Origin of the sequence: Lachnoclostridium sp. An14 (genome assembly GCF_002160755.1) — a bacterium.
In the GTDB taxonomy this organism is placed as follows: domain Bacteria; phylum Bacillota; class Clostridia; order Lachnospirales; family Lachnospiraceae; genus Lachnoclostridium_A.
In genome coordinates this window covers 1-52,523 of the sequence record NZ_NFLE01000029.1, presented here as the reverse complement: position 1 = coordinate 52,523, position 52,523 = coordinate 1, and the positions used below count along the sequence as shown (strand labels likewise).

At 53.5% G+C, this 52,523-nt stretch carries 46 protein-coding genes, 3 tRNA genes and 1 pseudogene; 31 read left to right on the top strand and 19 right to left on the bottom strand.

Annotation, left to right across the window (positions count from 1 at the left end; all coding sequences use genetic code 11):
- The 8 genes from glmM to B5E84_RS14860 all read left to right on the top strand — a co-directional run.
- A partial coding sequence (gene glmM, locus B5E84_RS14890; protein WP_087224138.1) for a phosphoglucosamine mutase occupies positions 1 to 1,101 on the top strand: 1,101 nt, incomplete at its 5' end.
- A gap of 108 nt (positions 1,102 to 1,209) precedes the next feature.
- Positions 1,210 to 2,280 carry a mannose-1-phosphate guanylyltransferase gene (locus B5E84_RS14885; RefSeq protein WP_087224136.1) on the top strand — a complete coding sequence of 357 codons (1,071 nt, stop codon included), beginning with the start codon at positions 1,210 to 1,212 and terminating at the stop codon, positions 2,278 to 2,280.
- A 132-nt stretch (positions 2,281 to 2,412) separates the two neighbouring features.
- Positions 2,413 to 4,149 (top strand): phospho-sugar mutase, encoded by a 1,737-nt coding sequence (locus B5E84_RS14880; protein ID WP_087224134.1) that lies wholly within the window; start codon positions 2,413 to 2,415, stop codon positions 4,147 to 4,149.
- A gap of 57 nt (positions 4,150 to 4,206) precedes the next feature.
- The gene (locus B5E84_RS20435) at positions 4,207 to 4,512 is read left to right on the top strand and encodes a hypothetical protein (protein ID WP_143469250.1); all 306 of its coding nucleotides are present in this window, start codon (positions 4,207 to 4,209) and stop codon (positions 4,510 to 4,512) included.
- Positions 4,497 to 6,314, top strand: coding sequence for a glutamine--fructose-6-phosphate transaminase (isomerizing) (gene glmS / locus B5E84_RS14875; RefSeq protein ID WP_087224131.1), 1,818 nt, complete (start codon positions 4,497 to 4,499; stop codon positions 6,312 to 6,314). Before B5E84_RS20435 ends, glmS begins: the two co-directional genes overlap by 16 nt.
- Positions 6,315 to 6,413: 99 nt before the next feature.
- Positions 6,414 to 7,562, top strand: a complete 1,149-nt coding sequence (locus B5E84_RS14870; protein ID WP_162612871.1) for a DUF262 domain-containing protein — start codon at positions 6,414 to 6,416, stop codon at positions 7,560 to 7,562.
- A complete protein-coding gene (locus B5E84_RS14865; protein ID WP_087224127.1) occupies positions 7,513 to 8,463 on the top strand; it encodes a hypothetical protein in 951 nt (316 codons plus the stop codon). Before B5E84_RS14870 ends, B5E84_RS14865 begins: the two co-directional genes overlap by 50 nt.
- A gap of 9 nt (positions 8,464 to 8,472) precedes the next feature.
- A complete protein-coding gene (locus B5E84_RS14860; RefSeq protein WP_087224125.1) occupies positions 8,473 to 9,261 on the top strand; it encodes a hypothetical protein in 789 nt (262 codons plus the stop codon).
- Positions 9,262 to 9,400: 139 nt separating this feature from the next.
- On the opposite strand, the gene B5E84_RS20430 is transcribed toward B5E84_RS14860, so the two are convergent.
- Positions 9,401 to 9,595: a hypothetical protein gene (locus B5E84_RS20430; RefSeq protein ID WP_143469248.1), complete on the bottom strand. Its 195-nt coding sequence runs from the start codon at positions 9,593 to 9,595 to the stop codon at positions 9,401 to 9,403.
- 165 nt (positions 9,596 to 9,760) lie between these two features.
- Here B5E84_RS20430 and B5E84_RS14855 point away from each other — a divergent pair, with 165 nt between their 5' ends.
- Complete coding sequence (locus B5E84_RS14855; RefSeq protein ID WP_143469246.1) at positions 9,761 to 11,029, top strand: hypothetical protein; 1,269 nt, start codon at positions 9,761 to 9,763, stop codon at positions 11,027 to 11,029.
- A 353-nt stretch (positions 11,030 to 11,382) separates the two neighbouring features.
- Positions 11,383 to 11,454 (top strand) — tRNA-Gly (locus tag B5E84_RS14850).
- A gap of 339 nt (positions 11,455 to 11,793) precedes the next feature.
- On the opposite strand, the gene B5E84_RS14845 is transcribed toward B5E84_RS14850, so the two are convergent.
- From B5E84_RS14845 to B5E84_RS14835, 3 genes are all read right to left on the bottom strand, one after another.
- Entirely contained in the window at positions 11,794 to 12,792 is a 999-nt protein-coding gene (locus B5E84_RS14845; protein ID WP_087224121.1) for an isocitrate/isopropylmalate dehydrogenase family protein, read from the bottom strand.
- 304 nt (positions 12,793 to 13,096) lie between these two features.
- Positions 13,097 to 13,167, bottom strand: a tRNA-Gly gene (locus tag B5E84_RS14840).
- 36 nt (positions 13,168 to 13,203) lie between these two features.
- Positions 13,204 to 13,276: transfer RNA gene (locus tag B5E84_RS14835), tRNA-Phe, on the bottom strand.
- 163 nt (positions 13,277 to 13,439) lie between these two features.
- Here B5E84_RS14835 and B5E84_RS14830 point away from each other — a divergent pair.
- The gene (locus tag B5E84_RS14830) at positions 13,440 to 14,762 is read left to right on the top strand and encodes a replication-associated recombination protein A (RefSeq protein ID WP_087224144.1); all 1,323 of its coding nucleotides are present in this window, start codon (positions 13,440 to 13,442) and stop codon (positions 14,760 to 14,762) included.
- Here the strand turns inward: B5E84_RS14830 and B5E84_RS14825 are convergent.
- Positions 14,749 to 15,906, bottom strand: coding sequence for an SAM-dependent methyltransferase (locus tag B5E84_RS14825; protein WP_204248597.1), 1,158 nt, complete (start codon positions 15,904 to 15,906; stop codon positions 14,749 to 14,751). The genes B5E84_RS14830 and B5E84_RS14825 overlap by 14 nt on opposite strands.
- Before the next feature lie 213 nt (positions 15,907 to 16,119).
- Here B5E84_RS14825 and B5E84_RS14820 point away from each other — a divergent pair, with 213 nt between their 5' ends.
- The 3 genes from B5E84_RS14820 to B5E84_RS14810 are packed head-to-tail and all read left to right on the top strand — an operon-like array spanning position 16,120 to position 19,033.
- Positions 16,120 to 17,550 carry an amidohydrolase gene (locus tag B5E84_RS14820; RefSeq protein WP_087224119.1) on the top strand — a complete coding sequence of 477 codons (1,431 nt, stop codon included), beginning with the start codon at positions 16,120 to 16,122 and terminating at the stop codon, positions 17,548 to 17,550.
- Positions 17,551 to 17,575: 25 nt separating this feature from the next.
- Entirely contained in the window at positions 17,576 to 18,298 is a 723-nt protein-coding gene (locus B5E84_RS14815; protein WP_087224117.1) for a DUF5058 family protein, read from the top strand.
- Between the two features lie 21 nt (positions 18,299 to 18,319).
- Positions 18,320 to 19,033, top strand: a complete 714-nt coding sequence (locus tag B5E84_RS14810; RefSeq protein WP_087224115.1) for a hypothetical protein — start codon at positions 18,320 to 18,322, stop codon at positions 19,031 to 19,033.
- A gap of 176 nt (positions 19,034 to 19,209) precedes the next feature.
- Here B5E84_RS14810 and B5E84_RS14805 read toward each other — a convergent pair whose 3' ends face one another.
- Positions 19,210 to 20,199 carry a poly(ethylene terephthalate) hydrolase family protein gene (locus tag B5E84_RS14805; protein WP_087224113.1) on the bottom strand — a complete coding sequence of 330 codons (990 nt, stop codon included), beginning with the start codon at positions 20,197 to 20,199 and terminating at the stop codon, positions 19,210 to 19,212.
- Positions 20,200 to 20,331: 132 nt separating this feature from the next.
- Between B5E84_RS14805 and B5E84_RS14800 the strand changes: the two genes are divergently transcribed.
- On the top strand, positions 20,332 to 20,850 hold the full coding sequence (locus tag B5E84_RS14800) for a TetR/AcrR family transcriptional regulator (RefSeq protein WP_087224111.1): 519 nt from the start codon (positions 20,332 to 20,334) through the stop codon (positions 20,848 to 20,850).
- A 115-nt stretch (positions 20,851 to 20,965) separates the two neighbouring features.
- Here the strand turns inward: B5E84_RS14800 and B5E84_RS14795 are convergent, their stop codons facing one another.
- Together B5E84_RS14795 and B5E84_RS14790 are read right to left on the bottom strand one after the other, a co-directional pair.
- Positions 20,966 to 22,360, bottom strand: a complete 1,395-nt coding sequence (locus tag B5E84_RS14795) for a DUF2812 domain-containing protein (RefSeq protein WP_087224109.1) — start codon at positions 22,358 to 22,360, stop codon at positions 20,966 to 20,968.
- Positions 22,357 to 22,680 carry a PadR family transcriptional regulator gene (locus B5E84_RS14790; RefSeq protein WP_087224107.1) on the bottom strand — a complete coding sequence of 108 codons (324 nt, stop codon included), beginning with the start codon at positions 22,678 to 22,680 and terminating at the stop codon, positions 22,357 to 22,359. The genes B5E84_RS14795 and B5E84_RS14790 overlap by 4 nt, the downstream gene beginning before the upstream one ends.
- Before the next feature lie 218 nt (positions 22,681 to 22,898).
- On the opposite strand from B5E84_RS14790, the gene B5E84_RS14785 reads away from it, so the two are divergent.
- From B5E84_RS14785 to B5E84_RS14735, 11 genes are all read left to right on the top strand, one after another.
- On the top strand, positions 22,899 to 23,333 hold the full coding sequence (locus tag B5E84_RS14785) for a putative ABC transporter permease (protein ID WP_242963398.1): 435 nt from the start codon (positions 22,899 to 22,901) through the stop codon (positions 23,331 to 23,333).
- 287 nt (positions 23,334 to 23,620) lie between these two features.
- Positions 23,621 to 24,373, top strand: coding sequence for a lysophospholipid acyltransferase family protein (locus tag B5E84_RS14780; RefSeq protein WP_087224103.1), 753 nt, complete (start codon positions 23,621 to 23,623; stop codon positions 24,371 to 24,373).
- On the top strand, positions 24,364 to 25,503 hold the full coding sequence (gene pheA, locus B5E84_RS14775) for a prephenate dehydratase (protein ID WP_330374270.1): 1,140 nt from the start codon (positions 24,364 to 24,366) through the stop codon (positions 25,501 to 25,503). Before B5E84_RS14780 ends, pheA begins: the two co-directional genes overlap by 10 nt.
- 149 nt (positions 25,504 to 25,652) lie before the next feature.
- Positions 25,653 to 27,176 carry a Ppx/GppA phosphatase family protein gene (locus tag B5E84_RS14770; protein WP_087224101.1) on the top strand — a complete coding sequence of 508 codons (1,524 nt, stop codon included), beginning with the start codon at positions 25,653 to 25,655 and terminating at the stop codon, positions 27,174 to 27,176.
- A complete protein-coding gene (locus tag B5E84_RS14765) occupies positions 27,176 to 29,329 on the top strand; it encodes an RNA degradosome polyphosphate kinase (RefSeq protein WP_087224099.1) in 2,154 nt (717 codons plus the stop codon). The genes B5E84_RS14770 and B5E84_RS14765 overlap by 1 nt, the downstream gene beginning before the upstream one ends.
- A 129-nt stretch (positions 29,330 to 29,458) precedes the next feature.
- Positions 29,459 to 30,160 carry a response regulator transcription factor gene (locus tag B5E84_RS14760; RefSeq protein WP_087224097.1) on the top strand — a complete coding sequence of 234 codons (702 nt, stop codon included), beginning with the start codon at positions 29,459 to 29,461 and terminating at the stop codon, positions 30,158 to 30,160.
- Positions 30,150 to 31,295 (top strand): sensor histidine kinase, encoded by a 1,146-nt coding sequence (locus B5E84_RS14755; RefSeq protein WP_087224095.1) that lies wholly within the window; start codon positions 30,150 to 30,152, stop codon positions 31,293 to 31,295. The genes B5E84_RS14760 and B5E84_RS14755 overlap by 11 nt, the downstream gene beginning before the upstream one ends.
- Complete coding sequence (locus tag B5E84_RS14750; protein ID WP_087224093.1) at positions 31,292 to 33,742, top strand: type 1 glutamine amidotransferase family protein; 2,451 nt, start codon at positions 31,292 to 31,294, stop codon at positions 33,740 to 33,742. Before B5E84_RS14755 ends, B5E84_RS14750 begins: the two co-directional genes overlap by 4 nt.
- On the top strand, positions 33,742 to 34,701 hold the full coding sequence (locus B5E84_RS14745) for an ABC transporter ATP-binding protein (protein ID WP_087224091.1): 960 nt from the start codon (positions 33,742 to 33,744) through the stop codon (positions 34,699 to 34,701). Before B5E84_RS14750 ends, B5E84_RS14745 begins: the two co-directional genes overlap by 1 nt.
- Positions 34,679 to 35,575: an ABC transporter permease gene (locus B5E84_RS14740; protein ID WP_087224089.1), complete on the top strand. Its 897-nt coding sequence runs from the start codon at positions 34,679 to 34,681 to the stop codon at positions 35,573 to 35,575. The genes B5E84_RS14745 and B5E84_RS14740 overlap by 23 nt, the downstream gene beginning before the upstream one ends.
- A complete protein-coding gene (locus tag B5E84_RS14735) occupies positions 35,568 to 36,404 on the top strand; it encodes a deoxyribonuclease IV (RefSeq protein WP_087224087.1) in 837 nt (278 codons plus the stop codon). Before B5E84_RS14740 ends, B5E84_RS14735 begins: the two co-directional genes overlap by 8 nt.
- Positions 36,405 to 36,549: 145 nt before the next feature.
- Here the strand turns inward: B5E84_RS14735 and B5E84_RS14730 are convergent, their stop codons facing one another.
- Positions 36,550 to 37,962, bottom strand: a complete 1,413-nt coding sequence (locus tag B5E84_RS14730; protein ID WP_087224085.1) for a 6-phospho-beta-glucosidase — start codon at positions 37,960 to 37,962, stop codon at positions 36,550 to 36,552.
- 575 nt (positions 37,963 to 38,537) lie between these two features.
- Between B5E84_RS14730 and B5E84_RS14720 the strand changes: the two genes are divergently transcribed.
- From B5E84_RS14720 to licT, 3 genes are all read left to right on the top strand, one after another.
- The gene (locus B5E84_RS14720) at positions 38,538 to 40,511 is read left to right on the top strand and encodes a beta-glucoside-specific PTS transporter subunit IIABC (RefSeq protein ID WP_087224081.1); all 1,974 of its coding nucleotides are present in this window, start codon (positions 38,538 to 38,540) and stop codon (positions 40,509 to 40,511) included.
- Positions 40,512 to 40,598: 87 nt separating this feature from the next.
- On the top strand, positions 40,599 to 42,026 hold the full coding sequence (locus B5E84_RS14715) for a 6-phospho-beta-glucosidase (protein WP_087224079.1): 1,428 nt from the start codon (positions 40,599 to 40,601) through the stop codon (positions 42,024 to 42,026).
- 37 nt (positions 42,027 to 42,063) lie between these two features.
- On the top strand, positions 42,064 to 42,909 hold the full coding sequence (licT, locus tag B5E84_RS14710; RefSeq protein ID WP_087224077.1) for a BglG family transcription antiterminator LicT: 846 nt from the start codon (positions 42,064 to 42,066) through the stop codon (positions 42,907 to 42,909).
- Between the two features lie 90 nt (positions 42,910 to 42,999).
- On the opposite strand, the gene B5E84_RS14705 is transcribed toward licT, so the two are convergent.
- The 9 genes and pseudogenes from B5E84_RS14705 to B5E84_RS14670 all read right to left on the bottom strand — a co-directional run bounded on the left by B5E84_RS14705 (position 43,000) and on the right by B5E84_RS14670 (position 50,833).
- Positions 43,000 to 43,401, bottom strand: coding sequence for a type II toxin-antitoxin system HicB family antitoxin (locus tag B5E84_RS14705; protein ID WP_087224075.1), 402 nt, complete (start codon positions 43,399 to 43,401; stop codon positions 43,000 to 43,002).
- Between the two features lie 39 nt (positions 43,402 to 43,440).
- Positions 43,441 to 43,623: a type II toxin-antitoxin system HicA family toxin gene (locus B5E84_RS14700; RefSeq protein ID WP_087224074.1), complete on the bottom strand. Its 183-nt coding sequence runs from the start codon at positions 43,621 to 43,623 to the stop codon at positions 43,441 to 43,443.
- 171 nt (positions 43,624 to 43,794) lie between these two features.
- Entirely contained in the window at positions 43,795 to 45,045 is a 1,251-nt protein-coding gene (locus B5E84_RS14695) for an alkyl/aryl-sulfatase (protein ID WP_087224072.1), read from the bottom strand.
- A 172-nt stretch (positions 45,046 to 45,217) separates the two neighbouring features.
- A complete protein-coding gene (locus tag B5E84_RS21105; protein ID WP_442911400.1) occupies positions 45,218 to 45,967 on the bottom strand; it encodes a nucleoside recognition domain-containing protein in 750 nt (249 codons plus the stop codon).
- A 3-nt stretch (positions 45,968 to 45,970) separates the two neighbouring features.
- Positions 45,971 to 46,990 (bottom strand): annotated as a pseudogene (locus tag B5E84_RS21100) (FeoB small GTPase domain-containing protein); the annotation flags it as partial.
- A gap of 33 nt (positions 46,991 to 47,023) precedes the next feature.
- Positions 47,024 to 48,412, bottom strand: coding sequence for a recombinase family protein (locus B5E84_RS14685; protein WP_087224070.1), 1,389 nt, complete (start codon positions 48,410 to 48,412; stop codon positions 47,024 to 47,026).
- 198 nt (positions 48,413 to 48,610) lie between these two features.
- The gene (locus B5E84_RS14680) at positions 48,611 to 49,804 is read right to left on the bottom strand and encodes a hypothetical protein (protein WP_087224068.1); all 1,194 of its coding nucleotides are present in this window, start codon (positions 49,802 to 49,804) and stop codon (positions 48,611 to 48,613) included.
- A 59-nt stretch (positions 49,805 to 49,863) separates the two neighbouring features.
- Entirely contained in the window at positions 49,864 to 50,181 is a 318-nt protein-coding gene (locus tag B5E84_RS14675; protein ID WP_087224066.1) for a hypothetical protein, read from the bottom strand.
- A 16-nt stretch (positions 50,182 to 50,197) separates the two neighbouring features.
- Entirely contained in the window at positions 50,198 to 50,833 is a 636-nt protein-coding gene (locus tag B5E84_RS14670; protein ID WP_087224064.1) for a LexA family protein, read from the bottom strand.
- Positions 50,834 to 50,970: 137 nt separating this feature from the next.
- Here B5E84_RS14670 and B5E84_RS14665 point away from each other — a divergent pair, with 137 nt between their 5' ends.
- Entirely contained in the window at positions 50,971 to 51,171 is a 201-nt protein-coding gene (locus B5E84_RS14665; RefSeq protein WP_087224062.1) for a helix-turn-helix domain-containing protein, read from the top strand.
- Between the two features lie 416 nt (positions 51,172 to 51,587).
- Here B5E84_RS14665 and B5E84_RS14660 read toward each other — a convergent pair whose 3' ends face one another.
- Positions 51,588 to 52,010, bottom strand: coding sequence for a hypothetical protein (locus tag B5E84_RS14660; protein ID WP_087224060.1), 423 nt, complete (start codon positions 52,008 to 52,010; stop codon positions 51,588 to 51,590).
- Positions 52,011 to 52,186: 176 nt separating this feature from the next.
- Here B5E84_RS14660 and B5E84_RS21235 point away from each other — a divergent pair, with 176 nt between their 5' ends.
- Positions 52,187 to 52,312, top strand: a complete 126-nt coding sequence (locus B5E84_RS21235; RefSeq protein ID WP_275533081.1) for a hypothetical protein — start codon at positions 52,187 to 52,189, stop codon at positions 52,310 to 52,312.
- Positions 52,313 to 52,523 lie beyond the last annotated feature (211 nt).

The following is a 52,523-nucleotide window of genomic DNA, read 5'->3' as shown; positions in this document are numbered from 1 at the left end:
TCCTACGTGGTGCGCACGGAAGGGTTCCACTGCGGCATCATGATTTCCGCCAGCCACAACCCCTACTATGACAACGGCATCAAGGTGATCAACGAGAGGGGAGAAAAGCTGGAGGAAAGTGTGATCGAGGAGATCGAGCGGTATCTGGACGGGGAGACGGAGGAAATCCCCTTCGCCACGAAGGATGCTATCGGAAAGACCGTGGATTTTGCCGCCGGCAGAAACCGCTACATCGGCTATCTGATCTCCATTGCCACCCGCTCCTTTAAAAACCGGAAGGTGGCCTTAGACTGCGCCAACGGCAGCGCCTCGGCCATCGCCAAGAGCGTGTTCGACGCCCTGGGGGCGGAGACCCACGTGATCAACAACGAGCCCAACGGCTTAAATATCAATACGGACTGCGGCTCCACTCACATCGAGGGCTTGCAGAAGTACGTGGTGGAGCAGGGCTGCGACGTGGGCTTTGCCTACGACGGAGATGCGGACCGCTGCCTGGCCGTAGACCGGAACGGAAACCTGGTGGACGGGGACTTAATCATGTACATATGCGGAAAGTACATGAAGGCCCAGGGCGCCCTGGTAGGAAACAAGATCGTGACTACGGTGATGTCCAACTTCGGCCTTTACAAAGCCCTTGATCGGGAAGGCATCGGCTATGAGAAAACGGCGGTGGGAGACAAATACGTCTACGAGAACATGGCCCAGAACGGCTATTGCCTGGGCGGAGAACAGTCCGGCCACATCATTTTCAGCAAGAACGCCACCACAGGAGACGGAATCCTCACCTCCATCAAGGTAATGGAAGTAATGCTGGAGAAGAAACAGCCCTTAGACCAGCTGGCGTCAGAGGTGGAGATCTATCCTCAGGTGCTTAAAAATGTGCAGGTGAAGGATAAGAAGGAGGCCCAGGACGACGCCGGCGTGCAGGCAGAGGTGGCAAAGGTGACGGAGTCCCTGGGGGACAACGGCCGGATTCTTCTGCGCCAGTCCGGAACGGAGCCGGTGGTGCGGGTGATGGTGGAGGCCCCGGATCACGAGACCTGTGAAAAGTACGTGGATCAGGTGATCGAGGTCATGAGGAAAAACGGCCATATTAAGTAGGTAAATACCCGGATGGATAAATGACAGGCAGAAAACGGTCAAACTGAAAAATACAGACTTATATATACTTTACCAGCCGCCTCCCAGCGGCAGAACGGAGCAAAAATCATGAACACAACAGCCCTAATCATGGCCGGCGGCCGCGGCGAGCGTTTTTGGCCCAGGAGCCGCAGGAACCTGCCAAAGCAGTTTCTGTCCCTGACAGATGATGGAAAGACGATGATCCAGCTGACGGTGGAGCGCATCTTACCGCTGGTGCGTATGGAGGACATCTACATTGCTACCAATAAAAATTATCGGGATCTGGTGCGGGCCCAGCTCCCAGAGCTGCCGGAGGAGAACATTCTCTGTGAGCCGGTGGGACGCAACACTGCCCCCTGCATTGGCCTGGGTGCGGTGCATATCGCGAAAAAGTACGAAGACGCCCTGATGCTGGTACTGCCCTCCGACCATCTGATCAAGTTCAATAATATGTTTCTGAACGCCCTGCGGGAGGCGTGCCAAGTGGCGGAACAGGGTGACAACCTGGTGACACTGGGAATCACTCCGGCGTACCCGGAAACGGGATACGGCTATATTAAGTTCAACCCCCATGCCTCTCTCGGCAGCGCCTACGCGGTGGAGCGGTTTGTGGAAAAACCCACGCTGGAAGTGGCGAAGGAATATCTGGAGACGGAGGAGTACCTGTGGAACAGCGGAATGTTTATCTGGAAACTTTCGTCCATCTGGAAAAATATGGAGAAATATATGCCGGAGGCCTGTGACAGACTGCGCGCGATCCAGGCGGCCGTGGGAACGGATGAGGAAGAAACGGTGCTGGAACGGGAGTTTGCCGCCATGCCGTCCATTTCCATCGACTACGGTATTATGGAAAAGGCCGGGCACATTTACACCATTCCCGGAACCTTCGGCTGGGACGATGTAGGCTCCTGGCTTGCGGTGGAGCGGATCAAGAAAACCAATGAAGATGGAAATGTGGTGAGCGGAAATGTGATTACCGTGGACACCCAGAACTGCATTATTCAGGGGAAAAATAAACTGATTGCGTCCGTAGGCCTGCGGGATCTCATCATCGTGGATACGGAGGATGCGATCCTGATTTGCGAGAAACACAAGGCTGGCGAGATCCGCAAGGTGACGGAAAACCTGAAAATCTGCAACAGGGATGAATATTTATAAGAAAAGAGGCGGGATTGTTCCCGCCTTTCTCCATTCTGCCGGATTGACCGCGGCGTCGATTTATACTATAATGGAACCCTGCGGGACAAAATGTGAAAAATCAACAATGTTGGCTGAAATAAAGGACAAAACATGACGAAACAAGAGCTTACGACAATTTATGAGGACTGGATCAGCCGTCCGCTGGAACCGGAGCTGCTGGAGGAACTCCACTCCATCTCCCCCCACCCCGAAGCCATCTCCGACCGTTTCTACAAAGACCTGGAGTTTGGGACTGGCGGGCTGCGGGGGGTGATCGGGGCGGGGACGAACCGGTTGAATATTTACACGGTGGCGAAGGCCACCCAGGGCTATGCCAATTACCTGCTGGGGCAGGCGGCGCAGCCGGGGCGCAGCCGCAGCGTTGTGATCGCCTATGACAGCCGCCACAAATCGGATCTGTTTTGTGAGACGGCCGCAGGGGTGTTCGCGGCCAACGGCATCCAGGTACGCCTGTTTCCGGAGCTGATGCCCACGCCGGTTCTCTCCTACGCCATCCGCTACTACGGCTGCGACGGCGGCGTGGTGATCACCGCCAGCCACAACCCAGCCAAGTACAACGGCTACAAGGTCTACGGCCCGGACGGCTGTCAGATCACCACGGAGGCGGCGAAGGCGATCCAGGCGGAGATCAATGCCCTGGATCTGTTCGACGATGTGAAGTCCATGACCGTAGCGGCAGCCTTGGATCAGGGGCTGGCGGACTACATTCCCGACGGTTTCCTGGACGATTACCTGGACGCGGTCAGCGCCCAGCGCCTCTGCCCCGACAGCGAGCTGGACAAGGATGTGTCCATCACCTACACGCCCTTAAACGGCGCCGGGCGGCTCTGCGTGCTCCGCGTGCTGGAGAAAAACGGGTTTACCAACATTTCCGTGGTAAAAGAGCAGGAAATGCCCGACGGCGATTTCCCCACCTGCCCCTATCCCAATCCGGAGGTGCGGGAGGCGATGGAGCTGGGCATCGCTTGCGCGAGGAAAAACGGCAGCGATCTGCTTTTGGCCACCGACCCGGACTGCGACCGGGTGGGAATCGCGGTGCGGGACGGAGAGGATTACACCCTGCTTTCCGGAAATGAAGTGGGCCTGCTGCTGTTTGAATACGTCTGTGAGCGCCGGCTGGCCCAGGGACGGATGCCGGAGCGGCCGCTCCTTATGAAGACCATCGTGACCATGGACCACGTGAAAAAGATCGCCGACCACTACGGCGTGGAAGTCATCGACGTTCTCACCGGCTTTAAGTTCATCGGCGAGCAGATTGGGCTGCTGGAGCAGAAAAAAGAGTTGGATCGTTTCATTTTCAGCTTTGAGGAAAGCTACGGCTACCTGTCCGGCCCTTACGTGCGGGACAAAGACGGGGTCAACGCGGCCCTGCTGATCTGCGAGATGTTTGCCTTTTATAAGAAACGGGGCAAAGGGCTGAAGGAGGCCCTGGACCAGCTCTACACCCGCTACGGCTACTGCCTGAATACTCTTCACAGTTTCCAGTTTGAAGGGGCGGCCGGGTTTGTGCGGATGCAGGGCATCATGGACGAGTTCCGGAACGATCCGCCCCAGACGGCAGCGGGCATGGCGGTGGAGTCCGTGGAAGATTACCGGGCACAGGAGAAACGGTTTTCTGATGGCCACAGGGAGCCCATCTGCGGCCTGCCAAAATCCAACGTGCTGAAATTCTGGCTGGAAGGCGGCCGGTCCTTCGTGGTAAGACCGTCGGGAACGGAGCCGAAACTGAAAATCTACCTTTCCGTCAGCGGCGAGGACAGAGAACAGGTAAAAGAGCTGGAAGAAAAGCTGCTGGAGTTTTTGCGGCAGCGGATTGAAATGGCATAACACAGCGAAAATATTCCCCCGCCTGGCCGGTGTCAAGCTGCTAAGACAGAGCAGCCGGTGCAGGACAGGAAGAACAAAAGAAAACAAAAAATAGAAAAAGTTCGGGCAAAGACGGCCGATGGTTCCCTTAAGAACGGGAGAACCATCGGTTTTGCTCGTTTTCAGGGCCTTTTACATGGAGCAGGAATACCAGGAGAAATTTTTCACATCAATCCGGAAGATTTGAAATACGGCGGAAAACCATCCCATACAGACGGCCGGACGCCGGGAAACATGAGAAAACGCCTGCATATCATTTTTATAGGAGCCTTTGCAGGCACAGAATTACAGGACAGGAGGACAAAACCATGTGCGGAATCATAGGCTACACCGGCCCGTTATCGGCCAGAAAAATACTGTTGGAGGGACTTTCCCAGCTGGAATACCGGGGTTATGACAGCGCGGGAATCGCCTGCGTGGAAGACGGCGCCGCGGTGCGGGTGACAAAAACCACGGGAAAGGTGGCGGAGCTAAAGAAACTCTGCCAGAATGACAGGGAGGAAACTCACTGCGGCATCGGCCACACCAGATGGGCCACCCACGGCGGGGTGACCAGGGAAAATGCCCATCCCCATCAGGCGGGACGGGTGACGCTGATTCACAACGGAATCATTGAGAATTATCACCAGCTGACGAAGGAATATCATCTGGAAGGGAAACTGGTGTCCCAGACGGACAGCGAGGTGGCGGCCTGGGTGCTGGACAGCCTGTACGACGGAGATCCGAAGGCGGCGATCCGCCGTTTTGTGGAGAAACTGGAAGGATCCTACGGCTTTTGCATCCTGTTTGCGGACCGTCCCGGCGAGATTTATGCCATCCGCAGGGTCAGCCCTCTGGTGGCGGCCTACACCCGCGCCGGTTCCATCATCGCCTCCGATTTGACCGCCCTCATTCCCTACACCAAAAAGTATATGGTGGTGCCGGAAGATCAGATTGTAAAGCTGACGCCCTACCAGGTGCGGGTGTTTGATTTGGACGGCAGGGAAACGCAGCCGGAGATCCTGGAGGTGAACTGGGATACGGATGCCGCCATGAAAAACGGGTTTCCCCATTTCATGTTAAAGGAGATCCACGAACAGCCGGAGGCGTTAAAAAACACCATTCTGCCCAGAATTTCTAAGGGAATGCCGGACTTTTCCGACGACGGCATTCCGGATGAGGTGTTCAAACAGTGCAGCCAGGTGCACATCGTGGCCTGCGGGACGGCCATGCACGCGGGGATGGTGGCCCGCGCCCTGATGGAGCCGCTCCTTCGCGTCCCAGTGTCCGTCTCCATCGCGTCCGAGTTCCGGTATGAGGATCCGCTGATCGACGAGAAGACCCTGACCATCATCATTTCCCAATCCGGGGAGACCATCGACACCCTGGCGGCCATGCGGCTGGCAAAGGAGGCAGGCTCGAAAACCCTGGCGGTGGTCAACGTGAAAGGTTCCACCATCGCGAGGGAGAGTGATTTTGTGCTCTACACCCATGCAGGGCCGGAAATCGCCGTCGCCAGCACCAAGGCTTACTCGGTACAGCTGGCGGCTCTGTACCTGATCATCTGCCGCATGGCTTACGTGCGCGGAAAGATGAGCGGGGAGGAGAGCGCGGCCTTTGTGAAGGATCTTCTGGACGTGATTCCGGCCATGGAGGCTATGATCCGCAGAAAAGAGGAGATCCGGCAGATGGTGCGCCCGCTGGTGGAGAAACCGGACGCGTTTTTCATCGGCCGCAACCTGGATTACGCCTTCTCCCTGGAAGGAGCGCTGAAACTGAAGGAAATTTCCTATATTCACGCGGACGCCTACGCGGCGGGAGAGTTAAAACACGGCACCATAGCCCTCATTTCCGACGAGGTTCCGGTGATCGCCATCGCCACCCAGGAGCGGATTTTCGCGAAGTCCATCTCCAACGTGCGGGAGGTGAAGGCCAGAGGGGCTTACGTGATCCTGATCACGAAGGAGAGCGCTCAGGCAGACGAAAACCTGGCAGATGTGCACATTCACATCCCGGACGTCCACGACCGGTTTACCGTATTTCCCATCGCGGTGGTGCTGCAGCTGATCGCTTATTACGCGTCGCTGCTGAAGGGACTGGATGTGGATCAGCCGAGGAATTTGGCGAAGTCGGTGACGGTGGAATAGGGGGAAACTGCGGTTTCTCTAAATCGGAAGAAATGCTTGCATATCATTTGACGCTTGTAATATAATATGGACATCATGATAGGCGGAGGTGGAAAAATCGTGGAAGAAGATCGGGTAACTAGATATTTAAAAAAACCGGTTATTCAGCAATATAAAACCGATATAGGGTTTCGCACACTTGTGGAGAGTGTGAATGACAATATGTATGTGATTCCCAAATATCAGAGAAAATATAGATGGGGACGTGACAAAGTAGAGAAGTTGGTTGAGTCTTTACTACGCGGTTTTCCCATTCCGCCCATTTATACTTGCAGGAATAAAGATAATCAGCTGGAGATTTTAGACGGACAGCAAAGAGTTATGAGCCTGTTCTTTTATTATATAGGAGCCTTTCTGGAAAGAAGAAAGAACAGCGCTGTAAACTTTTCTCAGTTAGAAATAAAAGAGAACCAAACGTTTGGCCAGGCATTGAAGGAACAATTTGAATTGGAGGATCTTCATATCGAGCTTTTCGGAGAGGATGGAGAAAAAATCAATGTAGACTATGCCGCGCTGCCGGTAGAGATCCGAAGAAAAGTGGATTATACGACGATTACAGTGATTGAAATCAAAATAGACCAGCCAGAGCAGAGAGAAAAAGTATTAAGGACAATTTTTGCTAATTTAAACAGAGGAGGAGAACTGTTATCCGATCAGGAGCAAAGAAATGGAATTTATAACTGCACATTCTATGATATGCTTCGGAAATTTAATAAAGAGAATGAAACATGGAGATCTCTATGGGGACGGGAAGATTCAAAAGAGCAGGATATGGAGATGCTGCTCCGTTTCTGTGCGCTAAAAAAGTATACGAAGTATATCGCGCCTAAAAAAGAGTTTGTAATTGAGGGCTATCAGACTTCCTATACGAAATTATTGGATTATTTTTCAGAGAAGTCTATGAATTTTTCCGAGGAAGAAAACCAGGAATACCAAAAAAGTTTAGAAAACTTTGTGAATTTATTTGATGTGAATATGAAATTTTCAGGAAAAAAAGCATTGATAGAAAGCTTTTTTATTATATATGACAAACGAGGATTCTCATCGAAAATTACCCAGGACTTATGCGATAAAATACTTAATTCGGAACAGTATACATCGAACAGCAGACAGGGAACCGTAAAAATGAACCGTATGAATAAGAGATGGAGAACGGTATATGAGATTGCCTCAAAATATAACGGAGAGCTTAACAGAAAAGATAAGTAATGAAAGATTGCATTATCCATGTAGCGTGCTGATTGGAGATAATTCCAGCGGAAAATCGTTTCTGATAAAGAGACTGATCGAGCAGTGGATGCCTCAGCGGCCAGTATATTTTATTGATGCAGTAAATCGCGGTTTTGATGTGGGGAAAGTCACAGCTGTCAAAGAGAATGTGTCGTACGCTAACAGCAAAGTGGTGGAAACGCGTTTGAAGGAGGATTATTTTAATCTTCAGGACTCATTTAACTGCTATGGAACTTCTACAGAACGGATCGAACAGATTTATTCCGCTTTTGAAGAACAGGTACAGCAGCTCTTTGCGGAGTTGACGCAAAAAAGATTTAAGATTATATATGGAGATCCCCTTGGAGAAGTACAGTTTGAGGGAGAACGCGGCACATTATCCAGCGGTTACCAGGCGCTGATTCGGATCCTTTTGGAATTAATTTATTATAACGAATTAAGCAAACACGGAGATCAAACACAAAAGCCATATGTTGTAATCGATGAGGTAGATGAATTTCTTTCACCTCGGTATGCCGCAAAAATATTAGGCTTTTTAAGATCTCATTTCAGTCATATGGAATTTATAGTGTCTACTCATTCCATTGATCTGGTTGTAGCTGCGCGGGATGCCAATATTGTCGTTTTGTATCAAAATGAATATGAAGTTCTGGATGCGAATGATTATAATGCGTATTCAGAAGTGCAGCTGATTTTTGAAAGGGTATTCGGGAGCGGGGAAGTGGATTTTACGCAGGTGGAAAAAGAGTTTCGCCGTTTGCTGAATAATAAGATAAACCATGCCTGGTCAGACGCGGATGACGACAGAATGAAAGAATTGGGAGAACAGGACTTATCGGCGTCACAGCAGTTGATTTACCGACAGATATTGAAGTGGTAAGAGGAGAACATGGATTACTTAACCGTTGAAATGCCGAAATACAAACCTCATTATAAAAGATGGAAACAGTATGGCTGGTCCTCTCCGTCAGAGAAAGAGAATACCAGAGAGGTATTGCTGGATGCCGGGAAAGGTTATTGTATGTACTGCTACACCCGCATTCTGGTAGCTGGAAAATCTTACGGGCAGTTGGAACACGCGATAGAAAAAAATAATTCGGATTGGCTAGTGAATTGTGTGCCTAATATTGGGATTGCGTGTCCGGTTTGCAACGAATCTTTTAAAAGACGTGGAGAAAAGGGGAGAAAATTAAGGACAGGTCAGATCAGGCGCTTTCATTCTTCCGCGCGGTGCGCTGCGGCCGGGACGAGAAAACAATGTACAGTTCCCTGTAAAGCGTTAAGAAATTTGCAGGCTGATTATTATGAAAATGAAGATGCACATTTTATTTTGCAGCCAATGGGAGCTATGGGGCGCAGCAGCCGTCAGGAATTGAAGATTGTGTATGATATATTAAAAACAAAATTCCGGCCGGCGGATAATCCATTGTATGATCAGATGGATAAAGAATTTATAAATGCTCATATCAAACGCTTTTGCTTGAATGATCCCAAATATCGTACTGGAAAATTAATGGAGTTTGTAAGGCTGGTAGTAGATAGTCGTGGGGAATTACCGGATTATGAATGTAATAATCTGGTGGTAGAGCTGTTTGCGGAGAAAATGAAAGGATTGTCACAGGAAAAACGTTTAAAGGTTTGTGAGGCGATCTACATAATAGAATTTGCTGCTGTGTGAGACCAGCAGTATAGTTGAAAATTTAACGGCCCCGCCCGCCAGGCTCTGATATAGGATGCTTGGTGGCTGGGGTTGTTTTTGCTCGTTTGCGGCGCCTGATGTGAGGCGCCATACGTATTTTCTGGTTATTCAATATTCATTACACAATACCCCCCGCAATCCAAGTTTTATCCGGAATTTCATAAGACTTTCCTTCCGGCGCGCCCATTACCCAGCCGGTGTCTGACGGATGGTGGTTTTCCATGGTTTCGGCAAAGCTCAGCATGGCGATTCCCACGTTTAAGCGGTTGCCATAGCTAGGCCGCGCAAACAACGCGAAAACCATTTTCCTCAAAAAAATACAACTCCACAATACCGCCAATGTTAAAAGAAATGTAAGACATAAGTAAACACCTTCCCTGTTCCGGCGTGATATACTCATAAAAACGTGAAAAGCCAGCCCGGCATGAAACAGAGGAAAGCCGGGGGCAGAATGATTCGCGGAAAGGGAGAAGTGGAAATGAGCGGAGCGAAGAAAAGAGGGGTGTTTGTGGCCATGGCATTTGCCGGGGCAGCGGTTTTGGCAGGCGGATTTTATGGTTTAGGCTATAAAATGGCCTGGGATCAAGGGGAAAATGGCGGTTTGGTTTCCTCCTCCGAGCCCTTCCGTACCCTTACGGAAGACGTTCAGGGGCAGGAATCGGAGGTCAGTCAGTCCGAGAGACAGAGGGAAGAATTGCTGGAACTGGCGGCGGCAATGGAAAAACAGCAGCCGCAGATTGCCTATAAGGATATGGATGACGGCCTGCTGTCTTTTTACACCAGGCCGCTGCAGGCGTCCTATGAATGTTACGGACGGTTTTCGGATGTGGGTCACGCCTACATCCTTGGGGTGTGTACGGAAGAAAAAAGCCCTTTTTTGGAGATGAGGGTGAAGACAGATTCTAATGATTATAATGAAAATTATGTTCATCTGGGCTATGAGCGTGTTTCGGGGGAGGAGACTGTTTTTGAACCGGCGGTGGAGTTTCCCGGAGTGAGACGTTTCAGCTGGAATGAGGATAAAACCGTGATTTGTCTGAGTGTGGATCAGCCGGAGGCGGCAGAGATTGATGACGTATTTGAGAGGCTGGTAAACCGTGGTCAGGGGGATTATCTGGAACAGCTGTATGAAAAGGGGATGCAGGCGACTGCGCCGGTGGAAGGGAGCTTTCTGGAACTGCGGAAATGGGTGCAGGGGCAGGAAGTTACGGAATACGTGTTGCTTTCGCCGGAAACTATGGACGAGATTATGAGGGATAGCCAGATGATAGATTTGGAATACGCCGATCCCGCTGGGATAAACGTGTATGGTTCTCTTGCGTCCAAGATAGAGCATTCTCCTCTGGAAATGGCGAAAAGCGGAAATTCCATCAAGAAACCACTTTGGGACTACCTGCAGAGCCATGGCCTGTTTCGGGCGGAAAGTCCGGATGTTATCGAAGGAACTCAAAAAATCAGGATTCAGCAGAGAGGGATGGAGCCTGGGCTGATTGAGGATGAGGAAGTAATCCGGGAAGTGGAAAATATTTTAAAGAACGCGGAGCTTGCGGATGTGACCGGCTGCCCGTATGTAGATATGGTTACTTTGGAAAAAGCGGACGGCAGTACCGTGGAACTGCAGTTCGCGGCGGACGGCTGCGATGGATTTATTTTAGGAGACTATGCCTGTTATACGCCAGGGCGCGCAGAGTGGGATCGGTTAAAAGGGCTGTTGGAGATGAGCTTTGAGACACCGGCGGAGCGGTAAATGGTCGTTCTGTGGTCAAAGGATTGATTCAGAAAGTGTGATTTAGCAGCAGCGGTTTGCCTGCGTGGTTTTCTACGCGGGCAAACTGCCAAAGCCAGAGATCCCTGGTTTTGGAGGGAAATTTCCTCGATCCAGGCACCTTAACTCCCTTTTCTGCAAAAACTCCCGCGACCCCAAAACTGCCCCCAAATTGCCCCAAAGCAGCCTCAAAACCGCCCCCCCCAATAGCCCTCAAACCGCACTTCACGCCCAAACCGCATGAAAAATTTGCATGAAAAAATTTTTCAAAAAACCAGTTGACAAACAAAACCCTATATAGTATACTATCCGTGTTGCCAAACAAAGCAACATATGCGCGAGTGGCTCAGGGGTGGAGCACCACCTTGCCAAGGTGGGGGCCGCGGGTTCGAATCCCGTCTCGCGCTCTTTTTATTTGTCAATTTTGAATTTCTGTAAGAAGATAAGAAAACAGCGGAATCCTGGACATCCAGAGACTCCGCTGTTTTTTTGTCATAAGCTCCCGCGCATCTTGCAGCACGAAATCCTCCGTCGAAGGCGCGCTCCGCCGCCCTCCATTTCATTCATCACAGGCATCCATCACAGCTCCCCGCCTTTTCCTCCACAGCCGCCCACTCAGCCCCGTTCCCATAAAAAAAGGAGAGCCTGGCACCACCAAAGCTCTCCGCGTATTCCCGCCCCCTGTTTTCGCCGCTGGCGCAGGCGCGGGCACACCGCACCGCCCGTCCAGCCCTCTCCGGCGATTCTCACAGTTTCCGTATAATCTCGTCCACAAACTCCTTCGTCGTAGCCTTTCCGCCGATGTCCGGAGTGTTGTAGAGCTTTTCCTCCAGCACCTTGTCCACGCTGCGGCGGATTCTGGCGGCGCACTCCATTTGTCCTAAGTATTCCAGCATCATGCAGGCGGACCAGAGGAAGGCGGTGGGGTTGGCGATCCCCTTTCCGGCGATGTCCGGGGCGCTGCCGTGGACGGCCTCAAACATGGCGTATTCCTCCCCCAGATTGCTGGAGGGCAGGAGGCCCAGGCCGCCGATGAGGCCGCTTGCCAGGTCGGAGAGCATATCCCCGTAGAGGTTCGGCATCACCATCACGTCAAACTGCTGAGGGTGCATCACCATCTGCATGGAGACGTTGTCCACGATCTTGTCGTCCGCCTCGATTTCCGGATAGTCCGCCCGCACCTGATAAAATACGTCCCGAAACAGGCCGTCAGACATTTTTAAAATGTTGGCCTTGTGCACGCAGGTCACCTTCCTGCGGCCGTGGGCCCTGGCGTACTCAAAGGCGTCCCGGCAGATCCGCTGGCTGGCCTTTCTGGTGATGATTTTCGTGGCGTAGACGGTGTCGGCGTCGATCTGTTCCTCCACTCCCACGTACAGATCCTCCGTATTCTCCCGGAAAATCACGATGTCCACATCCTCAAACGGCGTTTTCACAGCGTGGTTGCTCTTGGCCGGACGGATATTCGCGTAGAGATCGTATTTCTTCCGCAAAAACACGTTTAACGAGCGGAATCCCTTTCCCACCGGCGTGGTGATGGGGGATTTCAAAAGCACTTTGTTCCTCTCCATGGACGCGAAGGCCTCGTCGGAGATCAGCGCTCCGTGGAGGTCGTATTCCTTCGCCCCTACATTGTAAACCTCATAGTCCAGTTCTGCCCCCGCGGCGTCCAGTACCCGGAGAACGGCGTCAGTGATCTCCGGGCCGATCCCGTCGCCCCGAAATACGGTAACTGTTTTCTTCATCCAAATACCTCCTCATTCATATTTTCTGAATACTATACCGTAAAATGGAAGTTTTGTCCAGATGGACATTTGTATTCAGGGGAAGAACAGAAGAAACGGAAGGGAACGGACGCAAGGAATAGAGAGAGAACGGGAACAGACAGAACAGAAGAAACGGAAGGAAACGAGCCCAAGGAACAGAGCGAGAGAGCAGGAACGGACAGAAAAGAATAAACGAAGGGTTTCTTCCCAGGAAAAAGACAGAACAAAACGCGGACAGACGAAAAAATGGAGCCGCCTCTCACAAGACGCTCCATTTTCCGAAAGCGGGTGATGGGAATCGAACCCACGTATCCAGCTTGGAAGGCTGGTGTTCTACCATTGAACTACACCCGCAGCAATTTCGAACAAAACAAAAATTAGGAAAGTCAATGCCTAGAACCGGAATCGAACCAGTGACACGAGGATTTTCAGTCCTCTGCTCTACCAACTGAGCTATCTAGGCATTCGGGTTGGGCTGATAGTTTTCTTTTTCTCACAGCGATTGTTATTTTACAGGAAAACGGGCCGTATGTCAACCAATTTTTTACATTCTCCGAAAAATGGTTTATAATAGCGGATATAAGCAGACACACAGCAGCAAAGGAAGGAGAAACACCATGAGGGAAATGGAGCAGCTTACGCTGTTTGGAGGAGAGGAAAATCAGCCCCTGGCCGCCAGGCTGCGGCCCAGGACGCTGGAAGAATTTGTGGGGCAGACCCATCTTTTGGGGCCGGGGAAGGTGCTGCGCCGGCTCATTGAAAACGATCAGGTTTCGTCCATGATCTTCTGGGGGCCGCCGGGAGTGGGGAAAACCACCCTGGCCAGGATCATCGCCAACCGCACCAGGGCGGCCTTCATCGACTTTTCCGCAGTCACCAGCGGAATCAAGGAAATCCGTGCGGTGATGGAGCAGGCGGAGGCCAACCGCCGGTACGGGGAGAAAACCATCCTCTTTGTGGACGAGATCCACCGTTTCAACAAGGCCCAGCAGGATGCCTTCCTGCCCTTTGTGGAGAAAGGCAGCATCATCCTCATCGGGGCCACCACGGAGAATCCTTCCTTTGAGATCAACGGGGCGCTGCTGTCCCGGTGCCGGGTCTTTGTGCTCCAGGCCCTGAAAACAGAGGAGCTGGTATCCCTGCTGGAGCGGGCCATAAAGGACGAGAGAGGCTTTGGCAGCCAGCTCATCCGGATTCAGCCGGAGATGCTGGAATCCATCGCCGTCTTTGCAAACGGAGACGCCAGGGCCGCCCTGTCTACCCTGGAAATGGTGGTGTTAAACGGAGATCTGGACCGGGAGGGAGTGCTGACCGTGAGGCCGGAGACCTTGGAACAGTGCATTTCCAAAAAATCCCTGCTCTACGATAAGAAGGGGGAGGAGCACTACAACCTGATTTCCGCCCTCCACAAGTCCATGAGAAACTCCGACCCGGACGCGGCCGTCTACTGGCTGGCCCGGATGCTGGAGGCGGGGGAAGATCCCCTCTACGTGGCCAGGCGGGTGATCCGTTTTGCCAGCGAGGACGTGGGCCTTGCGGACCCGAGAGCTTTGGAAACGGCGGTGGCCGCCTACCAGGCCTGCCACTTCCTGGGGATGCCGGAGTGCTCCGTCCATCTGACCCAGGCGGTGGTCTATATGTCCCTGGCCCCCAAGTCCAACTCCCTCTACGTGGCTTACGAGGAGGCAAAGCGGGACGCGGTGGAGCAGCTGTCGGAGCCGGTCCCCCTGGTCATCCGCAATGCGCCTACCAGGCTCATGAAGGAGCTGGAATACGGAAAAGGCTACCAGTACGCCCACGATACCGCAGAAAAGCTCACCAATATGCAGTGCCTTCCCGATTCCCTGGCGGGGCGGGAATACTACCGGCCCGCGGGAGAGGGAGAGGAGGCAGACTGGAAGGCCAGGCTGGAGCGGGTGAAGGAGTGGCGGCGGCTCAATACCACCTGACCATGGGATAGCTGTTGTCAATGCCCCTGGTGGCCACGATCTGGTGCAGGTCGATGATGCCGTTGTGAAAGGTGGCGGCGCAGGCGTTCAAATACAGGTCCCACATCCGCAGAAACCGCTCGTCAAACAGTTTCCGCTCCTCGTCTAAATGCCTGTGGAAATTGTCGGCCCAGCAGAGTAAGGTTTTGTTGTAGTGGAGGCGCAGGTTTTCCACGTCCATGATGTGAAACCCGTCTTCGCCCATGGCGCCGCACATTTCCCGCAGGCTGGGGACGGTGCCGCCGGGGAAAATGTATTTCCGGATCCACGGGTCGCCGGTGTGCTCCGTCAGGGCGCTGATAAAATGGAGAAGGAATACGCCGCCCTCATTTAGGACGCTGGAAACGCAGCGGATGAATTTCTGGTAGTTGGGGCGGCCCACGTGCTCCACCATGCCCACGCTCACCACCCGGTCAAAGGCGCGGCCGCAGGCGGGTAGATCCCGGTAGTCCATCAGCTCCACCTCCAGACCCCCCTCCAAATGCTCCTCGCGGATGCGGCGTTCAAATTCGGCTTTCTGCTCCTTGCTTAAGGTGATGCCGAACCCGCGGACGCCGTATTTTTTCGCGGCCTCCATGAGGAGGAACCCCCAGCCGCAGCCGATGTCCAAAAGGGTCATCCCCGGCTTTAGGTTCAGTTTCTGGAGAATGTAGTCCACCTTGTTTACCTGGGCCTGGCGCAGGGTGTCGTCCGGGCGCTTGAAATAGCCGCAGGAGTAGCTCATGGTCTCATCCAGCCACAGCCTGTAAAACTCATTTCCAATGTCGTAGTGGGAGGAAACCTCCTGTTTCTGACAGCGTTTGGAGGTGGAAGGCCGCATCAGCCTTTTTAACGCCGGTTCGTTCGTGGAAAATTTCCCCATCTGGCCTAAAAAGTGGTCCAGGGCGTAGTAAAGGTCCCCCTCGATCTCCAGATCCCCGTCCATATAGGCCTCTCCCAGGGCCAGGGAGGTGCTGGTGAGCAGCTGCCGTTTGGGAATGGGCCGTTTAAACGTCACGGCAAATTCCGGTTTCCCCTCGCCGATCTGATATTCCCTGCCGTTTACACGGACGGCAAAGGGATAGTCTGTAAATGTTCTCAAAAACGAAATCATCATATCTTCCATAAACAGGTTCCTCCTTTTCCATATTATGTTAAAGTTTCCGTCTGATTGCTGTTTGTTTGGCGAAATTGCGTTTTTAAGCTGTAAAGTAATGGAAATTGGGCCGGTAAAAACATTTTTTTGCCCCTTTTTATAAAGTTTGGCAAAAATTTCAGACATTATGTGCAAAACTGTGCTATAATGGTTCCATTATTGCAGCACAAAGGAGGAAGGTATATGGATAACAAGGAAAGGATCCGTCAGATCGCGGAGGAAAAAGCGGGCGTCATCGGTCAGATGAACCGGGATGTCTGGTCCTATGCGGAGAGCGGCTATAAGGAGTTTAAAAGCGCGGCCAAACTGGAAGAAGTCCTGAGGGAAGAAGGCTTTCAGGTGGAGGCCGGGATCGCGGACATCGAGACGGCGTTTGTGGGGACGTATGGAAACGGCGGCCCGGTGATCGGCATTATGGGCGAGTACGACGCCCTGCCCAACTTAAGCCAGCAGGCCGGCGTGGCAAAACGCTGTCCCATCGAAGGACAGAGCTACGGCCACGGCTGCGGCCACAGCGCTCTGGGAGCGGGAGCCGTGGGGGCGGCCCTCATCGTGAAGAAATTTCTGGAGGATACGGGAATGCCCGGAACCATAAAGGTCTTTGGCTGCCCGGCGGAGGAGGCCGGCTTTGGAAAGGGCTTTATGGCGAAGGCCGGCTGCTTTGACGGCCTGGATATGGCGTTTTCCTGGCATCCCATGGATATGAATATGTGTTTCCCCAGGAGCGTGGCCAACTATAAGGTGCGCTTTGACTTCAAGGGAAAAACCTCCCACGCGGGAGCCAGCCCGGAGCTTGGCCGCAGTGCCCTGGACGCCTGTGAGCTGATGAACGTGGGCGTGAACTATTTGAGAGAGCACGTGGTATCCGACGCCAGGATCCACTACGCCTACCTAGACTGCGGCGGCGACGCCCCCAATATCGTCCAGGGACACGCCTCCGTGCTGTACTTCGTCCGCGCCCCCAGGCTGTCCATGAGCGCGGAGATCCTGGAGCGGATTAAAAAGATCGCCCAGGGCGCGGCCCTGATGACGGAGACGGAGGTGAGCGTCAAGGTGTTAGGCGGACTGAGCGATTTCATTCCCAACCCCACCGCCTCCACCCTTCTCTCCGACGCCTTTATCGCCCAGGGCGGCCCGGACTTCGGCGAGGAGGAATACGCCATCGCCAGAGAGTTCCTGGCGGCCATGCCGGAGGAGCAGAGGGAAAAGAGCCTGGCAGCGGGAGCGAAGATGAACGGGCTTACGAAAGAGGAGTTTGCGAAACGCCCCTTAAATACCACGGTAATCCCCTACACGGAAAAGGTGCGGGAGAGTCTTTCCACCGGTTCCACAGACGTGGGTGACGTGAGCTACCTGGTTCCCACAGGCCAGTACACGGCGGCGGTGGGAATCCCCGGCACCGGCCCTCACACCTGGCAGTTCGCGGCCCAGGTGGGCACCTCCATCGGCGACAAGGCCAGCGTGGCCATCGCCAGAGCCATGGCCTATGCCTGCACCTTCGTCTACGAGAAACCGGAGCTGGCCGGGCAGGCGAAGAAGGAGCTCCTGGAGGAGACCGGCGGCGTCTACAACTGTCCGATTCCAGACGACGTAAAGCCCGGCGAGGGAATGTAATACATAGAAGGGAGAAAAACTGAGTATGACTTTTATTGAAATTATGAACAGCCCCCTGCTGTACTGCCTGGTGGGGGCCGGTATCCTTTATATCCTGATTTTCTGCGTACTTACCCTGCGGAAAGCCTACCGTCACGGCCTGGAGATCGGCATGACGAAGGAGCAGCTGCGCACGACGATCGTCTCCTCGGCCATTTACACCATCGTGCCGTCCATCTCCATTGTGGTGGGCTTATTCAGCCTGGCGGCTGTTATCGGCGTGCCCTGGTCCTGGTTCCGCCTTTCCGTGGTGGGAGCTGTGACCTATGAGCTCATGGCAGCTGACATGGCGGCCACGGGAGCGGGCTACGAGTCCATCGCTGCCTTGAACGCGGCGGGAGATCCCACTATCGTGGGAACCCTGATGTTTGTTATGAGTATCTGTATTATGACCGGTATTGTCTGCGTCCTGTTTTTCAGCAAGAGCATCCAGAAGGGCGTCACTACCGCCAGAAATAAAAACGGAGCCTTAGGAGCCCTGCTTACCGCCGTGCTGTCCCTGGCCATCGTGGAGGCATTCCTCCCCATTCAGCTCTTTAAAGGCCCGGTGTACGCGGCAGTAGCCCTCACCTCCCTGATCGCCACCTACCTTCAGATGGAGATTATTGTGAAAAGGCTGAAAATATACTGGTACCGCAGCTTTATCATGGCGGTGACGCTGCTCATTGGTATGGCATCCTCCCTGTTTTGGGTGAAGGTGCTGGGATAACAGATAGAGAGGAGACTGCATATGAAAGGATCAAATTACGAAAAAAGCATACACCGCCTTGGACGGGTGGGACTTGTCATTGGAATTGGATTTATGCTGGGAATCCCGGCGGTGATCAGCGCGGCGTTTGACGTGTGGCCGCAGGGCGGCATCAATGAGATACTGCTGGTAGGCGGCGGTTTGCTGGCCGTGTTCATTCCCACAGCGGCGGCGGAGGTGTTCAGCTACGTGCCGATTCTGGGATCCGCCTCCTACATCACCTTCCTCACAGGAAACGTGACGAACCTAAAAATTCCCACAGTGATCAATGCCCAGGCCCTGACAGGAGCAGCCCAGGGAACGGAAGAAGGCGACGTGGTCGCCGCCGTGGCTGTGGCCACATCTTCCATCGTGACCACTTTGGTCATTGTGCTGGGCGTGATCCTTCTGGTACCCTTAAAACCGATCCTGCTCAGCCCCACCATGGCCACCGCCACCACCTATCTGCTGCCGGCCCTGTTCGGAGGCATCCTCCTCAGTTTCGTGAACGATGACTGTGGAGAGTACCGGGCGAAGAATAAGTCCCTGGTGTTAATCATCCCCCTGGCCGTGGTAATCGGTATCAACTGTTTCTACCCCTTAGGCGGAAAAGAGGGATTCGTGGTTATGGGCTGCATGGTCTTAAACGTAATCTGCGCCTACATCTTCTATAAGACCGGCATTATCAAAATGTCCTTGAAAGAGAAGAAGAAATAAGGGAAGAACGGAGCCGCCGGGCCGGATGTGAAGGAGATGGATTCTCCCTTTTCAGATAACATCCGAAACAGCGCAAAAACACAGCAAAAATACAGCCGCCGGAGAACGGACGACAGAGAAGATCTGTCCGTGTCCCGGCGGCTTTCTGCTGCGTTCTTGTGTTCTTTTTTGCTTCTTTACGGAAAATTTATTGTGACATCCTGCCAATTTTTATTGTTTCTGATTTCCGCATCCGCTCCAAAGAAAGCCCTGCCTGCCGCCTCATCACCCTGCAGCCAATACAGAAACCATGCAGTCATATATCCATCGGCACTGATGGGAATAGCTCCGTGATCCCTGCCGCTCAGTCTGCCGATTACTTTGGGCACTGTATCGGGCATGGCATCAAAACATTCCCGCAGCCACCAGAGGGGGCAGATCCCCTGAGTTTCTCCCCCGGCAAGCTCCAGCCTGTTTTCCTCCACGTTCCCGGCATCGGCGGTACCTGTACCGGCCACCATAAATGCGGGAATGGAAAGGGCCGTCGTATCACAATTCCAGCCGCCGCCCAACTCGCCGTCCAGCTGATTCAGGGCATAAGCCACAGCGCTGGATGTGGTGCTTTGGGCGCAGATAGCTTTATATAGATTGCCGTTTTTCTGCTGGGTCACAGCGTTGACCGCTCCGACGCCGCCCTGGGAATGTCCGGTGATGCCGATGTTTTCCGTATCTACGCGGCCGTAAAAAACACTTTGAGGGTCATCGTTCAGCGACAGAATAAAGTCAAGGGTTGCCGCCGAAGACGCGCCTGTTCTTGCGTGTTCATCCTCGTTTCCCGCAACGATAAATCCCCACGAAGCCAGATGTTCATATATCGCCCTCAACTTGGACGCCTTCATCCCTGTCCCGTTGGCGATGACAACGACCGGATATGGTTTATCAGACTGTTCCAGATCGGAAGGATACCAGATCTCATATTTTTCCCATACAGTACCAGGAGCGTCAAATTCGGCAAAGGAAACCTCGTACTCACCTAAGCCGGTATATCGCGTTTCGATCGCCCCCTGGGGCTCTGCGAACTTCCAGTAGTTCGCGCCTTTATGGTTTGCAATCGCTGCCAGCAGCACTACTCCCGCGGCGGTCAGGCCAATCAACGCGGCCATCCCAATCAAAATCCATTTTATCATTTACAAAAATTCCTTCCATTTCCCGGCATATCACTTGACGCAACAGTTGTTACGCCATATACTATACCGCAGAACAGGAAAAAGATAAAGTCACAATCGCGGGGGGATTGTGACGTCAAGGAGTCAAAGCCTATGGGATATAACAAAAGAAACGATGAGATCAACGTCATCACAAAAGAGAGCCTCGCTTTCGCCTATGGCGAATTGCTGCAAAGCGAGCAGAATATCTCCGTGACCATGATCTGCGAGAAGGCCGGAGTGTCCCGCAACGCCTATTACCGCAATTTCGATTCCACGGATGAGATCATCCTTTATTGTCTCATCTCGAGATGGGCAGCGTATTGTGAAGCAAATCCCGTTCCCGCGGAGGATGGAGAAACGCTGAAACAAAGACTGATCCAGTTTTTTTATTCAGAAAAGGAGTTCGTCCGGGCCATCCAAAAGCACGATAAACTGTATTTGATCGAAGAACTGTTCAGAAGGGTCATTATCCCAGCTGAAGATATTGGTATGACAAAATACATTCTGTATGTGGTCGCTTACTCCGTTTATGGCATCATACGGGCGATGATTGACCAGGATTTTTCCGAAACGCCGGAACAGCTTGGGATGATGTTCGCTGAACATAGGAGTATTCAAAATCAAGAGTAAAGCAGCGGGCGCTGTTCTAGCTGTACATTCTTCCGCGATTATGTTGTGCAAGCACATAACCGGCCTCCCCGCAACTGCGGATTTATTGTTTCATAAGCGTATTCCCCATGCAGGCTTATGGATGAAGCTTTTCGCCTGCAATCTGCATCTGATGGATAGCCGGTTCCCAATCAAAGCTGATTTCTACAAGAAGATCGTCGTAGCACAGCAGATAATCATTTCTCCAGCCATATTGAGGGTCATACAGCCGGTATGCCTCATTTGCTCCCCAGGGAGAGGCATCCTGTTTTTCGTAGCGTTTTTCCTCTATTGGATGCAGATGTTCTCCTTCATAAATCAACTGTTCTTTGCAAATGCCATAGAGAGCAGGCAGTTTGACATGGACCACGGTATACTCCAGATGAGGAAGGTCCTTATAGTTTTCGGCATCGAAACGGGGATACTGGCGCAGGTCAAACTCTCCCAGCAATAGAGATTCCTCTCCCCGTTGTTCTTTAATGTAGCCTTCTGGTTCCTCGCCGGTTAAATCTTCTATGGTTAGGGGAAGTTCATCGTTGTGGATGACCCAGGTCATTCCGCCGTATTCGTAAGTTTCATCGGAATTTTCAGCAAAGAATCCCATGGAGGACAACTTTATAGTGCTAAAGGTGATGATTCCCATCAATGCGAAGGCAAGGACAACATCGACAAATAGTGTAATGGTCCGATTGACACCACGGGAAACCTTTTTTCGTTTGAGATGATTTTTCGTAGCATTTACAAGAAAGATTAGCATCGGCATATAGAGACACATGATGATGCCGGCCCACCTGCGAAACTTATCGCCGCAGAGGATGAAATTGGCTACCCAATAAATCGCGCCAATGAGGATGACAGCTAACATCACTTTTTGAAACTTCGACGTGCTCACCGGTTTTAAAAATTCTCCCTGTTCTGCCGCTCTCTTTGCTTGGCTGTGCCAGCGGAAATAGCAGACCAACTCCATCACGCAGATAGCGAACAATACCAGGAAACAAGATCCTGTAAAAAGATTAGTCGGACTGGAGAGCTGGCCGATAGGATCTCTCAACATACCGCCGATGAATAGGCCACCACTTATAAGGGAAATCAGAAACAGCAGAAAATAGGATGGAATAAAACTCTTTTTAGCCGAAGCATGAATACTCTCTACTTCCAACGCTGGCTCTGTTTCAATCGGGATAGGATGTTCTCTTTCATTATAAAATATCTGTAATTGCGCGGAAGTACAAGCCAATTTCCACCCGGTATGCAGGCAAAATTCATGGAATGTTTTCTGTTCTTCGGAAGGCTCCGGGTCAAATTCCGATGCCTTTGGATAATAGGAGACTGCGAATGTTACTTTCTTTGGTTCTATGCGGCGGTACACCCAGGCAAAATTTGTAAGTTTCTCAATCATCCATCCTTTGGATGCCATTTCCTCCAAGTGTCTGCTGATTCCGGCATGGTCAAAAAAGGAGAATGTTTCAATTCTTTTTTTCCGGTTTCTCATAAACGCTCCTCCTTTCCAAAAATCGAACAATAATCTTTAAGCTGCTCTGCGAGACGAAAATATTCCCGCTGCAGCATTTCCCGTCCCTTATCCGTAAGAATGTAACTGCGGCGTCTTCCCTCAACTTTTGTTTCCCGTATCATTCCTGCCTCAAGAAATTGCTCAAGCAGAGTGTACAGAGTCCCGGAGCCGATGTTCACCCTCTGATTTGTCATTGCGGGAACCCGGTCTAAAATATCCATACCATAGCACTCATTTTTCAAACAAAGCAATGTATAAAACATCTGCTCCGTAAGTGTTTGGAATTTCGCCCTTGCCACACCGTTCGCCTCCTATTCTCGATTATCAAGCATCTTGTAATTATAGTATATCTCGAATATCGAGAATGTCAATAGGACACGGAAATCTTAGGAAAACAAAAGGGTTTTTCCCGTATGTCCAAACGATTAGAAAAAGCCCCCAAGCGGAAAATTTCCCCGTTCCCGCCTCATATTCTCCCCGCCCTCTGCGCATACTAGGGGCCATGAGAGTGTGGAAAATGACAAAAAAACTGGCAGGAGATTTTTTAAAATGCGGAGTGGCCGGCTGGTGCCTGGAGGTGATTTTTACCTCGGCGGAGTCGGTGCTTAGGGGAGACTGGAGGCTGATGGGACGGACATCCCTGCTCATGTTCCCCATTTACGGGCTGGGGGCGTTTCTGGGGCCTATCACCAGGCGGCTGGATCTGTGGATCGCCGACGGAGCGATCCGGCCGGCGGACCGGGCGGTGCGCCACGGGATGCTTGACATGGTGCTCATTTTCATGGTGGAGTACGCCGCCGGGGCCTGGCTCACCACAAAGGGAATCTGCCCCTGGAATTACGCCGGCAGGCATTCCAATATCAATGGCCTCATCCGTCTGGACTTCGCGCCGCTGTGGTTTGGCACCGGCCTTCTTTTTGAAAAATTAACGAAAAATCGTAACATTTCGTGACGTTTCAGCCGTGCCGTTCCCCATATAACGGATTTTGTAAAATGAGCTGACGTGAAACGCTATCGGCCGTCAAATGATTCATGCCGGGCATCCGCCCTATAAAAACATATGGCGAAACACTGCTTGGGGAGCAAGCGCCCGCGCAGCAGTTCGCCATATGCTTCTGCATGACGGAACTTTTACAAAAATTCAGTAAATTTTACCAAAAAGCGGGGTGGTTAGACTTGTGTTTCGAGGCTCATTTTTATATAATTGTAGAATAGAACGAGGAGAGGACGGAAAGACAAATGATACGTTTTATTCTGGTGGCGCTCAGCGTCATTTTATTTCTCATATTCAGCATCCCGATTCTGGTGGTGGAGTGGCTGTTGGGAAGGAGGAACCCGGAGCGAAAGAGCGTTCAGAGCCTTCACATCGTGCAGTTTATGTTTCGCTACCTGCTGCGCGTTTCCGGCGTGGAGGTGACGGTGCGGGGACAGGAGCGGATCCCGGCGGACACGTCCGTGCTGTATGTGGGGAACCACAGAAGCTATTTTGACATTCTGGTGGGCTACACCACGGTGCCGGGCCTTACCGGCTTTGTGGCGAAAAAGGAGATGACCAGATACCTGCTTTTGCGGGACTGGATGCGGAATGTGAACTGCCTGTTCCTGGACCGGGATAACATGAAGGAGGGCTTAAAAACCATCCTGGAGGGCATTGAGAAGATCAAAGCCGGCATTTCCGTCTGGATCTTCCCGGAGGGCACCCGCAGCCGCGGGGAAAATGAGCTGGATATGCTGGAATTTAAAGAGGGCAGCTTAAAGATCGCCGAGAAATCGGGCCATCCCGTGGTGCCGGTGGCGATCACCGGGACGGCGGACGTGTTTGAGAAACACATCCCCTTCATTCGCCCGGCTCATGTGATCATCGAGTACGGAGAGCCGATTTACATAAAACAGCTGGAACCGGCTCAGAGAAAATTTGCCGGAGCGTACACGAGAGAGGTGCTTCACGGGATGCTGGAAAAGCAGCTGGAGGAGAGAGAAACTTGGAGGTAAGGACATTGGATTTACAGGAGATCAGAGGGCAGTTAGACGTCATTGACCGGGAGCTGGTGGCCCTCTATGAAAAGCGGATGAAACTGTGCGGGGAGGTGGCGGAGTTTAAGATTGCCACCGGCAAGCCGGTTTACGACGGAGAGCGGGAGAAACAGAAACTGGAGGCCGTGGCGGCCATGGCGGGAGAGGAGTACCGCCGCGGGGCGGTGGAGCTGTTCACCCAGATCATGACCATCAGTAGACGGCTGCAGTACCGCCTGCTGGCGGAGAACGGAAAGACGGTGGACACCGGATTTACTCAGGTGGACCAGATCCCCGTAAAAGGGGCGAAGGTGGTTTACCAGGGAGTGGAAGGGGCCTACAGCCACGAGGCGACCATGGAATACTTCGGGGAAGACGTGGACGCGTACCACGTAAAGACCTGGGAGGAGGCCATGAAGGCGGTGGAGAGCGGCCAGGCGGACTACGCCGTCCTGCCCATTGAAAATTCTTCCGCCGGAGCCGTGAGCGACAACTACGACCTGCTCATCAAATACCACAATTACATCGTGGCGGAGGTGTTCCTGCCGGTGAAACACGCCCTGCTCGGCGTACCCGGCGGCTCCATGGAGCAGATACATACCGTGTTTTCCCACCCCCAGGCGCTCATGCAGTGTTCGGAATTTTTAAACAGCCACGGGGAGTGGAGCCAGATCAGCGTGGAAAATACAGCCGTGGCGGCCAAAAAGGTGCTGGAGGAGAACGACCCGTCCCAGGCGGCGGTGGCCAGCGAGGCGGCTGCCAGGCTTTACGGCCTTACCGTCCTGCGGGAGGGCATCAATTACAATAAAGACAACGTGACCCGTTTCATCGTGGTGGCCCGCCACCCGGTTTACCGCAAGGACGCGGGGAAGATCAGCCTCTGCTTTGAGCTGCCCCACAGAAGCGGCACGCTCTACAATATGCTGAGCAATTTTATCTACAATGACGTCAATATGTTCATGATCCAGTCCCGGCCCATTCCCGGAAGAAACTGGGAATACCGGTTCTTTGTGGACATTGAGGGGCGGTTAGACGACCCGGCGGTGAACAATGCCTTAAAGGGCATCGCCGAGGAGTCTGCCACTCTGCGCGTATTGGGAAATTATTAAAAGACGGGACGGTGTGCCGGCGGAAAAGAGCTCCGGAAGGAGACGGCCGCCGGCGCTCCGCAAAAACGGGGATTTTCCGCGGGGGATCAATCCGCCGCGCCAGGAATGCCGCCCCGTCGCGACCACACTAAGAGTAGGAGGTACAGGAATTGGCCGGAAAAATATTTGCAGCCATCGACATCGGCTCCTTTGAGCTGGAGCTGGGAATTTATGAGATCTCCACAGGCAGCGGGATCCGCCAGGTAGACCACGTGCGCTACGCCCTTCCGCTGGGCAGCGACACCTACCAGACGGGCATTATCAGCTACCGCCGGGTGGAGGAAATGTGCCGGATCCTGGGAGATTTCGTGCGCATCGCGGACGGCTATCAGGCGGATACACGCCGCGCCTACGCCACCAGTGCCCTGAGAGAGGCGAAAAACAACAGGATCGTGCTGGATCAGATCCGGGTCCGCACCGGCCTGAAGGTGAAGATTATCAGCAACTCCGAGCAGCGCTTTCTCACCTACAAAGCCATCGCGGGAAAGGACGCCGGCTTTAACCGGATGATCCAGAAGGGCACCGCCACCGTGGACGTGGGCTTTGGGGGAATGCAGATTTCCCTGTTTGACAAGGACGCCCTGGTGTCCACCCAGAACCTGCCGTTAGGCGTCATGCGCCTGCGCAGCTTTTTAAACCGGGTGGAGAATGAGAGCCGCGGCAGCCGCACGGAGCTCTTGGCGGAGATGGTGGACAATGAGCTGTTCACCTTCCGCAAAATGTACTTAAAAGACCGGGAGATCAAAAATGTGATCGCCACGGGAAACGCCGTTCTGCACCTGGCCAGAGGTTTCGCCCAGGAGGGCCAGGGAGAGCTGATTTCCGCTGCGGATTTCAAGGAGTTTTATAACAGGCTCTCGGCCATGAGCCGGGGGCAGAAGGAGGACGCCTTCGGGGTGAGCACGGAGTACGCCTCCCTGCTGGTCCCCAGCGCCGCCATTTACCAGCGGGTGATGGAGCTGACAGGGGCGGAGACCCTGTGGATTCCCGGTGTCACCCTCTTAGACGGCATGGCGGCGGAGTACGGGGAGGAGACGAAACTGGTGAAATTCAAGCACGATTTCTCCGGCGACATCATCGCCTCCGCCAGAAATATGGCAAAGCGCTACAAATGCCACATCCCCCACATCCAGGCCCTGGAGGAGCACGCCTTAGGCATCTTTGACGCCATGAAGAAGTACCACGGCATGGGAAAACGGGAGCGGCTGCTTTTGCAGATCGCCGTAAACCTTCACTCCTGCGGAAAATTTATCAGCGTCCGGGACGCCAGCGACTGCGCCTACAATATCATCATGGGCACGGAGATCATCGGCCTCTCCCACGCGGAGCGGGAGACGGTGGCCAACGTGGTGCGCTACAATCTCCAGCCCTTCAGCTATGAGGAGCTGGGGGAAAACAGTATGCTGGTGGCAAAGCTGGTGGCGATCCTGCGCCTGGCAAATTCCATGGACAGGAGCCACAAGCAGAAACTGGCCGGGGCCAAAATCGCGGTGAAGGACGGATTCCTGACCGTGTCCGCCACTGGCGATGACGACATCACCCCGGAGCGGATCGCCTTTGAGCAGAAAGAAGATTTCTTTGAGGAAATCTACGGGATCCGCCCGGTGCTGAAACAGAAAAGGAGGATGAAGTGATGGCAGCCGAAGATATTTACACCAACCCGAAAAATTATGTAAACAGAGAGCTCAGCTGGCTGGAATTCAACTATCGAGTCCTCAGTGAGGCCAGGGACAAGAGCCTGCCGCTGTTTGAGCGCCTGAAATTTTTGAGCATCACGGCGTCCAACCTGGATGAATTTTTCATGGTCCGGGTGGCGTCCTTAAAAGATATGGTTCACGCCGGATACGAAAAGCCGGACATCGCCGGATTAAAGCCGGAGCAGCAGCTGGAGCAGATCGCGGAAAAGACCCACGAGCTGGTGAGCTTACAGTATTCCACCTTCAGCCGTTCCCTGGTTCCCGCCTTAAAGCAGCACGGCCTGCGGGTGATCGCCGGCCATGAGGAGCTGACGGAGGCGGAAGGGGCCTATGTGGACCGGTATTTCCACGAGGTGGTGTACCCGGTGCTCACCCCCATGGCGGTGGATTCCTCCCGTCCCTTCCCCCTGGTGCGCAACAAGACCTTAAACATTGCGGCCCTGGTGCAGAAAAAAGGCGGAGAGGACGATACCCTGGATTTTGCCATGGTGCAGGTGCCCAGCGTCCTTCCTAGATTCCTGGAGATTCCGGAGGATGGGGACGGCCGGACGGTGATCCTTTTGGAGGAGATCATCGAGAGAAATATCCAGTCCCTGTTTTTAAACTACGACATCGTCACCGCCCACCCCTTCCGCATCATGAGAAACGCCGACTTCAACATCGACGAGGAGGAGGCGGAGGATCTGCTGGTGGAGATCCAGAAACAGCTGAAAAAGCGACAGTGGGGCGAGGTGATCCGCCTGGAGATCGACGAGCGGGTGGATAAGCGCCTGTTAAAGATCCTGAAACGGGAGCTGAAAATGGAGCATTCCGACATTTTCTTTATCAACGGCCCCTTAGATCTCACCTTCCTGATGAAACTGTACGGCTTAAACGGCTTTGAGGACTTAAAGACTCCCAAGTACACGCCTCAGAAGGTGCCGGCCCTGATGAACGACGACGACATTTTCACCAACATCCGCAAAGGAGACATTTTCCTCCACCACCCCTACCAGACCTTCGATCCGGTGGTGGACTTTATCAAAAAGGCCTCCAGGGATCCGGACGTGCTGGCCATCAAGCAGACCCTGTACCGGGTCAGCGGCAATTCCCCCATCATCGCCGCCCTGGCCGCCGCCGCGGACAATGGCAAGCAGGTGTCCGTGCTGGTGGAGCTGAAGGCCCGCTTTGATGAGGAGAATAATATCAACTGGGCCAAGACCCTGGAGAAAGCAGGCTGCCACGTGATCTACGGCCTGGTGGGCTTAAAGACCCACAGCAAGATCACCCTGGTGGTGCGCCGGGAGGAGGACGGCATCCGCCGCTACGTCCACCTGGGCACAGGAAACTACAACGACTCCACCGCCAAGCTCTACACCGACTGCGGCATCATGACCTGCAATCCGCTCATCGGCGAGGACGCCACCGCGGTGTTTAATATGCTTTCCGGCTACTCTGAGCCCCTGGGCTGGAACAAGCTGGTGCTGGCGCCCCTGTGGCTGCGGGGACAGCTCTTAAAGCTCATCCGCCGGGAGACGGAGAACGCCGGAAAGGGAAAATCCGCCCACATCATGGCGAAGATGAACTCCCTCTGCGACAAGGAGATCATCGCGGCCCTCTACGAGGCCTCCTGCGCCGGGGTAAAGATCGACCTGATCGTGAGAGGCATCTGCTGCCTGAAGGCGGGAGTACCGGGCCTCAGCGAAAACATCCACGTGCGCTCCATCGTGGGGAATTTCCTGGAGCACAGCCGCATTTTCTACTTTGAAAACGGCGGACGGCCTAAGCTCTACATGGCCAGCGCCGACTGGATGCCCAGAAACTTAGACAAGCGGGTGGAGATCATGTTCCCGGTGGAGGACCCGAAGATCCGCGAGGAGGTGCTCCACATCCTGGAGGTGCAGCTGGCGGACAACATGAAGGCCCACGTCCTCCAGCCCGACGGCTCCTATGAGAAGATGGATCTAAGAGGGCGGATGAAGATCTGCTCCCAGGATCAGTTCTGCGAGGAGGCGGCGGCAGCCGTCCGCCGGAAACTGGCGGAGCAGGAACCGGCCCAGACCCGCACCTTCATCCCGGCAGAGCCCCAGGGTGAGGACGGACAGGAATAAACGGATCAGAAGGGGATTTCCGGAGGACATTTCCGGAAGTTCCCTTTTTTGTAAGATAAAATTAAGGCAAATGGGGCTGAAATGTGATATAGTTAGGATACAACACGGGGAAAGAGGAGGTAGCCCAATTTGGAAACGAATATTCTGGTAGTAGACGATGAAAAAGAGATCGCCGAGCTGGTGGAAATCTATCTGGTGAGCGACGGCTACAAGGTCTTTAAGGCGGAAAATGCCCAGGAAGGGTTTGATATTTTAAATAAAGAGGACATTCATCTGGTGCTTCTTGACATCATGATGCCGGGGATGGACGGGATGGAGATGTGCCGCAGGATCCGGGAGACGAACAATATTCCCATCATCATGCTGAGCGCCAAATCCACGGATCTGGACAAGATCCTGGGACTGGGGACCGGGGCTGACGACTACGTGGTAAAGCCCTTCAACCCCCTGGAGCTGACGGCCCGGGTGAAATCCCAGCTGCGCCGCTACACCCAGCTAAACCCCAACAGCGCCATCCGCGAGGCGGAGAAAAACGAGATCTCCATCCGCGGCCTGGTGATCAACAAAGACAACCACAAGGTGACAGTCTACGATGAGGAGATCAAGCTCACGCCCATCGAGTTTGACATTCTCTATCTGCTGGCCTCCAATCCGGGAAAGGTATTCAGCACCGACGAGATCTTTGAAAAGGTATGGAATGAGAAGGTCTACGAGGCGAACAACACGGTGATGGTACATATCCGGCGCCTGAGAGGCAAGATGAAGGAGGATACCAGACAGAACAAGATCATCACCACGGTGTGGGGGGTAGGCTACAAAATTGAAAAGTAATACGAGCAAGAAGTATCATACGAGAGTGGTGACCAATATCCTGTTCAGCACGGTCATCACCTGCCTGATCGAGGTATTCCTGGTGGCGAACCTGTCCATGCTGGCGGACTACGCCTTAAATGAGGGCAGCGGAAATATGCTCCTGGTGCTCATCGCCGGGTCCAACGCCGCCATCGTGCTGGTGTACGTGCTGACCGGCATTCTGATCTTTGCCGTCTCCTTCCTCATCCTTCAGGAGAAATCCATCCGCTATATCGGAAGGATTTCCGACGCCATGGAAAACATTTCCCAGGGGGATTTAAACACCACGGTGGAGGTGGTGGGAGACGACGAATTCTCCGGCATGGCGGAAAACCTGAATAAGATGGTGGCGGAAATCAAGGATCTGATGGACAAGGAGCGGGAGGCGGAGCGGACGAAAAACGAGCTGATTACCAATGTGGCCCACGACCTGCGCACCCCTCTCACCTCCATTATCGGCTATCTGGAGCTTTTGAGCGCGAAACAGGGGATGCCCGCCGAGATGCAGTACAAATACATCGACATCGCCTACACCAAGGCGAAGCGGCTGGAAAAGCTCATTGAGGATCTGTTTGGCTTTACGAAACTGAACTACGGGAAGATTTCCATGAATGTGGGAAAGGTGGACATCGTAAAGCTGCTCAGTCAGCTTTTGGAGGAGTCCTATCCCAGCTTTGTGGACAAGAACCTCTCCTACGAGCTGCAGAGCAACGTGCCGGCCAAGGTGATTTCCGCCGACGGCAACCTCCTGGCCCGCCTCTTTGACAACCTGATCGGCAACGCCATCAAGTACGGGGCCGACGGAAAGCGGGTGCTGGTGAAGGTGACGGCGGACGACGAGGTGGTGACGGTGCAGGTGATCAACTACGGCTATGCCATCCCGGCGGACGAGCTGCCGTTTATATTCAACAAATTCTACCGGGTCGAGCACTCCCGCTCCACCAACACCGGGGGGACGGGCCTGGGCCTGGCCATCGCGAAGAACATCGTGGATATGCACGGCGGTACCATCGACGTATCCAGCGGCGCGGAGGGCACGGTGTTTTCCGTGCGCCTGCAGGTGGATTTTGACGTGAACCGGGAAAATTTCGGAAAGATCGGGGGGAGAGGATGAGAACAGAAGGAGGCAGAGGGTTTGGACTGGCTGGGCTGGCCCTGGCCCTTTCTTTTTTGGCAGGGAGCTGGGCGGCTGGAGATGTGTACGCCGCAAGCGGACAGTCCGCGGCCGGCCTGACCCTGGAGGTGTCCTACGGCTATGACGGGAACGCAAAGAGCGGCCGCTATTCGCCCATGGATGTGAGCCTGACAAATGAGAACGAGGAGAGCTTTCAGGGAGTGCTGAAGGTGGCCACCATGGAGTACGATTACGAGGTGTATTCCTATGAGTACCCCATATCCGTGGACAGTGGGAACACCCTGGAGCAGGAGATAGACATCCCCATAGGCGGCGGCTCCGACCAGGTTTTCGTGTCCGTGCTGGACGGAAACGGGAACAAGGTGACCCAGAAACGGTTAAAGATCGAGTCCAGCAGGGAGACGGCGGAGCTGTTTGTGGGGCTGCTCAGCGAGCACCCGGAGCGGCTGGCCTATCTGGACAACGTGGGCGTCAGCTACGGGGCGCTGCGCACCAGGGCGTTTTCCATTTCAACAGAGGATTTTCCCCAGGAGGAGAACGGGCTGGATATGCTGGACGTGCTGGTGGTGAACGATTACCGGCTGAGAAACCTGACGGAGGAGCAGACCGGGGCCATTATGGACTGGGTGGAGGACGGCGGCGTCATGATCCTCGGCACGGGAAACCGGGTGGACGACACCCTGGGCCGGTTCGCGCCGGAGCTTTTGGACGATTCCTATGACAATCCTCTGGTGATGGAGATCCGTCCGGAGGGAGACGGGGAGGAGGATGAGCTGGAAAACGAAGTGGTGGAGGTGCCCTGCGTGCGGGTATCCCTTCACGGCGGCACGGTGCTCACGGCAGACCGGGGCTATCCCCTTCTCTCCGTGGCCATGCGGGAGCAGGGAGTGGTGGCGGTGACCGCCTACGACCTGGGAGACGTGGCGGAGTACGGACAGCGCCATACCGGCTTTGTGGACGGGCTGTTTACGGACATCCTGGGAGAGGAGCGGATCTCCGGGCTGGCCTCCGCGCTCTACGGCGGCTCCGGGGAAGAATACTGGTCGGTGCAGAGCGCCATCAACACAGGAAACGTGGAAAAGCTCCCCAACGTGGGCCTCTATTTTCTGGTGACGGCCGCCTACATCGGGCTGGCCGGGCCGGGCCTTTATATTATTCTGAAAAAGCGGGAAAACAGGGGGCGGTACGGCGTCTGCGTGGCGGCGGCCTCGGTGGTGTTTACGGTGATCCTCTACTGCATGGGAATGAAAACCAGGTTTACCGGCATTTTCGTCACCTATGCCACGGTGGAGGATTTGACGAAGGACACGGTGACGGAGACCAGCTATGTGAATTTGCGCAATCCCTACAGCAAGCCTTACCAGGTGGAGCTGGATCCCGCCTACACCGTGACTCCTGTGACCAGGAATGAGTTTTATTTTTACGACGGCGGAAGGAGAACCTTTACCGGCGAGGAGTCCAGCCATGTGTCCGTATACTACGGACAAAATGAGACAGAGGTAACGCTGCGGGACGCGGCGGCCTTTGAATCCCAGTATTTCCGCCTGACCCGGAAACAGGAGAATGAGACGGGAGCGGGCCTGACGGGAAACATCCGCTACTATGACGGCCGGGTGACCGGCACCGTGACCAATCAGTTCCCCTTCGACCTGGAGACGGTGGCCGTCCTCCTTTACGGGCGGCTGGTGCCGGTAGGAGATCTGGCAGCCGGGGACACGGTAAAATTAGACGATTTGGAAAGCTACAGCATTCCCGTGGGAAATCCCTATGCCGTAGCCTCCTTTATCACCGGCCTCTCCGCTTATGAGGAGGCGGACATCAACGACAAGGATTACATGAAAGCCCTGGAGCGCACAAACCTCCTGTCCTTCTATATGCAGAGCAATCTGGGAGGATACCGCTCCGACGCCAGGGTAGTGGCCTTCGGGCCGAAGGACGGGGAAAAGAAACGGGCCTGGGATGAAAGGTACGAGGACTTTGGGCTGACCATGCTCACCTCCGCCCTGGATGTGGATTCCACCTCCGGCCGGATGCGCTACCGCTCCGGAATGCTGAAACGGCCCGCGGTGGTCCAAGGCAGTTTCGACCCCGCGTCCAATATGAGCTATACCCAGGAGCCGGTGACCGTGGAGTATTCCCTGGGCGGGGATCTGGAGGTGAGCCGGGTGGAGTTCGTCCCGGTGGACGGACAGTTCTCCGACGAGAAGGAATCCGGCGGACAGAAGGTGTTTTCCGGAGATATATACATTTATGACCACATGACAGGGAGCTTTGAGCGGATGGAGGAGTCTGTGCTGGAAGGGGAAGAACTGTGGCGTTTCCTCTCCCCGGAAAACGGGATCACCGTGCGCTACATCGGCGGTGACACTGCCGGGTACAGCTGGGCGCTGCTCCCCATGCCCATGGTGACCGGGAGGGAGAAATAATGCTGGAAATTCGCGGACTGAAGAAAACATTTGGAAAATACCAGGTGCTGAACGGGCTGGATATGACGGTGCCGGACGGCTCCCTCTACGGCTTTGTGGGGCCTAATGGAGCGGGAAAGACCACCACCATCAAGATCATGGTGGGGCTTTTGCAGGCGGACGGCGGAAGTGTCCGCCTGGGAGAGACACTCTCCGGGGCGGAAGGCTGGAAACGCCATATCGGCTATGTGCCGGACTTTTTCGGGGTATACGACAATCTGAAGGTGGCGGAGTACATGGAGTTTTTCGCCGCCTGCTACGGGCTTGAGGGGCTGCGGGCCAGAAAGAGATGCGCCGCCCTTCTGGAGCAGATCGGCCTGGAGGACAAGGTGGATTTTTACGTGGAAGGCCTTTCCAAGGGGATGCAGCAGCGCCTCTGCCTGGCCAGAGCCCTGATCCACGACCCGGAGGTGCTGATCCTGGACGAGCCCATGGCCGGCCTGGACCCCAGGACCAGGTTTGAGTTTAAGGAGACTCTAAAGGATCTGAGGGAGCAGGGAAAGACCATTGTCATGAGCTCCCATGTGCTCTCGGAGCTTTCCGAGCTGTGTACCGACGTGGGCATTATGGACCAGGGCCGCATGGCCCTCACCGGCAACATCCGGGACATCTTATCCCAGGTCAACAGCTCCAACCCCATCGTCATCACCCTGTTTGGGGGCGGCACAGACCGGGCGCTAAACATTTTAAAAAGCCACCCCTACGTCCACACCATCACCGTAAAGGATCAGGACATCATTGTCCGCTTTACCGGGGACCGGCAGGACGAGGCGGTGCTGCTGCAGCAGCTCATCGACGCCGGGCTTTTGGTGAGCAGCTTTACCAGAGAGCAGGGGAGCCTGGAGTCCCTGTTCATGCAGATCACCGGCAGGGAGGAAGAAAGGACGGTGCTGAAATATGAAAACGAATCCGGTCTATAGGCGGGAGATGATGGTGAGCGCCAGGAGCCTGAGAATGCCTCTCATCATCACCGTGTTCAACAGCATTCTGGCCATCGTGGCCCTGCTCAATATGTATTCCAACGTGATGCAGGTGCGCCTTACGGCGGACGTGGAATACGGGAGCTTTCTGGGAATTTACGAGTTTGTGACGGTGGTGGAGTTTATCATGCTCATGTTTATCATGCCGGCGATCACCTCCGGCACCATCAGCGGGGAACGGGAGCGGCAGACTCTGGATCTGATGCTGACTACGGAGATGAAGACCTGGGAGATCGTGGTGGGAAAGCTGGCGGCGGCCTTTGTCAATATGTTCCTGGTGGTGGTGTCCAGCTTTCCCCTGGTGGCTGTCGTGTTCGTGTACGGCGGAATCACCGGGAAGGATATGCTGCTGATGCTTATCTGCCTGGTGGTGTCGGCGCTGTTTTCCGGGAGTCTGGGGATCTGCTGTTCCTCCCTGTTTAAGCGCTCCACCGTCTCCACTGTGGCGGCCTACGCCGTGCTGGCCCTGACGGTGGTGGGCACCTACGGGGTGAACAGCTTCGCCTACTCCATGGCGAGGATGGATCTGGGACAGAGCGGGTACATGATGGGGATGATCGGGGAACAGGCGGCCAGCTCCGGCGGCTTTCTCTACACCCTGCTGGTAAACCCCTCCGTGACCTTCCTCCTCATCCTTCAGGACCAGACTGCCACGGGGAACGGGATTCTGGAAATGTACGGAAACCGCGGCCCCAACCTGGTGACGGACCACTGGGTGGCGGTCAGCAGCGGCGTGCAGCTGGCGCTTTCCGCCCTGTTTGTGTTTATAGCGATAAAAATGGTGAGAAAGAGAGGAATCGGGAGAAATGCTTAAGATCGGCTGTCATCTGTCCTCCTCCAAAGGCTTTTTGGCCATGGCGGGGATGGCGGAGGAGATCCACGGGAATACATTTCAGTTTTTTACGAGAAATCCAAGGGGAGCCAAGGCAAAGGCCGTGGACATACTGGATGTGAAGGCTTTCCTGGCGCGGGCGAAGGAGCTGGGGATCGGGCCCATTGTGGCCCACGCCCCCTATACGTTAAACGCCTGCGGGGCGGAAACGAGAGTCCGGGAGTTTGCCCTGGAGACCATGGCGGACGATCTGGAGCGGATGGAGCTGATCCCGGGAAATTACTACAACTTCCATCCCGGCAGCCACGTGGGACAGGGGGCGGAAAAGGGGATTCAGCTCATTGCCGATGCCCTGAACACGGTGCTGAAACCGGAACAGCGCACGACGGTGCTTTTGGAAACCATGGCGGGAAAGGGCAGCGAGGTGGGGCGGAATTTTGAAGAACTGAGAGAGATTTTAGACCGGGTGGAGCTTTCGGACCATATGGGGGTGTGTCTGGACACCTGCCACGTGTGGGACGGGGGCTACGACATCGCCGGCCATCTGGATGAGGTGCTGACGGAGTTTGACCGGGTCGTGGGGCTGAAACGGCTGAAGGCGGTTCACCTAAACGACAGCCAGAATCCCCTGGGAGCCAGAAAGGACCGCCACGCCAGGATCGGCGAGGGCTGTATCGGGGCCGATGCCCTGGCGCGGGTGGTGACCCACCCGGCCTTAAGCCATCTGCCCTTTGAGCTGGAAACGCCCAACGAGCTCCCCGGATATGCCCGGGAAATCGCGTTTTTCCGCGGGTTGTTCCGTGAGGAGTAATCCTGTCCCTGGTGATGGAACGGCCTCCGGCGGGATGGACATTCCGCGGATTTTCCGCGTAAAAAGGCTGCTGGCGCAGCCGCGCTCCGGTGGGAGCGCGGGCCGTCAGCAGCCTTTTTAAAATCCCGGTTTCCGGCTTGCCGGCTTATTTCAGGCAGGCCCCGTTGGTGGCGATCACGTTCTTGTACCAGCCGAAGCTCTTTTTGCGGCTGCGGTTTAAAGTGCCGTTTCCGTCGTCGTCCTTGTCCACGTAGATCAGGCCGTAGCGCTTTCTCATCTCACCGGTTCCGGCGCTCACCAGGTCGATGCAGCCCCAGGGGGTGTAGCCCATCACCGGCACGTCGTCCAGCTCCACCGCGTCCATCATGGCCCGGATGTGCTTTGCCAGGTAGTCGATGCGGTAGTCGTCGTTGATGGAGCCGTCCTCCTCCACGGTGTCAATGGCGCCCATGCCGTTTTCCACGATGAAAAGCGGTTTCTGGTAGCGGTCGTAGAGGTAGTTTAAAGAGGTGCGCAGGCCCACGGGATCAATCTGCCAGCCCCAGGCGGTGGCCTCCAGATAGGGGTTTTTGCCGCCGACGGCGATATTTCCCATCACCTGATCTGTCACCTCGCCCTCGATGGAGGAGAAGTAGTAGCTGAAGGCCAGGAAGTCCACGGTGCCGGCCTTTAACGCCTCCTCGTCCCCCGGCTGGATGTCCGGCTTTGCCCCCAGCTCCTTCCACATGGCGGTGCAGACGTTGCTGTAGTAGCCGCGGCAGTGGACGTCGCCGAAGTAGTAGGTCTGGTTCATCTTCTTCATGGCCATGATCTGGTCGTTCGGACGGCAGGTGGCCGGGTAGCATAAGGGGTAGAGGAGCATACAGCCGATCTTATTTGCCGGGTCGATGCGGTGGCCCAGCTCCACAGCCTTGGCGCTGGCTACCAGCTGGTTGTGGGCGGCGTTTAGCATCACCTGGTTTTTATCCTCGTCCTCCCCGTAGATGATGCCGGCCTGGTGCCAGGGACGGGCGGCCAGCATGAGGGCGTTGATCTCGTTGTGGGTGAGCCAGTAGCGCACTTTTCCCTTGTAGCGGGTGAAAATGGCCTCGCAGTAGCGCAGGAAGAAATCAATGAGTTTCCGGTTTCTCCAGGCTCCATAGTTTTTCACCAGGCCTAAGGGCATCTCATAGTGGTTGATGGTCACCAGAGGCTCAATGCCGTACTTGGCCAGCTCGTCGAATACATTGTCGTAGAATTTCAGCCCTTCCTCGTTGGGGGTCTCCTCATCTCCGTTGGGGAAAATCCGGCTCCAGGAAATGCTTAAGCGGAAACACTTAAAGCCCATCTCCGCAAAGAGGGCGATGTCCTCCTTGTAGTGGTGGTAGAAATCCGTGGCCACATGGCTGGGATAGTAGGCATCCGGGTGGATGGAATCGTGGATTTCCCTCTGTACCCCGTGGCGGGCTCCTTTCTCTACGTCATTGATGGACAGGCCGCGGCCGCCTTCCGCGTAGCCGCCCTCGTACTGATTGGCAGCCGTCGCGCCGCCCCACAGGAAATCTTTGCTCATCTCCATAAAAACGTCCTCCTTTTCATTTCTCTCCGGAATTCCCGGGAAAATTCTTGTTCGGATATTCGTACAATATTTTCAATTCCCGAGTATAGCAGAGTTGTCTGAAAATGTCCATACGAAAAAACTTGGACAGAGTGCACAAATAATTTTCCGTAAAATGGAAAATATAGACAAATTTCAAAAAACTCTTGCAAAATGGAGAGGGATGGTATAGAATGAGTTCAGCAATTAAATAACACACATATTACTTTTGTGGATTGTTACTTTCAGTAGGCAAGACCCAGATATGCAAGGAGGTTCCGGATTCCGGCCGGCGGTGACGGCGGCGGGAGCGGGGGCGCTAGTTTGTATTTCTGAGGTCTTTTTTTCGTGTCACAGGGACCTGCGTTCCCGTGTCACAAAGGCCTCCGGCGGAGTTATGTTCCGCCTGGAGGATGGATTCCGGCGCAGCCGCCGGTATCGTTGCCCTGAAAAACAAGCTCCGTTCCGAAACTCATACGCGGCGCGCGGCGCGGAGTTCGGATGCCGGATCGTCCGGAAGGTGCGGCAGGGGGAGCAGAGCAGAAAAGGAGGATTTTATGGCAAGCAAGTATGATGGCCTGGCGCGGATTATCATCCAGAACGTCGGGGGAAAAGGAAACGTGATCAGTTTATCTCACTGCATCACCCGCCTTCGTTTCCGTCTGAAGGACGAGAGCAAGGCGAACACAGACATTTTAAAGCAGACAGATGGAGTGGTGACCGTGATCCAGAGCGGCGGTCAGTACCAGGTGGTGATCGGAAACCACGTTCCCGACGTGTTCGCGGCGGTGAACGACATCGGCCACTTTAACGCGGCTGTCGGCGGAGATGGCGGCGAGGAAGGCGGAGAGGGAAAGAAGCAGAACGTGGGCGCGAAGCTCATCGACACCCTGTCCGGCGTATTTACCCCGGTGCTGGCCCTGCTGTGCGCGGCCGGTATCATCAAGGGCCTTTTGGGCCTGGCGGTGTTCCTGTTAGGCTCCAGTTTCCAGAGCAGCGGAACTTATATGCTGCTGTACTCCATCGGCGATGGATTCTTCTACTTCCTGCCGCTGATGCTGGCGGTGTCCGCGTCGAAGAAGTTTAAGCTGGATCAGTTTACCGGTATGGCCATCGCGGCAGCCTTCCTGTACGCGGAGGTGAAATTCCCGGCTATCGCAAGCGGCGAGACCATCGTGACCACCCTGTTCCCCGGAACCTTCCTGGAGACGGCGGTTCACGAGACCTTCTTTGGAATCCCGATCATCTGGCCCGCGGCCGGATACGGTTCTTCCGTAGTGCCCATCGTGTTCTCGGTGTGGTTCGCGGCAAAGATCGAGAAATTCTGGAAGAAGATCGTTCCCGACGTGGTAAAGAACTTCGGCGTTCCCACCCTGACCCTGCTGGTGGCCGTGCCTCTCTCCTTCCTGGTGATCGGACCGGTGGCCGCATGGCTGGCAAACGGCATCGGAATGCTGTGCCAGGTGATTTACGGAATCAATCCGATTATCGCCGGCGCATTAGTAGCATTTGTATGGCAGATCCTGGTAATCTTCGGACTGCACTGGGGCCTGATTCCCGTTATGTACAACAACTACGCTACCTTAAAGTATGACCGGTTCCTGGTTCCCAACTTTGTGGCATCCTTCTCCCAGACGGCGGTTGTGGCTGCCATGTTCATCAAGACCAAGGACAAAAAGCTTAAGAGCCTGGCGCTCCCGGCAGTGATCTCCGGTATCTGCGGCGTTACGGAGCCGGCGATCTACGGTATCACCCTTCCGAAGAAGAAACCGTTCTACATCTCCTGTGGAGCAGCGGCTTTCGGCGGAGCTTTAGTAGGCGCCTTTGGCCTCTCCAAGTACATCGCTGGCGGACTGGGCGTATTTGGATTCCCCTGCTTTATCCCGCCTCAGGAGTCCATCGAGGCTCTGGGCATTACGGATGTGCTGTATGATGTGCGCATGATCGCCATTGTGGTTGTGCTGACCATGGCTGTGGCGTTTATCGCCACCATGATCCTCTACAAGGAAGACGCTCCCGCAGCGGAGAAAAAGGCGGAGCCGGTGGCTCAGGCCATTGACAAAAAAGAGATTGCCGGCGAGGAAGGCACCATTTCCGCTCCCGTAAGCGGCCATGTGATCCCTCTTTCCCAGGTGAAGGACGAGGCGTTCTCCTCCGGCGTGCTGGGCAAAGGCGTAGCCATCGTTCCCACGGAGGGCAAGGTGTACGCTCCCTGTGACGGCGAGGTTTCCACCATGTTCCCCACCGGCCACGCAGTCGGCATCACCGGCGACAATCGGGCGGAGATCCTGATCCACATCGGTATGGACACGGTAAAGCTGGACGGAAAATATTTCACCCGCAAGGTAGAGACCGGCGCTAAGGTAAAGGCCGGCGACCTTCTGGTAGAATTTGATATGGACAAGATCATGGACGCAGGCTATGATATAACTACACCGGTGTTAGTCACCAACGCCGATGATTTCGTAGACATCTCCGGCGAAACCGATAAAGACGTAAAAGCAGGAGAAATGCTGATCTCCATTATATAATAGGAAGAAACTGCGGCAGCCAGGGTCAGACCGATCTGATTCTGGCCCGCCGCGCTTAAAAGGAAAAATAATAAGGAGGTAACATTTATGGGACGTTTTCCGGAAGGTTTTCTTTGGGGCGGAGCGACAGCCGCCAATCAGTGCGAGGGCGCGTATAACGTGGACGGCAGAGGCCTGGCAAACGTGGATCTGATCCCCCACGGACCGGACCGCCGTCCGGTGATGAACGGCGTCAGAAGAATGCTGGAGTGTGAGGAGGGATATTTTTATCCCGGTCACGAGGCCATTGATTTTTACCATCATTATAAAGAGGATATTGCCCTGTTCGCGGAGATGGGCTTTAAGTGTTTCCGCTTAAGCATTGCCTGGAGCCGCATTTATCCCAACGGCTTTGACGAGGAGCCAAACGAGGCAGGCCTGAAATTCTATGAGAATGTGTTTGACGAGTGCCATAAATACGGCATCGAGCCCCTGGTGACCATCGTCCATTTCGACGCTCCGGTGGCCTGCACGAAGAAGTTCGGATCCTGGAAAAGCCGGGAGATGATCGACTGCTACGTGAAATACTGCAACACCTTATTTACCAGATACAAAGGAAAAGTAAAATACTGGCTCACCTTCAACGAGATCAACATGATTCTCCATATGCCCTTTATGGCGGCAGGTGTGCTCATCGACGAGGGAGAGAACGGAGAGCAGGTGAAGTACCAGGCTGCCCACCACGAGCTGGTGGCCTCTGCCATGGTGACGAAACTGGCCCACGAGATCGACCCGGAGAACAAGGTGGGCTGTATGCTGGCGGCTGGTCAGTATTATCCCTACAGCTGCAGTCCGGAGGACGAGTTTGAGGCCCTGAAACTGAACCGGGACAACTTCTTCTTCATCGACGTGCAGTCCAGAGGCTATTATCCGGAGTACGCCCTGAAACTCTTTGAGCGGGAGGGCTACGACATCGGCATCACGGCGGAGGACGAGAAGGTGCTGCGGGAGAACACCGTGGACTTCATTTCCTTCTCCTACTATTCCTCCCGGGTGGCCAGCGCGGAGCCGGAGCGGTACGGAAAGACGGCGGGAAATGTGTTCCCCAGCGTGAAAAACCCCTATCTGAAGGCGTCGGAGTGGGGCTGGCAGATCGACCCCCTGGGCCTTCGCATCACCATGAACGTGCTCTACGACCGCTACCAGAAACCGCTTTTCATCGTGGAGAACGGCCTGGGCGCCGTGGACACGCCGGACGAGAACGGCTTTGTGGATGACCAGTACCGCATCGACTATCTGCGGGAGCACATCAAGGCCATGGGAGACGCGGTGGAGATCGACGGCGTGCCGCTCATGGGATACACCCCCTGGGGCTGCATTGATCTGGTGAGCGCCAGCACCGGCGAGATGAAAAAACGGTACGGATTTATTTACGTAGACAAGGACAATGAAGGGAAAGGCACTCTGAAGCGGAGCAGAAAGGCATCTTTTGAGTGGTACAAGAACGTGATCGCTTCCAACGGAGAGAAACTGTGACGGGGACCGGTTTTCCGGGGTCACGGAAGGGACGAGAATGAAAATAACCCGTGTGATCAACAACAATGTAATAGCGGCGGTAGACGACCAGAACCATGAGCTGGTGCTCATGGGAAACGGGATCGGGTTTCGGAAGAAACTGGGAGAGGAAGTGGATCCGGCATCGGTGGAGAAGACCTTTGCCCGCTTTGATGAGAAGTGGGTGAGGAATTTTAAGCGGCTGGCGGAGGAAATCCCCTACGAGTATATGCACATGACTAACGAGATCATTGACTATGCCCAGCTCTCCTTAAACAAGGAGCTGAACGAAAATGTCTACATCGCGCTGATGGATCATCTGAATTTTGCCATCCAGCGGATCCGCCAGGGCGTGGCCTTAAGCAATTCCATGCTGTGGGAGATCAAGCACTATTACAACCACGAGTACCGGATCGGGATGGAGGCCATCGCCATCATCAAGCGGTACACCGGCCTGGAGATGCCTGCGGATGAGGCTGGCTTTATCGCCATGCACATCTTAAACTCCGAACTGGATCTGAACATGGAACTGTCCAAAATCATGACCAGAATCATCCAGGACGTGCTCAACATTATCACCTACCATTTTCACATCGTGATCGACGAGGAGTCCCTGGACTACGAGCGGTTTGTGACCCACTTAAAATTCTTCATCCAGCGGGCCATCCACGACAACGAGTCGAAGATCTGGGACAAGAGCCTGATGGACATGATTCGCTCCCAGTACCTGGAGTCCTACGACTGCGCCAGCAAGGTGGCGGCCTACATCCAGCGGACCACCCCCTACCGGGTGTCCGAGGAGGAAACCATCTACCTGACGGTCCATATCCAGCGGCTGCAGGCTACGTCGAAACGGGTGGAATAGGGAAGTCAGAGAGTGAAATACAGAAAGAAGGAGGCGGCGCCTCCTTCTTTCTATGTGCGCTTTACCGGATCATTTTTGGAATTGCTTTTGTTATGGTTCAGATTGGGCGGCAGCTACCAGGGCGTCCTGCAAAACTTTGGAAAAGTTAATCCCTTTCTTTTCTCCATAGGTATTTAACCATGCCGGAATGGTGATATTTTTGCGGATGGTTTTGGAACCATACTTTTCAGCGTATGAATCCATATCTAACAGGATCAATGATACAAAACCGCCAGGCGGGCAGGTAATTGTGCGGACGTCGCTGGCTCCGGGATAATCATTTCCATCTTCCATCTCGTCCAGAATCCAGCCGCTGGCTGCATCGGCCGCCATATCCATAGCCTCGATCAGACTGCGTCCCTCCGTGACGCAGCCGGGAAGATCTGGAAATTCTACTGTATAACCGGTCAGTTCTTCACAGGGCATAAAAATCGCCGGGTAAATCAGTTTCATAATTTCACCTCCGAAATATGATTTGTAAGGAGGCGGGGGCTATTTCAGCCCCGCTTGTTTAAGGATTGAATCAGCGGTCCGTTTATCAACATCGCCGTTGTGGAATGGTATGGTGACCTTTCCGGGCTTGTTGGGGTGCTTGTACTGGCGGTGAGAACCTTTCTGATTCTTGACATACCAGCCATCCTCGAAAAGAATTTTTTCTAATTCTCTCGCCCGCATCTTCTGTACCTCCTTATACTCTATATTATACACACTATACACATAAATATCAAGGGAAAATACACATAATGCGCATAAATAACTGCGTGATCTTCTGAACGATTTCAGCCTCTATTCGATCCATTCTTTATGATACCCCAAGGATCTGACCGTTTGTTCTACAGAGGTTTCTCACTCCAGCTCTTTCCCGCAGGCCAGATAATAATGCCTGGCGTTGGCGCTGGTGACAGTCTTTGCGATGGCGAGGAGCCCCTCTTTTTTCAGCTCCTTCACCGGATGGCCCCCATTTTCCAAAAGCTCGCACAGCTCTAAGCCCATCTGATAATCCCCGGCGTCGAAAAGCTCCCGGACGCGGGCTTTCACCGTCTCCACATTTCCAATCAGCCCCAGCACCTCCCCGGCATAGCGGCGGCGCGGCACGGGATCCAGGTGGACGGGATTCCCGTCAAACCAGCCCACATATCCGGCGTAGATGCCTTTCACCGTCCAGCTGACGGTGCCGTAAAATTCCTGGAGATAGGGGAGATCCCGGTATTCCTCCGGAAGTTTTACTTCTTCGGCGGCCTCCAGCATATCCATGCCCCGGTTCATGCAGTCTAAGGTCTGCAAAAGGATGGACTGGATCGCCCCCCGGAAATTTCCCAGCACCGTCTGGATTTCCTCCTCGCCGAAAATGGGCAGGGTGTGGCCCGGCAGCAGCACCTTCGGGCGGTAGGAGAGAATCCGCTCCAGGGAATCCACCCAGGCGGCAATGTCCCGGTACTGGCTGCCGCGGATGGCGTAGAGGTTGGGCCAGCAGCCGTAGTAATTGTCGCCGCAGCAGAGCACGCCCTCGTCGGGAAGGTACACAAAAAGCTGATCGTCGGTCTCACCTGGGGCGGATACCAGCTGTAAGCGGACGCCGTCGATGATCCGCTCCTCTTGCTCGGCGGTGAACAGGGTGGTAGGCGGCAGGAAATCGTAAACCCCGTCCCCCACAGCGTGGCCTTCCCGGATGCCGATGCCCTGGGTGATGCACTCCTCGTCAGTGAGCTGGTAGCCAAACTGGCGCACCGTCCGTTTCCCCAGTACGTCATTCAGCTTTTCATAGTATTTCAGCACCGGCTTTCTGGGAGAACTCATGATGATCTCCTCCGCCGTGTCCCGAAACGCCCCGGAGCCGCCCCGGTGGTCGGGATGGCCGTGGGTGTAAATGATGGTTTTCACCGGTTTCCCCGTCTGCTCCCAGAGCAGGGCCTTCAGCCGTTTCCCCCGCTCGTCGGAGTCTAAGCAGTCCACCAGGATGAGGGAGGTGTCCCCTTCGATGGCGATGGAATTGCTGTGGCCTAAGCCTACCACGCAGCGGACGCGTTCCCCGGCTTTGACGACCTGGTATGGATAAGCGGTTTCTGCGTGACGTTTTAAACGATCTTCCCCTGTCATAATCTCTGTACCTACTGAACCTTGTCTCATGTTTTTAGAATACCAGGATCAAAAGGCCGCAAATCCGGCGGAAATCTGCCCGCGGGAGGATTTTTGGCCTTTTGACCCCTTTGTCATTATTTTAGGGGAAATGGGGACGGCTGTAAAGTAGGCACAAAAAGGTACCCAGGGCCTAGGGCATCATCAGCCCGGCCAGGCCGTTTACCGCCATACATAACGCCGCTCCCACGGCGGTGGGGAGGAGTATGGCTGCCGCCGTCCATTTGAGGCTGCCCGTCTCCTTGCGGATGGTGAGGCAGGTGGTGGAACAGGGCCAGTGAAACAGGCAGAATATCATCAGACACAGGGGCGTAGCCGCCGTCCAGCCGTGAGCTTGAAAGAGGGTGAACAGCCCGGACACGCTCTCCATTTCCACCAAAGTCCCTGTCTGAAGGTAGGCCATGAGAATGATGGGGAGAACGATCTCGTTGGCGGGAAATCCCAGGATAAAGGCGGCCAGAATCACTCCGTCCAGCCCCATGAGACGTCCCAGGGGATCCAGAAATCCGGTAAACAGGGAGAGCAGGCTGGGAGCCTGAGGGGAGACGGCGCGAAACCATCCGGCGGAGGGGCCGCCCCAGGAGACGTTTGCCAGAATCCAGATCACAAGCCCCGCCGGAGCCGCCACAGCCGCCGCCCGACCCAGCACAAACAGGGTCCGGTCCAGAATGGAGCGCACCAGCACCTTTCCCAGCTGGGGGCGGCGGTAGGGCGGCAGCTCCAGGGTGAAGGCGGAGGGAATGCCCCGCAGCAGGGTATGGGACAGCAGCCAGGACACTCCCAGAGTCATAAATACCCCCGCCAGGATCACCGCCGTAAGCATGGCGGCGGAGGCCAGAGAGGAACCGGCAGCCCCCGACAGGAGGAAAAAGAGGGAGATCATGGTGAACAGGGTGGGCAGACGCCCGTTGCAGGGGACGAAGGCGTTGGTGAGAATGGCGATGAGCCGCTCCCTGGGGGAGTCGATAATGCGGCAGCCCACCACCCCCGCCGCGTTGCAGCCCAGGCCCATGGCCATGGTCAGGCACTGTTTTCCGCAGGCGCGGCATTTCTGGAATGCCCGGTCCATGTTGAAGGCCACCCGGGGCAGGTAGCCAAAGTCCTCCAGCAGGGTAAACAGCGGGAAAAAGATGGCCATGGGAGGCAGCATCACTGACACCACCCAGGCCAGCACCCGGTAAACCCCGTACACCAGGCAGTCCACCGCCCAGGACGGCGCTCCCAGAAACCGCAGTCCGGCGGCCAGGCCGTCCTCGGCGGCAAACAGCAGGTTCCAGAGCAGGGCGGAAGGATAGTTGGCTCCGGCCATGGACAGCCAGAACACACCAAAGAGCAGGGCCAGCATGATAAGGGCCCCGCTGACCCGCCCGGTGGCCAGGCGGTCCAGGATTTCCTCCCGCCTGCGGTAGTGGTCATTGGTGTAGAGAACGGCCTCCTTCGCCAGCTGTTTCGGGGAAAAGTCCAGGCAGTCGTAGGGGAAACGCTCCCCGTCGGCCTCCCGGATCATCTGTTTCAGCTCTGTCAGATGTTCCTGGCACCGGGCGCAGGTAGCCGCCACGGGGATCTGCAGCACATCCCGCAGCAGGGAAAAATCAATCTCAATCCCTTTTTTTGCCGCCTCGTCGCAGAGGTTGACGCAGAGGATCACCGGCATCCCGGAATCCTTCACCTGCTCCAGGGCGAGGAGCTGTTTTAACAGGTGTAGCCCCCGCTCCAGGCAGGTGGCGTCGCAGACTACCACGGTCATTTTGGCCAGCCCGGAACAGAGGAAATCCCTGGCCACCACCTCCTCCTGGGAGCGGGCCTGGAGGGAGTAGGTCCCCGGCAGATCCACCAGAAGGTACTCCCGGCCGCCGGCCTCAAAGGTCCCCCTGGCGGTGGAAACGGTAACTCCGGCCCAATTTCCGGTATGCTGGCGAAGTTAGAGGGGGCACAAAAATCAAAGAAATGTGATTTCAAAATCAGTGATAGGAGTCCCTATGGGCGGAACTTTTATTGAGTGTATGATGGATCTCCAGAATGTGCGCTTTTCTTCATTGGTCATTCCGGCGTATATGTCTTTGAAATTTCCGGACAGGAGCTGCAGATATTGGGCCGGATCGGCGCGTTTCTGCGGCACCGCGGGGATATTGCTTAACTGCTCACTTAATTGTGCCCTGTCTCTTTTGTATTCGTCCAGGCTGATGATCTCGTTCAGATACAGATCCTTGAGCCGATCCAGTTTCTTTTGTACCGTCTGGCGCTGATTGCTTTTGTTGATGACAGCACGCTCTTTTGCGTAGTATTCGACGCTGTACGCGCTCAGCTCCTCCTCAATGTGTTCAAGGAGATATGCCTCAATATGCGATTCCCGGAATTCCCTGCTGTTGGTGCACAGCCGCTGTTTGTACCATTTGCAGGCATAAGCTGGATACCGGTATCGGCGAGTAACGCCGTTTTTCTGATGTCGGGTACAGTTGATCTGTGTGGATGTCAGGCGGTGTCCACACTCCTTGCATATGAGCAGCCCTGAGAAGATATAAGGATAGCGCTGACTGCTCCGACAGGTTTGGTTTCTGTCGAATATTGACTGTACGGTATCCCACATTTCATCGGATATGATGCGGGGGCAGTAGTTGGGGTTATCGCGGTACCGGCCTGTGAGCTTTTCGTTCAGCAGGATGCTTTCCCGCAAATTATTCAGCGTCATAACCATTCCATGCACATCCCGGAGGTACATCAGCGTTTTTCCCATGGACTGCGTTTTGCAAAAATATTGCACTGCGTCATATATGGCCGGCGCCTCGTCTGATAGAACGAGGTGCTTATTTTCTATGCGATACCCGCGGGGGACTTTTCCGGTGATGGCCTCCCCGTGGGCGACTTTTGTTTTGAATACGTCCTTGATCCTCAGTCCTCCGTTTTGGGCCTCAAGCTCCGCCCAGGTCATGGACTGCGCCACAAAGGCCCGGCCGTAAGGGGTGGAGGTGTCAAAATAGGGCTGATCAATGGCGGTCCAGCTTACGCCGGCTTTCTCCAGGATGGCCTGGGTGTTGAGATAGTGCCGCAAGCTCCGGAACCAGCGATCCAGTTTCGTGAATATGATGATGTCGATTTCCCCGTTCTGGACGGCCAGCAGCAGGCGACCAAAATCTTCCCGATCCAGTTTTTGGCCGGAGATCCCATCATCAATATAGATGTCTTGCAGTATCATGTCTTTATGCTCATCAATGTAGCGTGCGCAGCGTTCGCGCTGATCCCGGATGGAATCGCCCTTTTCGGCCTGCTCATCCGATGAAACGCGGATGTAGATGGCCACGCGTTGCAGTTTGGTGTTGGTGTTTGCCATGAAATCATCTCCTTGTGAATTGTACGATTTTTGGGTACAAAAAATACGCCCCTTGACCGGGGCGCTCCAGGGATGATATAATTTGTTTGCTAGACAAAATATCTGCTGGAGCGATCCGGTAAGAGAAAATCTATGTGAAGGCCGGTTCCTGTTGGCGCAGGGGCCGGCTTTTACATATATAGAAAAATATACTCCAACTTAGGAGCTAGGAATCAATTTTATCTTTATATCGTTGATTTTTAATAAATCACCTTCTGAGAATGTGACGTTTTTAAAACCGGTTATAAAAGTAACTTCGTTTATCTCATTATATTCTTCAGAAAAGTCAAAGTAATTTTCTCCATCTTCATCATATAGAGATTGATTTAAGGTATCGGTATAAGATCCTTCATTTCCCAATTTTTCTCCAAAAATTTCATTGATTCCCAAATTTATGTCATAAGGATCTGTCTGAACATTGCCTGTTCCTTCTATCCATACTAGATCATAGGTTCCGGCCGGAAAATCATCACCTGCGGTATAGATACCATATTCCAGTTCTACCTCGTTTAGGCTCTGGTCTCTAGGGGTTAGCTCTCCAGCGTTATCACATCCAGCAGAAACTTCCAGTGTTCCGGTAATGGTCAATATATCGCCGTCCAGTAATAATATATTTGATAATTCATCGGTAGTTGCAGATGATATAATATTCCCGGCAGTTGTACCGGAATCCAAAATTTCATTTACCGCCAGAGACTGCGACATTAAATTTCCCAGACCAGACTTTGCAAAAAACTTATATGTTCCAGAAGGAATATCAACGCCTACAGTATAATGCCCTGCTGTTAAGGTATCACTAAAAGAAGTCCTGGATGGTTCAGTTTCGACGTTATTATCTTCTGATGAAGGTAATGTATTAAAAGTTTCTTCAATAGGAAGATTATGAGTATCAAGGGTCTTAGGATAGAGAAAAAAGAGATTACAGGCAATAACGGCTATTGCGAAAGCGGTAAGGCTACATTGGAAAAATTTTCTCTGGAGTGGTGATTTCCAAAGAAGAAAGATTCCTACTGGAGCACATACTATAGTGCTTATCAAAATAAACCATTTGCGATAATAAATTTTATAATCTTTTGGTGTTTTCGCGATCGTTACAATATCCGGTGCATTGTGGTTTATATAAGAAATTGCCCTTTCGATGGAATCTCTTGATTTTTTGGAAAAAGAAAATCTTATTTTCCCCACTTGATCTCCCATAAAGTTCATCCACCCACCTTCAATTCCGGAGGGATAGCAATATTCTATTTTATTGATTTTTTCATAGGGGATAGTCCGTTGATTATAATTCCAGTCGCGAATCATAATGCCCTTTTTTTGTATGAAAAGCTCTTGGGAATTTCCTTTGATACTCACATTTTCACCTCTATATAGATTGTATCTTCGTACGTAAATCAAAGAGTGTTAGGAATCTTCTATGCTATAGCATCTTCGGAAAAGTCCATTTCTCGGATACCGTCGTTTACAATCTCCATAATATTGTTTTTATCTATGAATGCTGTCCAGGCAGCAGGAAAGTCAGATTTTACTTCATTTCGGATATTATTGTACAGTGGCTCCATGGAGGCTTTCCACATTTCATAAGAGGCTTTCTCTATTTTTTCATCTTTCCAGCGGCTTTTTGCCGGCCGGCGGGCGTTCCGGGAACGCTGGTATTGCAATGCTTTGGCCATGAAGGTGTGGTAGCTGTCCAGGTTCTGCTCCATGTACTCCAGAAATTCTTTGTACTTCATAAGTGACCTCCTTCATTCAAAATTTTCCTCTTAGCTCTACGACACGTCCGAGTATACGGACCGGTATTTCTATGATTTCTTCATTACTGAAGAACATAGGCTTGTATGCGGGGTTGTTTGATATGAGCTCAATGCCGTCTCTGTATTTTCGCAGGCGTTTGCAGGTGGCGTCCGTTCCGTTGACGGTGGCGATCACAATGTCACCGGACTCCGCATCATCTTGCTGGCGGACGATCACGACATCTCCGCTACTGATCCGGGGCTCCATGGAATCTCCGTGGATTTTCAGTCCGAAAAAATTGCCGGTGGCGGCCATTTCCTCGGAGATTTCCTCGGTGTCTATTATATCTTCAATAGCTTCAATGGGGAGTCCCGCGGCAACGCGGCCTAAAACGGGAATGGATACTCCGGCTTTTTTGTGTTTAGTTCCTCCAGGTATAGGAATGACGTTATTGTCCCAACCCATGAGATAGGAAGGGGAGACGTTTCCAATTTTAGCGGCAGCCTCAATTTTATCAGAAGGTATGTTGGTTATGATATTATTTTCGTATTTATAGAGCGTTTGTTTTGAGACATTGATTTTATCAGCAAAGTCAACTTGACTCATGCCCAGTTGATCACGCAATAATTTGATCCGTTCGCCTACTGTCATTAATAGCCCCTCCTTTTAACTGGTAACTTAATAGTAACACAAAAATGTTATAAAATCAATAAAAAATATCTTGACAAGTTACAAAAATGTGATATGATAAATGTAACTTAAAAAGTTACTGAAAGGAGGAGCCTAACTTGATTCGGACGGATGAGCTGCGTGGAATCATTGCAAAAAATGGTCTGTCTCAATCGGATGTTGCAAAGAAAATTGGTATTACGCCAAAAACATTTTATGAAAAAATGAAAAATGGCGTATTTGGCAGCGATGAAATTGAGATTATGATTGATGAGCTTCATATTGAAGATCCACTAGATATTTTTTTTGCAAAAGAGTAACTTTAAAAGATACCAACATAATAAAAAATACAAAGAAAGGAGAGTGAGAGACTTTGAGTGAACTCCCTAGAACCGAAATCCGACAAATGAGGGAGATACTCCTTAGACAGGCGTACTTATTGGAAAAGGTATCTAAACTCGCAACAAATACTGAATTAATCAACATATCATATGTGATGGTTGAAATTGCTGACAGACTTAATAAGATGCCTAAATGGTAATAACAATCAACTGAAACTATGGCAAGAGAAAGGATGGTAAAAACGTGAGAGAGTGGTGGATTTACGAGTTGACAGTGACGGACAGGACAAACATTGTATGCTTTATCATTGTCATGCTGCTTTCAGTAATTTGTCTTTGGATTGCAAAGAAAATGAAACTTCCAATATGGAAGTTTCAAATCGGATGGATTCTGTTTATGGATGTTTTGGCAGTTCTTCTTTTAATAACCCGGTTAGCAAATGGATAACATCAGGCTGTAGTTTTTTGGCTGCGTCATAATTATTGTTTGTGATTAATTGGTAGAAATCGTCTAAAAGGGCCCAGTGTTCTGATGATACATAAGAATACACAACATGAAAGTGCTCTCCGAAAGATCTCAAAGAGTCAGTGCTTTCATCAGCCAGGCAAGCTCCGATATTGGAGATACATTTCTGAATGGTAGATATTTTTGCCAAAACGGCTTTTTCTTGAATATCTAATTTCCTGAGTTTGAGCTGATGGCGGTTGGTAAGAATGGTTGTTATGATGGGGCCTGCAATGGTGCCGGTAATGGAAATGGCTAAGGCAATCCAAGCAGCTGTTGCACTCCAATCAAGATCATTAGGAATGGGACGCATGAGAAACCTCCTTGGTATAGAAGTGATAAATGCTTTTGGATGAAGTATACCACATAAGAACGAGAAAAGCTAGCCAGATAGGAGGATGAGAACACAGTACACTGGTTGAAAATGAGGGTCAAATGGTACAAACCGTGCTGCATACATTGCCATAGAGAGAGAAAGGGGAGAGGTTCATGGAAGAAAATAAACTGGATATAAGAAAGGCGTTTGAGGCAATCGCGAAAATTATTGGCAATCGTGAAAATGTCGAAATCCAGGTCAAAGAGATCCGGAGAAAGGAAGAAGAACGGTCCGCCTGATGGCGGCCAGAAAGGACAAGCAGGGAGGAGGCGATCGTATGGATGAGAAGAAACCGCCGGTTATCCGATCCGAGTGGGAAATGATGGCTCGTCACATGGACAAGCTCCAGGGTAAAGTGGAGCGGCTGGAGCGGGATCGGGCGGTGCTGTTCTGGATGTTCGTGATAACAGCTATGGCGCTGGCCTATGTGCTGGCCAACGTGTCGGTGTG

What these genes read in the sequence shown, in the direction of transcription:
- B5E84_RS14730 (WP_087224085.1), bottom strand. Translation starts at nt 37,962, where the DNA reads ATGGAGATGAGCAAAGATTTCCTGTGGGGCGGCGCGACGGCTGCCAAT.
- B5E84_RS14805 (WP_087224113.1), bottom strand. Translation starts at nt 20,199, where the DNA reads ATGATAAAATGGATTTTGATTGGGATGGCCGCGTTGATTGGCCTGACC.
- B5E84_RS14660 (WP_087224060.1), bottom strand. Translation starts at nt 52,010, where the DNA reads ATGCGTCCCATTCCTAATGATCTTGATTGGAGTGCAACAGCTGCTTGG.
- B5E84_RS14880 (WP_087224134.1), top strand. Translation starts at nt 2,413, where the DNA reads ATGACGAAACAAGAGCTTACGACAATTTATGAGGACTGGATCAGCCGT.
- B5E84_RS14750 (WP_087224093.1), top strand. Translation starts at nt 31,292, where the DNA reads ATGAGAACAGAAGGAGGCAGAGGGTTTGGACTGGCTGGGCTGGCCCTG.
- B5E84_RS14740 (WP_087224089.1), top strand. Translation starts at nt 34,679, where the DNA reads ATGAAAACGAATCCGGTCTATAGGCGGGAGATGATGGTGAGCGCCAGG.
- B5E84_RS14765 (WP_087224099.1), top strand. Translation starts at nt 27,176, where the DNA reads ATGGCAGCCGAAGATATTTACACCAACCCGAAAAATTATGTAAACAGA.
- B5E84_RS14685 (WP_087224070.1), bottom strand. Translation starts at nt 48,412, where the DNA reads ATGGCAAACACCAACACCAAACTGCAACGCGTGGCCATCTACATCCGC.
- B5E84_RS14695 (WP_087224072.1), bottom strand. Translation starts at nt 45,045, where the DNA reads ATGACAGGGGAAGATCGTTTAAAACGTCACGCAGAAACCGCTTATCCA.
- B5E84_RS14865 (WP_087224127.1), top strand. Translation starts at nt 7,513, where the DNA reads ATGAGATTGCCTCAAAATATAACGGAGAGCTTAACAGAAAAGATAAGT.
- B5E84_RS14860 (WP_087224125.1), top strand. Translation starts at nt 8,473, where the DNA reads ATGGATTACTTAACCGTTGAAATGCCGAAATACAAACCTCATTATAAA.
- B5E84_RS14885 (WP_087224136.1), top strand. Translation starts at nt 1,210, where the DNA reads ATGAACACAACAGCCCTAATCATGGCCGGCGGCCGCGGCGAGCGTTTT.
- B5E84_RS14830 (WP_087224144.1), top strand. Translation starts at nt 13,440, where the DNA reads ATGGAGCAGCTTACGCTGTTTGGAGGAGAGGAAAATCAGCCCCTGGCC.
- B5E84_RS14785 (WP_242963398.1), top strand. Translation starts at nt 22,899, where the DNA reads ATGACAAAAAAACTGGCAGGAGATTTTTTAAAATGCGGAGTGGCCGGC.
- B5E84_RS14820 (WP_087224119.1), top strand. Translation starts at nt 16,120, where the DNA reads ATGGATAACAAGGAAAGGATCCGTCAGATCGCGGAGGAAAAAGCGGGC.
- B5E84_RS14845 (WP_087224121.1), bottom strand. Translation starts at nt 12,792, where the DNA reads ATGAAGAAAACAGTTACCGTATTTCGGGGCGACGGGATCGGCCCGGAG.
- B5E84_RS14780 (WP_087224103.1), top strand. Translation starts at nt 23,621, where the DNA reads ATGATACGTTTTATTCTGGTGGCGCTCAGCGTCATTTTATTTCTCATA.
- B5E84_RS14735 (WP_087224087.1), top strand. Translation starts at nt 35,568, where the DNA reads ATGCTTAAGATCGGCTGTCATCTGTCCTCCTCCAAAGGCTTTTTGGCC.
- B5E84_RS14800 (WP_087224111.1), top strand. Translation starts at nt 20,332, where the DNA reads ATGGGATATAACAAAAGAAACGATGAGATCAACGTCATCACAAAAGAG.
- B5E84_RS14675 (WP_087224066.1), bottom strand. Translation starts at nt 50,181, where the DNA reads ATGAAGTACAAAGAATTTCTGGAGTACATGGAGCAGAACCTGGACAGC.
- glmS (WP_087224131.1), top strand. Translation starts at nt 4,497, where the DNA reads ATGTGCGGAATCATAGGCTACACCGGCCCGTTATCGGCCAGAAAAATA.
- B5E84_RS14810 (WP_087224115.1), top strand. Translation starts at nt 18,320, where the DNA reads ATGAAAGGATCAAATTACGAAAAAAGCATACACCGCCTTGGACGGGTG.
- B5E84_RS14825 (WP_204248597.1), bottom strand. Translation starts at nt 15,906, where the DNA reads ATGGAAGATATGATGATTTCGTTTTTGAGAACATTTACAGACTATCCC.
- B5E84_RS21235 (WP_275533081.1), top strand. Translation starts at nt 52,187, where the DNA reads ATGGAAGAAAATAAACTGGATATAAGAAAGGCGTTTGAGGCAATCGCG.
- B5E84_RS14700 (WP_087224074.1), bottom strand. Translation starts at nt 43,623, where the DNA reads ATGCGGGCGAGAGAATTAGAAAAAATTCTTTTCGAGGATGGCTGGTAT.
- B5E84_RS14795 (WP_087224109.1), bottom strand. Translation starts at nt 22,360, where the DNA reads ATGAGAAACCGGAAAAAAAGAATTGAAACATTCTCCTTTTTTGACCAT.
- B5E84_RS14855 (WP_143469246.1), top strand. Translation starts at nt 9,761, where the DNA reads ATGAGCGGAGCGAAGAAAAGAGGGGTGTTTGTGGCCATGGCATTTGCC.
- B5E84_RS14715 (WP_087224079.1), top strand. Translation starts at nt 40,599, where the DNA reads ATGGGACGTTTTCCGGAAGGTTTTCTTTGGGGCGGAGCGACAGCCGCC.
- B5E84_RS14720 (WP_087224081.1), top strand. Translation starts at nt 38,538, where the DNA reads ATGGCAAGCAAGTATGATGGCCTGGCGCGGATTATCATCCAGAACGTC.
- B5E84_RS14745 (WP_087224091.1), top strand. Translation starts at nt 33,742, where the DNA reads ATGCTGGAAATTCGCGGACTGAAGAAAACATTTGGAAAATACCAGGTG.
- B5E84_RS14670 (WP_087224064.1), bottom strand. Translation starts at nt 50,833, where the DNA reads ATGACAGTAGGCGAACGGATCAAATTATTGCGTGATCAACTGGGCATG.
- B5E84_RS14705 (WP_087224075.1), bottom strand. Translation starts at nt 43,401, where the DNA reads ATGAAACTGATTTACCCGGCGATTTTTATGCCCTGTGAAGAACTGACC.
- licT (WP_087224077.1), top strand. Translation starts at nt 42,064, where the DNA reads ATGAAAATAACCCGTGTGATCAACAACAATGTAATAGCGGCGGTAGAC.
- B5E84_RS14815 (WP_087224117.1), top strand. Translation starts at nt 17,576, where the DNA reads ATGACTTTTATTGAAATTATGAACAGCCCCCTGCTGTACTGCCTGGTG.
- B5E84_RS21105 (WP_442911400.1), bottom strand. Translation starts at nt 45,967, where the DNA reads ATGATCTCCCTCTTTTTCCTCCTGTCGGGGGCTGCCGGTTCCTCTCTG.